Annotated in this window: 45 protein-coding genes (1 of these 45 running past the window's edge); 9 read left to right on the top strand and 36 right to left on the bottom strand. The window is 45.6% G+C overall.

What is annotated here, in order from left to right:
• Nucleotides 1–166: 166 nt before the first annotated feature.
• From MHB71_RS06465 to MHB71_RS06425, 9 genes are all read right to left on the bottom strand, one after another.
• Nucleotides 167–508 (bottom strand): cupin domain-containing protein, encoded by a 342-nt coding sequence (locus tag MHB71_RS06465; RefSeq protein WP_127549532.1) that lies wholly within the window; start codon nt 506–508, stop codon nt 167–169.
• A gap of 143 nt (nt 509–651) precedes the next feature.
• Nucleotides 652–2,610, bottom strand: coding sequence for an ABC transporter permease (locus MHB71_RS06460; protein ID WP_340029098.1), 1,959 nt, complete (start codon nt 2,608–2,610; stop codon nt 652–654).
• Entirely contained in the window at nt 2,585–3,355 is a 771-nt protein-coding gene (locus MHB71_RS06455; protein WP_036613332.1) for an ABC transporter ATP-binding protein, read from the bottom strand. Before MHB71_RS06455 ends, MHB71_RS06460 begins: the two co-directional genes overlap by 26 nt.
• A 189-nt stretch (nt 3,356–3,544) precedes the next feature.
• Nucleotides 3,545–4,543, bottom strand: a complete 999-nt coding sequence (locus tag MHB71_RS06450; protein WP_340029097.1) for a sensor histidine kinase — start codon at nt 4,541–4,543, stop codon at nt 3,545–3,547.
• On the bottom strand, nt 4,540–5,253 hold the full coding sequence (locus MHB71_RS06445; RefSeq protein WP_340029096.1) for a response regulator transcription factor: 714 nt from the start codon (nt 5,251–5,253) through the stop codon (nt 4,540–4,542). The genes MHB71_RS06450 and MHB71_RS06445 overlap by 4 nt, the downstream gene beginning before the upstream one ends.
• Before the next feature lie 83 nt (nt 5,254–5,336).
• A complete protein-coding gene (locus MHB71_RS06440; protein WP_340030131.1) occupies nt 5,337–6,311 on the bottom strand; it encodes a sugar kinase in 975 nt (324 codons plus the stop codon).
• A 71-nt stretch (nt 6,312–6,382) separates the two neighbouring features.
• Entirely contained in the window at nt 6,383–7,426 is a 1,044-nt protein-coding gene (locus MHB71_RS06435) for an SPFH domain-containing protein (RefSeq protein ID WP_340029095.1), read from the bottom strand.
• Between the two features lie 452 nt (nt 7,427–7,878).
• Nucleotides 7,879–12,258 (bottom strand): glycosyl hydrolase 53 family protein, encoded by a 4,380-nt coding sequence (locus tag MHB71_RS06430; RefSeq protein ID WP_340029094.1) that lies wholly within the window; start codon nt 12,256–12,258, stop codon nt 7,879–7,881.
• A 254-nt stretch (nt 12,259–12,512) separates the two neighbouring features.
• Nucleotides 12,513–13,229 (bottom strand): YceI family protein, encoded by a 717-nt coding sequence (locus tag MHB71_RS06425; RefSeq protein WP_076250049.1) that lies wholly within the window; start codon nt 13,227–13,229, stop codon nt 12,513–12,515.
• Between the two features lie 192 nt (nt 13,230–13,421).
• On the opposite strand from MHB71_RS06425, the gene MHB71_RS06420 reads away from it, so the two are divergent.
• Both MHB71_RS06420 and MHB71_RS06415 read left to right on the top strand, forming a co-directional pair.
• Complete coding sequence (locus tag MHB71_RS06420; RefSeq protein WP_340029093.1) at nt 13,422–14,108, top strand: response regulator transcription factor; 687 nt, start codon at nt 13,422–13,424, stop codon at nt 14,106–14,108.
• Nucleotides 14,093–15,559: a HAMP domain-containing sensor histidine kinase gene (locus MHB71_RS06415; RefSeq protein ID WP_340029092.1), complete on the top strand. Its 1,467-nt coding sequence runs from the start codon at nt 14,093–14,095 to the stop codon at nt 15,557–15,559. The genes MHB71_RS06420 and MHB71_RS06415 overlap by 16 nt, the downstream gene beginning before the upstream one ends.
• Before the next feature lie 96 nt (nt 15,560–15,655).
• Here the strand turns inward: MHB71_RS06415 and MHB71_RS06410 are convergent, their stop codons facing one another.
• Entirely contained in the window at nt 15,656–16,468 is an 813-nt protein-coding gene (locus MHB71_RS06410; protein WP_340029091.1) for an ATP-binding protein, read from the bottom strand.
• Nucleotides 16,469–17,030: 562 nt separating this feature from the next.
• Here MHB71_RS06410 and MHB71_RS06405 point away from each other — a divergent pair.
• A complete protein-coding gene (locus MHB71_RS06405) occupies nt 17,031–17,183 on the top strand; it encodes a DUF1540 domain-containing protein (protein ID WP_074095586.1) in 153 nt (50 codons plus the stop codon).
• A gap of 202 nt (nt 17,184–17,385) precedes the next feature.
• Nucleotides 17,386–18,843: a 4-hydroxyphenylacetate 3-hydroxylase N-terminal domain-containing protein gene (locus tag MHB71_RS06400; protein ID WP_340029090.1), complete on the top strand. Its 1,458-nt coding sequence runs from the start codon at nt 17,386–17,388 to the stop codon at nt 18,841–18,843.
• 21 nt (nt 18,844–18,864) lie between these two features.
• On the opposite strand, the gene MHB71_RS06395 is transcribed toward MHB71_RS06400, so the two are convergent.
• From MHB71_RS06395 to MHB71_RS06385, 3 genes are read right to left on the bottom strand one after another with little or no spacing between them, the layout of a single operon-like run.
• Complete coding sequence (locus tag MHB71_RS06395; RefSeq protein ID WP_076317523.1) at nt 18,865–19,431, bottom strand: nitroreductase family protein; 567 nt, start codon at nt 19,429–19,431, stop codon at nt 18,865–18,867.
• Nucleotides 19,432–19,483: 52 nt separating this feature from the next.
• Complete coding sequence (locus MHB71_RS06390; RefSeq protein ID WP_053061606.1) at nt 19,484–20,290, bottom strand: hypothetical protein; 807 nt, start codon at nt 20,288–20,290, stop codon at nt 19,484–19,486.
• A 5-nt stretch (nt 20,291–20,295) separates the two neighbouring features.
• The gene (locus tag MHB71_RS06385) at nt 20,296–20,748 is read right to left on the bottom strand and encodes a flavodoxin (protein WP_017687802.1); all 453 of its coding nucleotides are present in this window, start codon (nt 20,746–20,748) and stop codon (nt 20,296–20,298) included.
• Nucleotides 20,749–20,975: 227 nt separating this feature from the next.
• Here MHB71_RS06385 and MHB71_RS06380 point away from each other — a divergent pair, with 227 nt between their 5' ends.
• The 3 genes from MHB71_RS06380 (at nt 20,976) to MHB71_RS06370 (ending at nt 23,111) form a co-directional block, all read left to right on the top strand.
• A complete protein-coding gene (locus MHB71_RS06380; protein ID WP_036613317.1) occupies nt 20,976–21,839 on the top strand; it encodes a class I SAM-dependent methyltransferase in 864 nt (287 codons plus the stop codon).
• Between the two features lie 2 nt (nt 21,840–21,841).
• On the top strand, nt 21,842–22,573 hold the full coding sequence (locus MHB71_RS06375) for an RNA pseudouridine synthase (RefSeq protein ID WP_036672914.1): 732 nt from the start codon (nt 21,842–21,844) through the stop codon (nt 22,571–22,573).
• 193 nt (nt 22,574–22,766) lie between these two features.
• A complete protein-coding gene (locus MHB71_RS06370) occupies nt 22,767–23,111 on the top strand; it encodes an MGMT family protein (RefSeq protein ID WP_036613313.1) in 345 nt (114 codons plus the stop codon).
• A 105-nt stretch (nt 23,112–23,216) separates the two neighbouring features.
• Here MHB71_RS06370 and MHB71_RS06365 read toward each other — a convergent pair whose 3' ends face one another.
• From MHB71_RS06365 to MHB71_RS06255, 23 genes are all read right to left on the bottom strand, one after another.
• Nucleotides 23,217–24,728, bottom strand: coding sequence for a DHA2 family efflux MFS transporter permease subunit (locus MHB71_RS06365; RefSeq protein ID WP_036613311.1), 1,512 nt, complete (start codon nt 24,726–24,728; stop codon nt 23,217–23,219).
• Entirely contained in the window at nt 24,725–25,171 is a 447-nt protein-coding gene (locus tag MHB71_RS06360; RefSeq protein ID WP_036613308.1) for a MarR family transcriptional regulator, read from the bottom strand. The genes MHB71_RS06365 and MHB71_RS06360 overlap by 4 nt, the downstream gene beginning before the upstream one ends.
• 275 nt (nt 25,172–25,446) lie before the next feature.
• Nucleotides 25,447–25,887, bottom strand: coding sequence for a MarR family transcriptional regulator (locus MHB71_RS06355; RefSeq protein WP_036613306.1), 441 nt, complete (start codon nt 25,885–25,887; stop codon nt 25,447–25,449).
• A gap of 228 nt (nt 25,888–26,115) precedes the next feature.
• Nucleotides 26,116–28,578: a DNA gyrase subunit A gene (gyrA, locus tag MHB71_RS06350; protein WP_047843513.1), complete on the bottom strand. Its 2,463-nt coding sequence runs from the start codon at nt 28,576–28,578 to the stop codon at nt 26,116–26,118.
• Nucleotides 28,579–28,590: 12 nt separating this feature from the next.
• A complete protein-coding gene (gene parE, locus MHB71_RS06345; RefSeq protein WP_036613300.1) occupies nt 28,591–30,570 on the bottom strand; it encodes a DNA topoisomerase IV subunit B in 1,980 nt (659 codons plus the stop codon).
• Nucleotides 30,571–30,646: 76 nt separating this feature from the next.
• Nucleotides 30,647–31,636 carry an ABC transporter permease gene (locus MHB71_RS06340; protein WP_036613298.1) on the bottom strand — a complete coding sequence of 330 codons (990 nt, stop codon included), beginning with the start codon at nt 31,634–31,636 and terminating at the stop codon, nt 30,647–30,649.
• Complete coding sequence (locus tag MHB71_RS06335; protein WP_340029089.1) at nt 31,629–32,594, bottom strand: ABC transporter ATP-binding protein; 966 nt, start codon at nt 32,592–32,594, stop codon at nt 31,629–31,631. Before MHB71_RS06335 ends, MHB71_RS06340 begins: the two co-directional genes overlap by 8 nt.
• Nucleotides 32,595–33,464 (bottom strand): GDSL-type esterase/lipase family protein, encoded by an 870-nt coding sequence (locus tag MHB71_RS06330; RefSeq protein WP_036672919.1) that lies wholly within the window; start codon nt 33,462–33,464, stop codon nt 32,595–32,597.
• A 295-nt stretch (nt 33,465–33,759) separates the two neighbouring features.
• Nucleotides 33,760–34,575, bottom strand: a complete 816-nt coding sequence (locus MHB71_RS06325; protein ID WP_051449892.1) for a CAP domain-containing protein — start codon at nt 34,573–34,575, stop codon at nt 33,760–33,762.
• Between the two features lie 280 nt (nt 34,576–34,855).
• Nucleotides 34,856–35,314 (bottom strand): GNAT family N-acetyltransferase, encoded by a 459-nt coding sequence (locus MHB71_RS06320; RefSeq protein ID WP_036613284.1) that lies wholly within the window; start codon nt 35,312–35,314, stop codon nt 34,856–34,858.
• On the bottom strand, nt 35,304–36,491 hold the full coding sequence (purT, locus tag MHB71_RS06315) for a formate-dependent phosphoribosylglycinamide formyltransferase (RefSeq protein WP_036672920.1): 1,188 nt from the start codon (nt 36,489–36,491) through the stop codon (nt 35,304–35,306). Before purT ends, MHB71_RS06320 begins: the two co-directional genes overlap by 11 nt.
• 252 nt (nt 36,492–36,743) lie before the next feature.
• On the bottom strand, nt 36,744–37,766 hold the full coding sequence (locus tag MHB71_RS06310; protein WP_076250039.1) for an NAD(P)/FAD-dependent oxidoreductase: 1,023 nt from the start codon (nt 37,764–37,766) through the stop codon (nt 36,744–36,746).
• A gap of 62 nt (nt 37,767–37,828) precedes the next feature.
• A complete protein-coding gene (locus MHB71_RS06305; RefSeq protein ID WP_340029088.1) occupies nt 37,829–38,818 on the bottom strand; it encodes an ABC transporter substrate-binding protein in 990 nt (329 codons plus the stop codon).
• A gap of 131 nt (nt 38,819–38,949) precedes the next feature.
• Nucleotides 38,950–40,590 (bottom strand): AraC family transcriptional regulator, encoded by a 1,641-nt coding sequence (locus MHB71_RS06300; protein WP_340029087.1) that lies wholly within the window; start codon nt 40,588–40,590, stop codon nt 38,950–38,952.
• Between the two features lie 210 nt (nt 40,591–40,800).
• The gene (locus tag MHB71_RS06295) at nt 40,801–42,651 is read right to left on the bottom strand and encodes an ABC transporter ATP-binding protein (protein WP_340029086.1); all 1,851 of its coding nucleotides are present in this window, start codon (nt 42,649–42,651) and stop codon (nt 40,801–40,803) included.
• Nucleotides 42,648–44,420 carry an ABC transporter ATP-binding protein gene (locus MHB71_RS06290; RefSeq protein ID WP_074095596.1) on the bottom strand — a complete coding sequence of 591 codons (1,773 nt, stop codon included), beginning with the start codon at nt 44,418–44,420 and terminating at the stop codon, nt 42,648–42,650. Before MHB71_RS06290 ends, MHB71_RS06295 begins: the two co-directional genes overlap by 4 nt.
• 324 nt (nt 44,421–44,744) lie before the next feature.
• The gene (locus MHB71_RS06285) at nt 44,745–48,431 is read right to left on the bottom strand and encodes a dynamin family protein (protein WP_340029085.1); all 3,687 of its coding nucleotides are present in this window, start codon (nt 48,429–48,431) and stop codon (nt 44,745–44,747) included.
• Nucleotides 48,432–48,739: 308 nt separating this feature from the next.
• Nucleotides 48,740–49,012 (bottom strand): hypothetical protein, encoded by a 273-nt coding sequence (locus MHB71_RS06280; RefSeq protein WP_017687779.1) that lies wholly within the window; start codon nt 49,010–49,012, stop codon nt 48,740–48,742.
• 23 nt (nt 49,013–49,035) lie between these two features.
• Entirely contained in the window at nt 49,036–49,731 is a 696-nt protein-coding gene (nth, locus tag MHB71_RS06275; RefSeq protein ID WP_036607558.1) for an endonuclease III, read from the bottom strand.
• A gap of 163 nt (nt 49,732–49,894) precedes the next feature.
• The gene (locus tag MHB71_RS06270; protein ID WP_340029084.1) at nt 49,895–52,633 is read right to left on the bottom strand and encodes an S-layer homology domain-containing protein; all 2,739 of its coding nucleotides are present in this window, start codon (nt 52,631–52,633) and stop codon (nt 49,895–49,897) included.
• A gap of 72 nt (nt 52,634–52,705) precedes the next feature.
• Nucleotides 52,706–53,383 carry a GerMN domain-containing protein gene (locus MHB71_RS06265; RefSeq protein ID WP_074095599.1) on the bottom strand — a complete coding sequence of 226 codons (678 nt, stop codon included), beginning with the start codon at nt 53,381–53,383 and terminating at the stop codon, nt 52,706–52,708.
• 35 nt (nt 53,384–53,418) lie between these two features.
• The gene (locus MHB71_RS06260; protein WP_047843524.1) at nt 53,419–54,828 is read right to left on the bottom strand and encodes an N-acetylmuramoyl-L-alanine amidase family protein; all 1,410 of its coding nucleotides are present in this window, start codon (nt 54,826–54,828) and stop codon (nt 53,419–53,421) included.
• Nucleotides 54,829–55,086: 258 nt separating this feature from the next.
• Complete coding sequence (locus MHB71_RS06255) at nt 55,087–56,493, bottom strand: N-acetylmuramoyl-L-alanine amidase family protein (protein ID WP_340029083.1); 1,407 nt, start codon at nt 56,491–56,493, stop codon at nt 55,087–55,089.
• Nucleotides 56,494–56,769: 276 nt separating this feature from the next.
• On the opposite strand from MHB71_RS06255, the gene MHB71_RS06250 reads away from it, so the two are divergent.
• Both MHB71_RS06250 and MHB71_RS06245 read left to right on the top strand, forming a co-directional pair.
• Nucleotides 56,770–57,444, top strand: coding sequence for a response regulator transcription factor (locus MHB71_RS06250; RefSeq protein WP_047843526.1), 675 nt, complete (start codon nt 56,770–56,772; stop codon nt 57,442–57,444).
• Nucleotides 57,429–57,671: the 5' portion of a HAMP domain-containing sensor histidine kinase gene (locus tag MHB71_RS06245; protein ID WP_340029082.1), read on the top strand. The gene runs 855 nt beyond the window's last position; the window shows 243 of its 1,098 coding nt (coding positions 1–243); it begins with the start codon at nt 57,429–57,431; the stop codon falls past the right edge of the window. Before MHB71_RS06250 ends, MHB71_RS06245 begins: the two co-directional genes overlap by 16 nt.

The following is a 57,671-nucleotide window of genomic DNA, read 5'->3' as shown; positions in this document are numbered from 1 at the left end:
TTAAGATCTGATGTTCTCAGACCCAGGTATGCTTTTTGTTTTGCGATGGAAGCCACACTTGGTCAAGGTATTCTTGAATAAAAAATAAATAAGGAAACTCCAGAATAGAGTTTCCCATATTAGTGCCGATCAGTGAATCATTCTATCGATTCCTTGATATTAGATGTTAGATGTCCTTTGCATAGGATGCTGCTGGCACTTTGTTTAACACCACGAACAAACGAACCTCCTGATCTCCTGTATTATGGAATGCAAACTCCACTTCACCGCCGCAATGAATTACATCCTCTTGTTTCACCTCTTGTTCTTTTCCATCCAGCATAAGTGTGCCTGTGCCTTCAACCACCAGCAAAATAACGTCTGTGCCCGGATGTTTATGAACGGGAAGCTGCTGACCTGGCAGAAAATGAAGGACAAAGGTCACTCCACCACCCTGTTGGAATAAAACTCGTTTCGTGAAACGGTCCTCACTAAATGTTTTAACTTCTTGCAATGACGTGATACTCATGATAATCGTCCTCCTCGATAATATAATCTGTGAATGCATTCATCTTATCGCAAAAAAGCCCGCGTTTCCTTGATCTGAATCAAGAAAATGCGGGCAATGAACAAATCATGGTCGGTCCTAATGACCGTCTGTTTCTAAGATGGTTACACCATCATTTTGCGCAGAGAAGCGATATATCTCGAACGTATAATGATGAAATAAAACGTCTGTGCAAGTACAAAGGCACCAAATACAGTCAACACCGGCATCGTATAATTGGTAATACCGAATTCAGTCAGGAATGGCTTAACTACGACCAAAGTTTCAATGATGGCTACCCCGATCGGTAAAAAGAACAAAATGGCAATCTGAACGGTGGATGATCGTTTCATCTCCTGGAAACTGAGACCCATTTTCGAAAGAGAATGCACCATCTTTCCATCCGCTTCAAGATCGGTATGCAGTCTGAAATACAGAAAGCTTGCGGAAGAGATCGAGAAGATTAATCCGATAAATATGCCCAGGAAGGTAAAGAGTGCTGTACCCTGTCTGAATCTTTCAAAATCATCGTACCGCGTACTCAGATATCCAGACTGGTTATCCGTTGAAGCATTGCTGCTTCGGATGGAATCCGCGGAGGATAGAAGCTGATCGCTAACCATGGCTTCCGAAGAGTGGCGATCAGGTACAGCATGACCCCATGCAGGAATCTGATACAGGTATTTACCAGATATCATATTATCTTTGATCTGTTGGGCAATCTCTTCATACTTCTCATCCGGTAGGACAACTACACCTGTAGCATAGAGTAGGGTTCCAAACTGTGGATCGATATCTGTATCCGTAACCCTAACTTCCAGCGGACTAGCATTCAGAGTCAACGTCAACTTGTCTCCCTTCGCATAATCACGAAATCTGTTGCGCTTTATCTGATCCTGACCCTTCTCATTGCGGGTATCCACAAATACAGCGGACCCGGTATCCAATTGGAACATCTTTCTCCCTTGTGTCAGATTGTATTGGTTGTATTGACTAAGCGGCATAACCGAGACAGCACTCTGATCTGCATCAGACCAGAAATATTCAATATAGACTTGCTGATAATCCAAGCCTGCGGCTTCAAGTTTCGAATCAATAGCGCTCATATCCAGTTGCTCTGTTGGTCTGAATACGTTGTATTGAATTGCAAAATCGTTGTTTGTAAACTGTTCCCGGTTCTCCTGATCCAGTGACAAAATTACAACTGCACTCATTGAAGCAATCGCAATCACCACGGTCACCATAAAGAGCATGCGGGCATTATCCTTCATTTTATAACTCATCTCTGAGATCCACAACAGACGTGTACCATGCCATACCGTTTTACGATTACGCTTCAATAAACGAATGATGAGCACGGAAAGTTGTGAGTAGAAAAAATACGTCCCGGCTATCCCTGTTACTGCTGCAAGCATGATTGTTCCGCCATTTAACCCGTTACGGAGTACCACAAAACCTACTGTAAGTAATGCAAAACCCAGAAGTGAGAAGAACCATGAAGCTTTGGGCTCTTTTTTAGGTTTGTTGGTTCCCGTTAGAAGTTCTAACGTCCGTTTATTTCCGATAAAAAACAATGTGAAGAGTGAAATGCTGAAAAATAATAACAGAAAGGCTCCAATCGTAATCAGAATCGCTTTCACGGGAAAATAAAAGGGCAGATCATCCATCCCGATAAAACGAGTAGTTAACATCAGGAACAGCTTGGACAACAACATACCTCCGCCGATACCGGCAATAATGGACAGGCAGCCGATCAACATGTTTTCCAAAATGACCAATCTCCGAATCTGTGCGGGTTCTGCACCAAGTATGGTCAGAATGCCAAACTCTTTATTCCGAGATTTGAGAAAAGCACTGATGGAATACATAACAAAGAAAAATGCAAACACATATACGATAATTGAAGCGATCTGCATTCCCGTAGCGGTTGTGTCACCCATCGGTAACTCTGTCACATACGGATGATAAATGAACACCGCATAAGCGAAGAATATCATGACCATAAACACACTACTTAGAAAAAAAGCAATATACGCTCGCCCATTCCGGCGAATATTGTTAAACGCGAACTGAGGAAAGCTCATGTGAATTCCCTCCCCAGAAGGATAAAGTATCAATGATCCGCTGGAAAAACGTCTGTCGATTATCTCCACGGTGTACCTCGGCTGCCAGCTTTCCGTCCTTAATGAACACGATGCGGTTGCAATAACTTGCCGCAAGCGGGTCATGTGTGACCAACATAATAGTTGTTTTCTCCTGCTGGTTCATCTGTTCAAGTGACTCCATGACCGCTTGGGATGACGTAGAATCCAGGGCACCGGTGGGTTCATCCGCCAAAACAATCGAAGGCATATTGATCATGGATCTCGCAATGGCTGTTCGTTGTCGCTGTCCACCCGAAATTTCGTAGACTCGTTTATCCAGAATATGATCAATCCCAAGCTTCGCTGTAATGCGATGTAGTCTGCTCTCCATCTCCTTCAGTTTGACCTTGTCCAGTGTCAATGGAAGTACAATATTCTCAGCAACAGTCAACGTGTCCAACAGATTGAAATCCTGAAAGACAAATCCGAGTTCCCGACGTCGGAACATGGCAAGTTCTTTCTTTTTCATATCAAACGGGTTCATGCCATTAATCAGCACCTTGCCCGAGCTGGGTTCATCAATGGTGGAGACCATGTTTAACAATGTGGTTTTGCCACTGCCCGACGGGCCCATAATACCCACAAATTCACCTTGTTTGATTGTCAGATGAATATCACTAAGGGCTTGAGTCTGCACTTTGCCCTGATATACTTTGTTCAGTCCTGATACCTGTAACATTTCCATGCGTAATTCCCTCCTAATCCGTCATTCTTTATACGTTAATTCTATTCTTATCCTAACTGACCTCCCGTAACGGTGCTATCGAATTACCTTAAACTTCCCTTACAACGCGTTTAAGGTTCTGTTCCCCTGCCTTCTCTATCACACTTCTGTCCATTAAAAAAAGCACCTCGCCCATGGGCAAAGCACTTTTCACTTCGGATATTTCGAATGAATCCAGCTGAATCTAACCAACGTTCCCTCATTCGGCTCAGAAAACAACTCGACACGGTTATCCAGGCGGGCACTGATCTCACGGACCAGATATAATCCCATTCCCGTAGATTCATGGTATTGTCTGCCCCGTTCGCCTGTAAAATAGGGATTAAACACGCGATGAATATCCTCAGACGAGATGCCGATTCCCTCATCCTGAATGTCCAGGATTGTACGCTCTTCCTGTTTATAGCCGATAATGATCACTTTTTTGCCTGATTTGCTATCGGAATAGTTCACGGCATTGGTCAAAATCTGGGTGAACATGAACCGCAGCCACTTGGAATCACTGTAGATCTGAAGGTCGCCCTCCATACGGATATCCGGCGTAATGCCTCTGCGAATAAACAAACGTCGGTTCTCTGCAATGCTACTCCGAAGCACCTCATGCAGAGACAACAGCTCCACACGAAAATCCCCTTCGAACTGTTCAAGCCTTGATGAATGCAAGACCATTTCAAGTCCTTTGCGCATTTTATCCAGCTCATCCTGAATACTGCCCGCCGTCTCATCTTCTACATCTTCCAAGGTCAGTTGGATAATGGACAACGGGGTCTTCATCTGATGAACCCAGCGATTCATGAATAAAACCTGCTGATCCTTGCTAGTACGTAACTGACCCATCTCGTTCTGCCGATTACGCTCCAGTTCATGTAACAATTCCTGGATGGCTTCCGCCACACCCGAATTTCCAAGCGCTTGGAAAGGCTCGTTTACCAGTTTGCGTGGTTGTTGAAGTAGACGGTAATATGCTCGCAACTGGAAGTAACGAGTGACCAGATAAACCATCAATACCACGATACTGATCAGCATGCCATAAAGGACAATCTTCATCGGACGGCCCTCACCAGAGAGCCAGTAGACACACGGAACGAGCAGCATCTGTAACACATAAAATCCGACTAACATCAGGTGGTCTTTCAGGAAAAGTCTCATTTCCCTTTCCCCTGTGCGGATGAATCCAGATCCAACACACGATAACCCGCTCCGCGAACCGTCTCCAAAATCTCTTCTGCACCCAGCTCCTTCAACTTCCGGCGAACACGTGTAATATAGACATTCAACGTATTATCATCAATAAAATGCTGATCTTCCCACATCTGTTCTAACAATTTTTCTCGGCTGACAACTCGCCCTGCCTTCGCCATCAGCGCTTCCACCAGTATCGCTTCCTTCTGTGTTAGCTCGGTAGAACGCTCATCATATTTAAATACAAATCGCTCAGGATAGAGAATCATGGGACCATTCGTCACTGTTACTTCCTGTTGAACAGCAGCGTAAGAACCATAGGCTCGGCGTAGCTGACTACGGACTTTGGCAAGAACAACTTCATATTGAAAAGGTTTTGTAATATAATCATCCGCTCCATGTTCCAACGCCATAATCTGATCCATACCACTATCACGAGCCGATATGAATAAAATGGGACATATGGAATGTGTGCGTATCTGCCTGCACCAGTAGAATCCATCATATTGAGGCAAATTCACATCCATCAGCACAAGGTCCGGCTTCACTTCCACAAATTCATCCAGTACATGACGAAAATCATCTGTGACCTGTACCTGGAATCCATTTCGGGTCAGATAAGCCGCCAGTAATCCTGCTAACTTGGCATCATCTTCAACCAACAATATCGACTGCATCGTTAACCCTCTTTCCGTTTCCTGACGTCAGTGTATCACATCTAGTTACCCATTCTAGTCGGAAACGGCTTGAAAATAAAGGGTCAGACCACGAGACGCCCCCTCTTCTCTGCCAACCCAATGATAGCTTCCACCCCTGAGTTAAACTCAAGAAAGTCCTGCTCGACCCCATCGCTGAAAATAACACCATCCTCTGGCATCTGGGATACAATGTGCAGTTGTTGCTTTGAATGGATCTGTCCAAACACGAGATTGGCCGCAGTCGTCCGGCTCGGGAACGGTTCACGTACTGAAAAATATAAATAAGGCGCATCCCAGTTAAAATGATTCAGATCTTGCCTGCTCCCATGAATGGATGCCGATGCTGTAGCGACCTCTACTTCAGAATTCATGTTCTGCCATGCAGCGGACCCTACAATTCCGGTGGCTCCGGCCAGCACACTTTTGAACCAGCCTGTCGATCCCATGCCTGTGGATATAATGATGCCACTAGAAGATTGTTGTTCTGTCGATGAACCCAAACGCACTTCATAACGAGCCGATACATGTGTCTTCCGACCAATGAACAGATCGTTCACACCATATAGATACTGTCCATCATTGAGTTCAACTTTGGCGAGAGTGACTTCTTTCAAGGTTCGTTGCTTTCGAATGACATCAGGGACAATGAAGCTGAGATCCTCTACGGTAAAAGGTAATAATACCCCGTCCCACCGCATCGGATCCGGATTCACACCAATGAGCGGTTGCTCGGTCACATACTTGAGGGTATTGGCTACAAGCCCATCCTGTCCAACTACGACCACGATATCCTGATCTCCAAAGATAAAATTGGGCACATGTTCCCGATCAATCGTCTGAACCCGTCCCAATTGACCCAGTTGCTGTTGTGCCTGCTGCACAGATTGCCGATAACGACGGTCTTCCTCCATATAATCACTGAAGTCTGCGCCCAGACGTTCAATATAGAACTGAGCTTGCTGCACCGTGTTATATCGAACCACCAGTTCCTCCAGTCGGGTCCGGCGCTTCACCAAAATCAGCTTGTGTTCGGTCATTCGATCGTCCGTTGTGGCCTGCTGACGTACTGATTTCCCTGCCTGCTCTGCTTGCTCTCTTCTTCCTAATCTCATCTCGCTCGACCTCCCTGATCTCTGCCTTGCGCAGGAGACATCAATCCCTGCAACAGATCTGGAGAGATATTAAGTTGCCCAATCTTGCCAGCATTTTCAGCCAGTTCCTGGAATGCAAGTGCGATCAGCTTATCAGAATTCATGCCCATATTCGCCATTGCTTGCAATACATTCGGCTGTACATTTTGCAATGAGTTCATCACGGCAGCAATCTCATACGCTTTGGCATCTGCCTCGGCATTGTGATTGGCAATGGTTAACTCAATCAGTTGCTGCTTCCGTTCCTCCATCGCTGTATTAAACTGAAGCTGCTCCTGCTCCATCTCATTTTGTTTCTGTTTCACCGAGCGTTCTGTCTGCAATTGGGTCTCACGAATTTGCTGTTTCTTTGTCTCTACGGCAATTTCGGTGTTTAGTTCGTTCTCTTTCACTCGTCTTTCCTGTTCAATCGATGCATTCCGACGTACATAGAGCGCTTCATCTGCCTGACGCAAAATCTCTTCCCGCGCCTGTGCTTCCAATGCACGCATCGTCTCTTTATTAGGCAGAATGGCCAGAATCGATAGACTCATCAACTCAACGCCCAATTTCTCCAACTCTTCACTTTGCACAACCTCGCGTTTCATGCTGCTTGCCAGCCGTTCACTGGATTGAATAGCTTCTTTCAGCGGCATTTGTTCCAGATGTTTCTTGGTCAGTACTTTGGCTGTAGTGATCACCCGTTGATCCAGCTTGCCGGGGTCGTCAGAGATATACCGATTCTTGCGCAAATTGTACGTGTAATTCAGGCTCTGGGTTATTTTCAGGTAATCCACAATGCGATAGCTTAGCTGCCCTTGCACAGTAACCGTCTGATAATCCGCTGTAATCTCTTCGAACATGAACGGTACATCCACCGAGGACACGGGTAGAACCACTACCGATGTGGTCGGCTCATAATAATAAAAGGACAATCCTACACCTTGACGTTGTACCTCACCATTTTTTACTTTCATGACATACTCACTGGGCTGAAATTTCGCAAATCGGAATCCAAACATGGCTCATTCCCCACTTCTTAATATTGTCGTTTTGATATTATCGAAATGATAACAAATGAATTCGATATTGTCAATACGACATTAACAAAATGTTTATATGCCTATTTAAAGAAAGCGGGTCCGTTCTATATAAGTTGAAATAAAGATTATTTACACTGACACTCCGATGACAGAATAACCTTCTAATCGCTGTTATCCCCAGATTTTTTCGATTCCCTTTTCTAAAGGGAAAATCCGGTGATAAAGGCGAACGCTTCGCTTTTTCAGTTTTTTCTGTCCTCTCCGTTATCGTGTAAATCAATAGTTAAACTTATATAATCTCTTTTCACAAAAAATAAAGAGACCGAATCATATGATCCGATCTCTTTACCTCCTTTGTTATTTTCTATTCATGCATGCTGATGATGCACCAAGCACCTTTCGTAATCAAAAGCAGACTTTTTAAACTACCTCTAATACAACTGTTGCATCAGTCTGGCGACTGCAACTGCCCCCTGTGCACGGTTTGCTGCTTCTTTTGGAGCAAACGTACCATCAGGCATGCCGTTCAACAATCCAAGTTGTTGCATCGAGGCTACAGCTTCTTTCGCATATCCCGAGATCTCGGCGTTGTCTACAAACAATGTATTTCCTTGTGCAGAATTGGACGCATCCAGATCACGCTGCACAACCTGCAGAGCCCGATTCAACATAACGGCCATTTCTTCTCGTGAAATACGTTCATTCGCTCCAAAGCTTCCATCTGCTCGGCCTTGAATTATTTCCATTTCCATTCCAAGTCGTACTGAATCGGCATACCACTGCCCTTCCATCACATCCGTTGGGACTGAAATAGATGGATCCGGCTGGCGTGCATCACCAATACCTTTAATAATCATTTGCAAAAATTGTGCTCTGGTCAGTTCACCTTGCGGGGCAAAACGAGTTGCGCTCATCCCCGAAATAATCCCTTTACCGTAGAGGTTCTGTATCTCTTGGATTGCCCAATTGTGATTTTGCAAATCATATAATGGCACTTCAACTTCTGCAATGACATAACTGCCGGATTCCAGCGGTTTGAACGCCATCGTTTTGGTCTTATCATCGTACTTGGAATACGTAACAGGTTTCATTTCTCCACTTGGAGATATGGAATGTACAACCATAACTACATCATTCTTCTTAGGTTGCTCCACATTGGATAGAGCAACTTCAACTGCTCTGTTTGTCCATTGCAATGGCTTATTGTTCATTAACAGATTCACATTCACAATTGCATGATTACCGATCGTTGCTTTTTGCGATGTGGACAATGTATCTGTCGATCCTTTTGCTACTACGATGTCGAACGTTCCCTCAGTCTCCCCAATAGTTAGCGGGAGTGATTTTAGAGGAACACGAACGGTAGTCTGTCCTACAACTACATCCAGGGATTTCACTTCCTCGGAACGAATCCATTCCGCCAGTTGACTTGTAGCCAACTGGAATGTGACTGTCTTGGCTGTGTCGGGTACATCTGCAAGCAGTTTCAACGTACGATTTCCTGCATCCATGGATTGCAGTATCTGGGTTAATTGAGATACATCTGGACGAATCGAATACTTGTCATTCCCGGTTGCTGTTCCTTTTACCGTTATTAGACCCTTAACTGGCGGATTACCAGGTTCAACCGGTGGTGTTACAGCCGGATTCCCCGTTGAAGGAGCTGTTCCCGGGTTGGAAGGTTGTGATGGTTCACTTGGTTGGGATGGCTGGCCAGGGCCAGGTGTTACATCTTGACGTACAAGCTTACTCACAGCATCTTGTAACGCACGATCCGCATTGCTTACATCTTGCGTTGAAGATTCAACATCCAGAATGAATGCCTTCGCTTCAGAAAGTGCCTTACTGAATACATTCCAGCTTGATGTCGTGTATTCGGTTTGTTTTAATTTCTCAGCGGTATCTACAGTAGTTTGCAGTGCAGATTTGTCCGCTGGGAACGTACCGTATGCTTCAAATTCCATGAATCCTACCCATGTGGGACCTGTTTTAATCGTTACCCGAATATAACGTCCCTCCGTGCCTTCTGGAAGTACATGGCTAGGTGCGGTTGATACAACAACATCACTTGTGGTGTCCACTACTTTCACAAAATTTTTGTTATCGTTGGACACTTCGATCGTATATTTGATGCCGCCACTCCACATCGACATTTCGATTTTACGGAGGTTAGCAACCTGACCCAAATCCACTTGCCACCAGCTATCCTTACTCTCGTCTGTTCCCCATGAAGTGTTCGGATTGTTGTCAATTGCACCTTCAGGAGAGTTGGCTTGATTGCCTCCTGTCCCTGCACTACTTGAAGCCGTTGCCGTTTTTCCCGTTGTTAAAGCCTCCAGAGAGACCAGATTAGTAAAGGCTTGTTTCAACGTACTCAGTGCTGAATTCACCTCAGACTGGACAACAGCATTGTTATCTCGTACCTGGATCGCTGCCTGCAAAGACTGTTCCAATACAGACCAGCTCCGGCGTGTATAGGAAGATTTAGTCTGCTGCTGCAGTTGTTGAATGTACTGGTGCAGTTGTGTTTTGTCCACATTGGATAGACCTTGAATGGCATCATGCAAACGTTTAACCGCTGTATTCGCATCCGTCTGTGTTGCTCTTGGATCATTCAAGACCTGATCAGCCCCTTCCAGCGCTTTGGTCAATACCGCCCAAGTGGCCGCAGACCAGTCAGTCTGCTGATACGTACGCGCTTCCGCTATTTTAGCTCTGAGCTCGTCAAGCTGCGGGGTGATAACCTGCATCTGCTGCATCACACGTTCCAATGCTGTTGTCGCTGCATCTGTATCTAATTGAGTTACCCCACCCGGCGTGTATGCCTGTTGGTACACATCATTCGCTGTCGAAATTGCCGGAGCCAGAGTCACCCAGCTTTCCGGAGTAAAATCAGTCTGTACCAATGATTTGGCTCGTGTAAGTGCCGCATCCAGTTGCTGGCGGTCTGCGGGCAGAATACCCAGTCCGCGTTTGTAAACATCAAGGGACCATAACGCTCTGCCTTCATACGAATGCCCGCCGTTGGCCGGAAATTCATCGTAGTCAAACATCGCTTGGTTCTCCCATGCATTACCTTCGGATGCAATCCAGCCTACACCCGCCGGAATCCACGCTGGCTCCCAGTAGAAAAAACCTGCGCCATGATTCCCTGGCACGTTCGCAATCATGTCCATAATGCCGGCGATGGCATCATATTGACCTTGAACGGTTGCTGGGAAGTCTGCTCCCCCAACATGAAGCGCTTCGTCCGATCCGATGATATTTCCATGAGCGTCCCCGTTTTTGTAGGAAAACGGATAGGACGTTTCAGCGATAATGACATCTTTGCCAAACTCGACTGACACTTCATTCATCGTTTTCTGTACATCCGCAAACGTCCCATGCCAGAACGGGTAATACGACAGTCCGATAATGTCATATTCCAGTCCGCCAGCACTTAACTCTTTAAAGTACCATTTGAACGTATCCACCTTGCCACCTTCAGCCAGATGGATCATAATCTTCACCTTATCCGCGTTATCGGTGATCTCCCCTTCTACTGCACGTACAGCATCAATTCCGCTTTTCAGCAATGCAACATTTAGCTTAAAATCCACGTCGCTGCTTAAGCCGTTCAGAACACCACTGTTGATCTCATTACCGATCTGCACCATATCAGGCATAGCGCCCTTAGCTTTCATTTCTCCCACAACTTCATACGTATAGTTGTATACGGCCTGCTTCAGCTCTTCGGGGGAAAGACCTTCCCAAGCTTTGGGACGAAGCTGCTGGCCCGGGTGCGCCCACTCATCCGAGTAGTGGAAATCCAACAGGATCTTCATACCTTTTTGCTTCACTCGCTTGGCCAAACGAATGACATCTTCCTTGTCGTTGTATCCCCCTGATTTCTGTGGATCATTCCACAGACGAAGACGCACATAATTGACACCGCGATCCTTGAGAATATCGAGCAAATCACGCTCTGTACCGTTGCTGTCCACGTATTTTCCGCCTTTATCCTCAATGGCAGTCAACGTGGAAATATCGACACCTCTGACATAGTCTGCACGATACCCCTCAACGATCACCTTAGCTTTAAGCTGAGGCTCTGGAGGCGCACCATATACAACTCCTGTTACCGTAAATTCGCCTGCAGAGGCGTATTGCATAGGGTCGATATGATCCCAAGTCACAGGTACCATTCCCGATTTTTCATTCTGAAACTGTGCCTTTACCTCGTTGGGCAGAATTGGCGCACTTCTGGTCACCGTTCTCACTTCGATCTCATCATATCCTTTAATATTGGCTGGTTCAGTTCCTTCTGCTTCTCCCCACACTTTGAACTCCAATATTTCCGGCCAAACTCCCTCACCCTTGTAAAAGGAGATGTTCAGTCTGATGTATCGCACATCATTCTGCTGAAACGTCAGATCAGCGATCTGTTTGGGATCGGCATTTTCATTTTGATCAACAACTTTGGTCCATACCTGCTGGTCAGCAGACGTTTCTACCATATATTTCACAACCGTGTTTTCTCGCCACGTTATTTCCGCTCCGGACAGATTGTAGTCTTCACCCAGATCAATCATTGCCCACTGTGGTTGTTCGGATGTAACTCCCGCCTTAGCAGTCCAATGCGTGTCACTTTTACCATCAACCAAGTGCTCCTTTTTACTCTCCCACTCCAAATATTCTGTGCTTACCGTAACCGCCTTTTTAAGTGCCACGTTCACTTTTGCATCTTCTGCAGCCGCTGGACGAACCATCAACCCCAGATCACAGAACAGCATCAGCAATACCAGACACCCGCTTATGTACCTCTTGTTCACTCTTGATCTCCCCCTTTTTGTGTTTGATTGTGCATGGATCAATGAATGTTATGAATCCTCCTCATTGTAAGCGCTTAATAGTGATGGGTAACACGGTATTATCCAAAGGAAACAGCAGTTATTTTAACAATATGCTCCTGTAAAAGTTACATTTGAGCGATAAGAATCACACTATTTGTAAAAAACAAAAAAATCTGTCCGTCCACCGTAAGGCAGAACAGAACAGATTTCTATCTAGATGATCGTTGCTACACTTATTTGGAGAGTTTCAATTCAAGTTGTACCTGGATATCATTTTCAGTCGAGAGCACAACGGAGTGTGGATTTTCCATTCCGAAATCTTCGAACGTTACCATCGATGTTGCCGACAACAAGACTGCATTATTCTCATAAGCAGCTTTTGCGTCAAAAGTTACTTCTTTTTCAATACCTTTAACCGTAATCGTACCATTCATTTTGATATCAACCGTTTGACCGACAGGCCATTCCGCAGGTACCCCTTCAAATGAAGTCGCTGTAAATGTAGCTTGTGGATATGTAGCAACGTCGAAGAAATCGGCTTGCTTCACGTGACCATCACGCTGTCCATTCCCGGAATCAATTCCGTCCATCTCGATCTGTCCTTCTGCCTTCATCTGAGCAGCATCGTCTACATTAATTGTCCAATTCCCTGTTACCTGCTCGTCCACAAAGTTAACTGTCTCCTGTGATGTGGTTACGGAGAAGTATACTTTGGAACCTTCGCTGATGCTCCAGTCTCCGTTCAGTTGCTCTGCTCCAGCAGTTTCATTGGCTACAACCGTTCCTGTGCTATCTACAGCTGTGGTGGAAGTCGCTGTGCTCGCAGGAAGCACCTGCTCAATCTCCACGTTGTTCCCCAAGTAACTGTTTGTGATATAGTAACCACCGCCACCGATTACGGCAACCGCCGCTACACCTGTAATAAGCCATGCTTTTGCTTTCTTGTTCATCTCTATGTTTCCTCCAGTACATGATTGTTTAGGTTGCTTCTTGGAGTGAATCATATCAATTGAATGTGTCAGGAAGAAGTCAAGATAAGACAAGTCACATATTTTTTTGAAATTCGTAATACAGGATTGGCTTTACGCTCTGGCTCATGTAAAATCAGTACAAGTTTACAAAGCGAAAGGAGAACGCTTTTCTTGAAATCCATACTTATCGTCGAGGATGAACAAGCTATTGCACGAGTATTGGCTGCTTATCTGAGAAAAGCAGAATTTGAAGTTCATCATGCAGCAGATGGACCGACTGCACTTACCCTTTTTGATACCGTAACGCCTTCCCTTGTATTACTTGATGTGATGCTGCCAGGAATGGACGGATGGGATCTGCTGCGAATTATTCGTAAAAAAAGTGCTTGTCCCGTGATCATGCTAACTGCACTGGATGACATTTCAGACCGTCTCAACGGACTAAATGCCGGTGCTGACGATTATATGAGCAAACCTTTTGTACCGGAAGAAGTGGTTGCCAGAGTTAATGCGGTGTTGCGCCGTAATCCACATTGGACCTCAGGTGGCGAAGAGAAGCGTTCTTTTGGAAATCTCGTCATTGATCTTGCTGCCAAGCAGGTGCTGCTGAACGGTGCAGAGGTTGCACTCACACCTCGTGACCTGTCGTTACTGTTCTTCCTGTCCGATTATCCGAATCGTACATTTACCAGAGATCATCTTATTGAACAGGTATGGGGGATGGACTATGATGGCAGTGATCGTGCTGTGGATCTATCGATTAAACGACTACGTCAAGCCCTCTCCCACTGGTCGCCAGAGACGGGAGAAATTCGGACGTTGCGAGGAATGGGGTATCAATTTTGGATCGCCAACTGAAACAGAAGAAACCCAAACGAACGATATCCATTCTGTCACACTGGACACTGCGATATTTTCTCATTTTGTGCATTGGTTTCACGATTATTGCGGCAGGGGCACTCTACTGGATTCGAACAACTTCCATTGAGAAAAGCCTCAAAACCGCAGAACTGCTTGGTCTGGAGATTGCCGATCGAGTGACCAGTGAGAATAATATGCTTCGAGTTCCACCCGATCTGGACAGACTGGTAACCAAGCGAGAGAAACTATTCAACACAGATAATTATTTTTGTGTCATGATCTTGGACAATAACAATCAATTGATCTTTTCCCAGCCTAAAATGGAGCAAAAAGATGTGCATTATCGACTGTCAGACGACTATCTTGAACCGCGAAACAACAAATATGCAGGTGTAACGGTCAACATATCCGAGGGCGATCAAACCTTGGGCAAAGTGTGGGTCATGCAGTCCAAACAATCCATTACATTTGGTCCAGAGACGATATGGCTCGTGGCTCTAATCCTCGGAGGACTAATCCTCTGTGGATGGTTTACAATCTATCTCCTGTCCAAAAAGTTATCCAGACCGATTCGTCAGGTCGCCTATGCCGCTGAACAGATTCGAGGTGGCAATTATGATGTGAGTCTTGACTTGAATACACGAGAACGTGAGATCAATGAACTTGTAAATTCATTTCGCGATATGGCCACTCGTCTCCAACAACTTGAAGAATGGCGTACACTTTCGCTGGCAGGGGTAAGTCATGAACTCAAGACACCGGTAACTTCCATCAAGGGGCTCGTTATGGCAGTACGTGACGATGTCGTGAGTCCACAGGAAGGTAAAGAATTTTTGGATATCGCTTTGAAGGAATCTGAACGCATGGAGCGAATGGTCGCAGATTTGCTTGACTATAACGCCATGGTTGCAGGAAGTGTTGCCGTTCGAAAGGAACGGACGGATCTGGAACTGTTGGTCGGTGAGATCATCTATCAGTGGAAGATTGCGTACGAGGACAAAATGCCAGAGGTTCAGCTGCATGCACCTCCGATTAACTTTTTTACCATGGGGGATGCTCTTCGCATTCAGCAGATCATTGTCAATTTACTCAATAACGCACTTCATGCCACAGCTCCTGAACAGAAGGCTGTCTTCGACATTTATCTAAGTACAGAAGAACAGATGCTGTACGTTGATGTTAAAGACCACGGCACAGGCATCGCAGCCGAAGAACAACCCAAAATCTTCGAAAGGTTCTATCGTGGAGAACTCAAAAAACGTCGTAACCGTGGTCTGGGTCTAGGATTAACATATAGCCGCCTACTCGCTCAGGAACAGGGCGGTGAACTGACACTTGTCTCCAGCAGCCCGGAAGGCAGCATATTCAGATTAAGCCTGCCACGCTGGACTGCAACACAAGAAGCCATGAATACCGAAAAAGCATACGGAGCAGCCGTTAAAGTATAAAGCACCTCGCTAACATGACAACTAGCCCAGAAATCCATTCAGGAGACTGGGCTAGTTCAACGCTGTTCTTTGTTTCTTTATCCAGAATGGAAGCATTCAACACTCTAATACACGTGGTCTGTATTCATCGTAAGCATCCGAGATCAGTTGCTTATGAAGTGCACTACTGGCAATGATTGCTTTCCGCTTTGCTTTCAGAACGATCTGCTCTATATCCGCATAACTGCACCCAGTCAAGCGTTCACATATGTAATCTTCCAGCCGAGTCTCCTGTTCAAATGCCCCTACCAATTTGCTGATATACAATTTGCGACTCGAATCATCAGGCATACCGTAGGTCATCTTCGTATCAAACCGCCGCCAGATGGCGTGATCCAGCTGGGTTTCCAGATTCGTCGCAGCCACCAGAATACTGTCCCCATCGAATTCGTCCAGACATTGCAACAACGTATTGACGACACGAGCCATCTCTTTCACTTCATCATTGCTCTCACGTGTCCGGCCTATGGCATCAAATTCATCCAGAAATAACACACAGGGATTCATTCGTGCATATTCGAATAACTTACGTACGTTACTCCCCGTCTCACCAAGATGGCTATGAATGATCGCATCTAATCTCACAAGAACCAATGGCAGATCAAGGCGCTCCGCCAGATGTGATGCCGTTAATGTTTTTCCCGTACCGGGAGGCCCGAACATGACCATTTTGTTGGGGATTGATACATCATGCTCTCTGAACTTCTCTTTCATGCCCAGAATGGTGATAAATTCATTAATGATGCGTTCATTTTCAGCGGAAAATACAATATGCTGGGCTTTATGCCTACACTCTTTTGGCGTGTAAAAAGCAGCCATATCGATCCCTTTCGCGCGGGGAATCCGGTTCATATGGTTTATTTTGCTCATGTATACACTTGCTCCTTCATTTATAGTTTCAGTCCGTGATTCAAGTTATATAAGTTGAACTAATGAATATTTACAATGACCACTTCGATGACAGAACAACCTTCCGATCGCTGTTATCCCCAGATTTTTTGATTAAATTCCTAGAGGGGAAATCCAGGGATAAAGGCGAAGTATATGCTTCCGATGCAGCTTTTTTTCCAAAAGCTTTTAGCTCCGCTCCTTCAGGTTCTTTCTGTCCTCTCCGTTTTCGTGTAAATGTTTAGTTCAATTTATATAGATTCAATTAGACTTTTAATCGTAATTATTACTATTAAATAATAACATACTACTGCCTTTTTGCAAATATAACCACAACACGTCCACTATTTTGCCACAGATGGGGGCATTTGGTTGCAAGCTTCAATTAAATTTGCTATTCTAAGTATGCATCGTTGTGTATAACGCAAAAAAGCCCTCCGAATTTCACGAGAGCAAAAATTTTCCAGATTAACAAGCGGCAACTTGTTATATCCGGATTCTTTATACCAACGACTGTAATCCAATTAAAGTGAGGTTAACAATCATGGCAAAAGACGTATTGTGTGAAGTTAATTCCTGTCGTCACTGGGCTCAAGAGAACAAATGTAACGCTTCTTCGATCTACATTGTGAGTCACAGTTCCAAAGAAGCAAGTCAGTCTGCTGAAACAGACTGCAAGACTTTTGAAGTAAAATAAGTAATTTCAATTGATCCACTTAAAGGAGCCCTTACCGGTTCCTTTTTTCTTTGTCTATTGTAACAAGAATGATAATTATTATCAAGCCCTATTCTGTAAAAATCCTTCTCACCTCTTCAATGCACATTGGACAGATGACCTACGTACACTACGTAAGAAGTCAGTATGCCCATGAACGATTAGAACCAAGAGGTGAATAACAATGCCTGTTAAAAGTGGCACACAGTATCGCGAACGAATTGATGCACAGTCCGTCCCTTGCTGGTACAAAGGTAACCTTATTACTGGAAAACGCTCTGAACATGTAGCATTTGCTGGTTTAATGGAGACTCAGATGTACATGTATGATCTGCAATCTGATCCTAAATTTGCAGAAACGATGACGTATGCCTCCCCGGCAGACGGCAAACCTGTGGGCATATCCTTCCTGCCTCCAACCAGTGCCGACGACCTCCGCAAACGACGCGAAGGGATGAATATCTGGGCAAATGTGCATCATGGCTTTCTTGGTCGCTCACCCGATTACATGAATACAGCCATAATGTCCTTTTACACAGGTGCCGATCTCCTGAACGAACTATCTCCCCAATATGCAGAAAATCTCAAAAATTATTATGCGTACTGCCGTGATCATGATATCACGTTATCCCATGCCTTCATTCAGCCATATGCCAGCAAAATCTCAGGACAATTGGATGCTACTGAAGATGCCATTGCCGCAAAGGTCGTGGATCGCACCGAGGAAGGTCTCATTATTAGCGGTGCATTCATGATGGCTACACAAGCAGCCACTTCGGATGAGATATTTGTCTATCCGTCACCTTCACCCGCCCCATTTGATGACGAAAATCCATTTGCATTCTCTTTTGCTGTCCCCAATGATCTTCCAGGAATCAGTCTGGTATGCAGGGATACCTACGCAGCCGAATCCCACACTAATTATCCCCTGAGTTCCAGATATGAAGAAATGGACAATATCGTCATCTTTGACAGGGTACTCGTTCCGCATGAACGGATATTTTTTGCAGGAAGTGAGGAAATGTCCTCGCGTCTCTTCAGTGGTAGCAACTTTCATATTCACGCAGGTCATCAGGTATTGTGTCGTTATATTGCCAAGACGGAATTTGTTCTCGGTACAATCCAGCTTCTCACGGATACGCTGGATCTGAATACGGAAGCACATGTTATAGAGAAATCTGCACGTGTGTTCGCAGGTCTTGAATCGTTAAAAGCTTTGGCCTTGGCCGCGGAGGCAGGTGCCATACCAGACGGACGAGGGTTTGTATTACCTGCACCCAAACCGTTGATGGCAGCCAATCTCCTTTTTCCGAAACTTTATCCTGAGATGATTGAAATTCTGCAGCTCTTGGGTTCGAGCGGGGTGATTATGATCCCTCAGGAAGAAGAGTTTCAATCCGATATCGCTCCTTCACTGAATGTATATCTGAAAGGGAACGATATGGCTTCTCAAGAACGCAACGCTCTGTTCCGCCTGATCTGGGAGCTTGGGTCTGGTTCATTCGGGGGCAGACAGACCCAATTCGAACGATTCTTTTTTGGCAATGTCCTTACGGTATCCAATCGGTTGTTCTCCGTCTACAACAAAGATCAGACGAATCGTCAGCTCGTTCGTGATTTTCTATTCAACACCAGCAAATAAGAGAACTAATGAATTATTTTTTTAGACCAGATGGTCATAAACCGTCATCAGTTCAGAGGCTGGTCTGCTTGCATCCATATCCCGCAATGCAGGCTGGTCTCCGTAACCGATATGGAATACCCCCAGCACCTTCTCTTCACTTGTCAAACCCATCAAATTCATAAACACAGGATGTTGTTGATAATCATTAATCTTCCAGACCGCATTCAATCCCTGTTCCGCAGCCAGAATACTAAAGCGTTTGCTCCAGGCTTTGGCCGGCAGAAGATCATCCTCACGGGCATTTCTAGGCGCCACGACAACCAGATGGGTAGGGATTGCTTCCGTGTATTGATATGTAGCCCAATCGCCGTAGCGATCAGCCAGATGGGGTGGATAGCTCTGTCTGACCGCTTCCAGATAAAGCTGTCGTCCTTCGCCTGCAAACAACATAAACCTCCAAGGTTCTGAACTCATTACATATAATGAAGGATCTGCTTCATCAAGCAACTTTCGTATAACCGACTGGGGTACTGGCAACGGACTGAATTCGCAAGTTCCTGCACGTCTCTTGCCGCTGCTTATATCTTGACTTAGACCGGTAGACATGGCAACTTTCCCTCCTCTATCTGCATGATATATTGTTATCCTTCAACTGTCTTCACATCAACCATGTTTTCTTCGGTTCAATAGCTTCCGTTCTCCAGCGATCTACCTCTTCGTGTATGCGCGCTTTATCACGCGTCGTAAACTGTTCTGACTCCGCCACTTCTGCTTGCGGCATGCTGTCACGTATCAAGCGAATGTAGTCCATGGAACGGATCAGAGACTGGCGTCCAGGGATGTACCTGATTTTGCGTCCTTCCAACAAACAGTATATCTCGATCATACCCGGTAATTTTCCGAAGGCTTCCCAGCAGAATGCACTGACCATATGCTGAAACGCCTCAACTACGTTTGGATCATGGACAACCATATATTTTTGAATAAGCAGCGAATCCCAGCCTTCGGGTTGCCAGGCCGCCTGAAATATCATCGATAAATGCATGGATAATGAAGGTAACTCCGTTCTCCACTGTTCAAAAAGAATGGCTGGATGCTTCAGATCATCGTTCATTGCAATGGCGAGTGACAATTCATCCGTAATCTTGTTCTTCACATCCCAGTAATGGAGAACAGATTCGAAACCATCCGTCTTTCTGGGCCACCACTTCTCAAGTAAATACTGTACGGGTACCTCTTTGCGAACATCGGGGTCGAGACTGTAAAAGGCATTGACCGCATGGCTGACCGCATATTGTACACGGTGCCTCCATTGCAGTGGAAGACGCTGCTCAGACACTGGTTCAGGGCGGATGAATCGGTGTGGGCTGCGCAGCATTTCTTCCAATCTGTAATCTTCAAGCAGACGTTCAGGAAGGTCATTCCTTCCGACTGGCATCGCTGCCTGAACATTATGTCTTAACATGATCTTTAGGATACCTGTAATCCGGCAGCAGCGAAGCGTTTGCCAAAGTCACGGCATGTTTCTTTCTCCTGCTCAAGCGGACTATATTCAATTTTCAACATCTCTGGAGATACCTCCGCCCCACGCTCTTGCAGCTTGGCAGCCGCGAGATCAACTGCACCGCAGAACTGCTCATACGAGGTGTCACCACTACCAAACACCGCAGCCCTCTTACCACTCAGGTCAAGCTCATCCAGCTCCTCATAGAAATCAAGGAATTCATCCGGCAACTCCCCATCTCCCCAGGTGTACACACCGATCATGAATCCGTCATAGTCCAATACATCAGATGCATTACAATCCGTTACGGATTTCAGGTCTGCCTCGTGGCCTCCCTGTGTAATTCCTTCCACAATCAGTTCTGCAATTTCTTCTGTATTTCCTGTCATGCTCGCATAAGCCACTAACAATTTAGCCATCTATTTTTCCCTCACTTTAATTTGATCATGTTATATTCTCTCTATGAAGAAAGAATGAATTTTTGATTAACAAAATCATATGTGATAATGATTATCATTGTCAAATTAAATTTTTGGTTATCTTTGTTTTTCAGTATATGGTGCACTCCCGTCCCCCAACTGGCGTCCAAGCCCTTTTTTGTTGTACAATAGTATCCAAATGACTTTTGAAGGATGGATAAATCATTATGTACGTAGCTAAGAATTGGAAGGACTATGAAGTAATCGATACAGGAGGCGGCGAGAAACTGGAGCGTTGGGGAGATGTGATTTTACGCAGACCCGATCCACAGATTATCTGGCCCCTTGAGCAAGAAACCAATGAATGGCGTCAGGTGCATGGTCACTATCATCGCAGCTCTTCCGGTGGCGGTAACTGGGATATGAAAAAGCCCATTCCCGAGCGTTGGACGATCGGATACGAAAACCTGAAATTCCACATTAAACCTACCAGCTTTAAGCACACTGGTCTGTTCCCTGAACAAGCCGCCAACTGGAGCTGGATGATGGATAAAATCTCCAATGCAGGACGCCCTATTTCTGTCTTGAACCTGTTTGCCTATACAGGCGGAGCAACGGTAGCTGCTGCTTATGCAGGCGCATCTGTTGTGCATGTGGATGCAGCTAAAGGCATGGTTCAATGGGCCAAGGAAAATGTTCAATTATCCGGACTGGCTGATCGCCCTGTTCGTTTTATTACAGATGATGTATTCAAATTTGTACAACGGGAACAACGTCGCGGAAATCGTTACGACGCCATTATTATGGACCCTCCTTCATATGGCCGTGGCCCTAATGGAGAGACATGGAAACTGGAAGAGAACCTATATCCTTTCCTGAAGTCATGTATGACGATCTTGTCGGATAATCCATTATTCATGCTGGTTAACTCCTACACTACGGGCATTTCCTCTACGGTTCTGCGCAACATGTTGACCATGACGATGTCTGCTCAGTACGGTGGTGAAATTACTGCAGGTGAAATTGGTCTGCCGATCACACGTAGTGGTCTTGATCTGCCTTGTGGTATTCTGGGCCGTTGGGAGTCTTAATCATGTCAGAACATCGGCATGATCACGATGCAATTCCGATTCTGTTCGAAGACAACCATCTGTTAGGCATTACGAAGCCGGTCAATGTACCTACACAGGAAGATTCATCAGGTGATCCGGATTTGCTTACATTGCTTAAGCAGGATCTGAAAGAACGATACAACAAACCTGGCAATGTTTATCTCGGGTTAGTACACCGACTTGATCGTCCTGTTGGAGGGGCAATGATTTTTGCCAAGACTTCTAAAGCAGCTTCGAGATTGTCCGAGACTGTGCGGGGACGTCATTTCCGTAAAATATATGCAGCTGTTGTACACGGCAAGTTGCCTGCACAGCAGGGAACGTTAAAACACACGCTCCTGAAAGATGCACGTACAAATACCGTTACTGTTGTACCTAAAGGTACGGCTGGCGGTAAGGATGCCGTTCTGGATTACCGTGTTATCGGCGAGACAGACCGTTACAGCCTCGTCCATATCGAACTGCACACCGGCAGATCTCATCAGATTCGAGTGCAAATGAAAGAAATCGGCTGCCCTCTGTACGGGGATCAGAAGTACGGCGCAAGCGTGAATAAACCCGGGCAACAGATTGCTCTATGGTCTGCGATTGCTGCTTTTCCTCATCCAGTTACTAAGGAAGAAGTTATTCTGCAATCTTTGCCTGCAAGAGAATTCCCCTGGGCAGAATGGCCAGACGCTGTGTACCAAAAAGCTTTTGGACAATCTCAATAAATACGTGTTCAAAAAGACTGGTTTTCAATACCGATAAGATGGGATCAAAAGCGGTTTTATCGAACAACCTCTATAAGTGCACAGGATCAGGTTACATCTGTCCATACAACGTGTCGTTCAGATTCTGTATCTGAACGACACGTTTTCTTATATTTTCAGCTGTATAACTAAAATACAGAGAGGAGACATCATGATGACCCCGTTTACCAAACAAGTCGTTGCGATCATCGCGGCGATTCCCGAAGGTAAAGTGATGACTTACGGTCAGATTGCAGCCCATGCCGGGAGTCCAAGAGCCGCGAGACAAGTCGTACGTATTCTGCACTCGATGAGCCGCAAGGAACGTCTGCCCTGGCACCGTGTCGTCAATGCAAAAGGAGAAATCTCCATACCGGACGAACACTCGCGCATGATGCAGGAAACAGAACTGATTAGCGAAGGTGTGGAGTTTCAACTAAACGGAACCATTAATCTCAAACAGTTCGGTCATGAGCCCGATCCTGTATTTCTTATCGATCCAACGATCCAGCCCGAATAATAAAGTACTCTCCTCCTATCGCGCACACCAAAAAAAGAGAACTCAGGCAGTTAGGGTTACCCCTTCGACTGTTAGAGTTCTCTTTTTGGTTTTATCTGATATTTGTTATGCTGTAGCCGTCGCTTTTTCCTGTTCTACAGTAACAGGCTCAACAGCTGGTTTTGTTTTCCGGATAAAGAACGCCATGATCAAAGCAACCACGGTCATTCCAGTAGCCACGATGAATGCATAGTTAACACCGTAAATCGTTGCATCTGCTGTAGCTGCTAACATCGCTGTCTTATTATTAGGGTCAACTTGGCCAGCAGCCACTGCATCCGCCAGATGTGTTTTGAGCTTACTACTCATGATAGTAACCAGAATGGCTGTACCGATCGCACCGGCAACTGTACGCAATGTATTGGACATCGCTGTACCATGCGCGTTCAGACGTTGAGGCAGTTGATTCAGACCTGCTGTCTGGATTGGCATCATCAGCATCGACATACCGAACATACGAGCCGTGTAGATAAACATCATGTAGCCGTAGGTAGTATCGATTGCCAGGCGACTCAGTCCAAAAGTTGTAATTGCCGTAATGGCAAGACCTGCAACCGAAAGCCAGCGTGCGCCCACTTTATCAAATATGCGACCTGTAATTGGGGACATAATCCCCATCAATATCGCACCGGGCATCATCAGAAGTCCTGATTCAATCGGTGAGAATCCACGAATGTTTTGCAGGAAAATAGGAAGCAGAATCATACCTGCAAACATCGCCATAGTCACGAGCATATTGATAATCGTTGTTAATGTATACATGTTGTACTTGAAAATACGGAACTCAAGGAGCGGATGATCTGTTGTCAGTTGACGAATAACGAACAGAATCAGGGATATCGCACCTACGACGAGACATCCAATGACAATTGCACTGCCCCATCCATCGGTACCCGCATCACTGAATCCGTAGAGCAAACTACCAAAACCAAGTGTAGATAAAATAACGCCTGGATAATCCAGTTTAGGTCTGGATTGACGTGTTACGTTTTTGACAAAAGCAATACCAATTGCCGTTGCAATAATAGAGAATGGCAAGATGATGTAGAACAACAATCTCCAGGAATAATGCTCAACCACATAACCTGAAAGTGTAGGCCCAATCGCAGGAGCCAGAATCATCGCAATCCCCATGGTTCCCATGGCCTGACCGCGTTTCTCAATTGGGAAGATGGTCAGGAATACAACGGTCATCAGAGGCATCAGGATACCTGCACCTGCCGCTTGAATAACACGACCTACCATCAAAATGGTGAAGGTTGGACTAAGACCACAGACTAATGTACCTATGGTAAATAGAGTCATGGCTGTAATGAAAATTTGACGTGTTGAAAATTTGGCAATCAGATATGCCGTAATTGGAATCAGCACACCGTTCACAAGCATATAACCCGTAGTTAACCATTGGGCTTTGTTTGGCCCGATGCCGAGGTCATCCATGATTTTAGGAAGCGCTACGTTCATCAGGGTTTGGTTCAGGAATGCCACAAAGGCACCAATTAACAATGCCGCTACAATCGGGCCTTTCTTGATGTTGTCCATCGCTGAGGATGGAGCTGCAGCAGTAGTCGTACTCATATGTTGTTCATCTCTCTTCCTTCTAACTTTTCAATCATTTGACTATGAATTCTAAGTAGGTGCTCAAGGTCTTCCTTCGATATATCCAGAATGGGTGACACTCTTTCCATCCACAAATGGTGCGTTTCCTGTTGGGCCTGTTCCCCTTTATCCGTAATCTGAAGCTTAACGGATCGGCGGTCAGCATCCGAACGTGTCCGAACGATATACTCGCCTTTGACGAGCCGCTCCACAACAGCGCTCATGGAACTGCTGCCCATATGGCATAGCTCAGCCACTTCGTTGATGCCAATGGAAGGACGCTCCCTCAGGATGGATAACACCATAAACTGGATCGAAGTCAGCTCGATCTCCTTGTTTTCATTCCAAAATGCTCGAAAAAGCATTTGATTCACTTGGCGGAACGAATTAATAATATAGAATACTTCATACGTATCAGTCATTGTTTCACCCTTTTACTTTTGGAATATAATATTTCGTACACGAAATATCAGGGGAACAATTATTTATTATAACAAAAATATTTACATAGTCAACTCTTTACATATGAATTTACAAAAATAATATTAGGACATACTAACTGTGTTACATCCATGCCTTTACTCAACTAACCTGGACACAGTGTGTAGCATATGTAATTTGTAAATAAAATAACCATAGGGCTCCTGCATGAAACGAGCAGGCACTCCTATGGTTATTCATAAGAATCAGCATGGTATCATACCGAAGTAGATAAGGCAGGCTCTTTGGTCTTGGGTGTTGTCATTTTGCCTAACAGATATACCAGCAATTGTTGATTGTGCATCGAAATGTTACTGAGAACAGAGTTCATGAATTCATTCCGGATGGTGATTCCCCGCTCTGTCTCCATTCTTCCTTTCTCTGACAGAGATACCCACACAATGCGTCGATCCTGATTATCCCGATTCCTGCGAATCAGATCATTCTTCTCCATTCGATCGAGCAGCATGGTTACAGCAGCTGGCGTAGTTGACAGATAAGGAATCAGATCCGAAGGTTTCATCTTCTGATGGTCTTCAAGTACCTCCAAAACAGCCAGCTGAGCCTCCGTTAATGAGGGTGCCAGCTCTTGATCCATATGCAATTTATAATCTTTGGTCAACCTGGACCAGCACTTGGCAAAATCGGAATTATACATCTTCCATCGCTCCTCTCTGCAACCAGTTATCACTTCACCTGCTTAAGTTTTCGCGCTCCAAAGCCGCATTCCTGCTGCCTTTTTTCAATTTCCTAGCGATCGACCGTAATCGACGAAGGTTGTTAAACTTTGCATGAATGCCCTCTTCTAATCCGCCTTCGAACAACAAAAAAAGACTTCTCGCATGACAGGATTAGCTGTTCTGCGAAAAGTCTCGTTTGTTTGTTTTTATGAAGATGATGCTGGTTGATTCTCATTGAAGTCCCTTAGAAGTTCAACGATCTCGTCCTGTTTGTCCACATGAACGATCAGCTTGCCAATATGTTTGCGCTCTGTAATCGGAACACCTTCCGAAGAGATCGGGAACACTTGGCCTTCTTTGGTCATTACAGTGATCTTACGTTGCTCTTTGCAATAGAACGCTCCAACAATACGGCTACCATTCGGTTTCACACGTTTGCCTTCTTTGAACTCGAATGTGGCAAGCCCCTTGCCTCCACGACTTTGTATAGCGTAATCCAGAAGTAATGATCGTTTACCATATCCCAGATCGGACAACACGGCAACTTCACCTTCATCTCCTTCTACCCATAAAGCCGATACAACTTCATCTGTATCTCTTAACTGAATACCACGAACACCACCGGATACACGTCCCATTGGATTAACCTCATCCTCTCGGAAACGAATCGCCATGGCTTCTTTTGTAATCAACATAATATCTTGACCACCTGTACTTAAATGTACAGATAACACTTCATCGTCCTTGCCCACTTTACAAGCCGCAACTGCACCGGAACGTTTGGTAACGTAATCCTTCAGCTCCGTTCGTTTCACCTGTCCTCTTCGCGTAACGAAGACCAGACTGTGATTTGGCTCTTCAAAGGATTTCACAGCAAGCACACTTGCAATACGGTCATCTTTCGCAAGGGGAATGACATTCACAATGGCTGTGCCTGGATCTTTCCACTTGAATTCAGGTACCTGGTGAACAGGTAACAGGAAGTACTGACCTTTCCTCGTAAAGACAAGCAAGTTCTCAAGCGTATTTACTTCCAGAACCTGAGCGATATAATCGCCGTCTTTTACACCACTTCCGCTCCGTTCACCACCAGAACGTGTAAAGGACTGCATGCCTGTACGTTTCACATATCCTTCTTTGGATAACGTAACAAATACATCTTCCGCATTCACAAGTACTTCGAGATTAACCTTAAGTTCTTCCACTTCACCCTGGATCGCAGAACGACGGTCTATGCCGTATTTCTCACGAATCTCCATCAATTCCTTGCGGATGACTCCGATGAGCTTACGGTCACTATCCAGAATGGATTGTAATTGTGCAATCTTTTTCATCAGTTCACCGAGTTCCTTCTCCAGAGAATTGATCTCCAGATTTGTCAAACGGTACAATTGCAACGTAAGGATGGAATCCGCTTGGCGTTCCGTGAATCCAAACATCCACATCAGGTTATTTTGGGCATCTTGACGGTTCTTCGACGCTTTGATGGCCGCAATGACCTCGTCAAGGATGTTAAGTGCTTTTACCAAGCCCTCGAGCACATGCGCACGGTCTTGCGCCTTCTCCAGCTCAAACCGGGTACGGAAGGTTACAACCTCCCGCTGATGGGCAATGTAAGCCTCGAGAATCGATTTCAATCCTAATTGATGAGGTGCTTTATTCACAATCGCAACCATATTGAAATTATAGGTGACCTGCAGGTCGGTTTTCTTCAGCAAATAAGCCAAAATACCTTGTGCGTCCGCTTCTTTTTTCAACTCAACCACGATTCGCAGACCTTCACGTCCGCTCTCATCACGCACTTCGGCAATACCTTCAACCTTCTTCTCAAGTCGGATGTTCTCCATCGCTGTAACCAGACGAGATTTCACGACCTGATAAGGAATTTCGGTAATGACGATCTGCTGTTTGCCACCGCGCATGTTTTCAATCTCGGTTTTGGACCGGATATAGATCCGTCCCTTACCTGTGCGATAGGCATCCAGAATGCCGTCACCGCCCATAATCAATCCGCCTGTTGGAAAGTCAGGACCCTTCATAAACATCATGATTTCGTCCAGCTCAATCGACGGTTTCTCCATCACAGCGATCGAAGCATCAATGACTTCACGCAAATTGTGTGGAGGAATCTCCGTTGCAAATCCGGAGGAAATACCGCTGACACCATTAACCAGCAAGTTCGGATAACGGGATGGCAATACAACCGGTTCTTTGGCCGTATTATCAAAATTATCCTTAAACAGAACCGTCCGTTTCTCGATATCGCGAAGCATCTCCATCGCGATGGGCGACAAACGGGCCTCCGTATACCGCATCGCCGCTGCTGGGTCATCATCCTGTGATCCCCAGTTACCATGACCGTCCACGAGCATATGGCCCATTTTCCATGGCTGAGCCATCCGCACCATGCCCTCATAGATGGATGAGTCACCATGTGGATGATAATTACCCATTACGTCCCCAACGGTTTTGGCAGACTTGCGGTAAGTCTTGTCAGGCGTATTACCTGAATCGTACATGGCGTATAGAATACGCCGTTGTACTGGCTTCAACCCATCCCGGACATCCGGAATGGCTCGATCCTGAATAATATATTTGGAGTAGCGACCGAAACGGTCCCCAACGACCTCTTCGAGAAAGGCCGGCATAAATTGTTCTGATGGACTCATTCCAAGCACCTTCTATTCTTCGTACTCTGTAAAGTCGACGTTCTCTACAATCCAGCGTTTCCGCGGATCAACCTTATCACCCATGAGCGTAGATACACGACGTTCTGCTTTTGCTGCATCAACAATCTGTACCTTCAGCATCGCACGAGTTTCCGGATTCATTGTTGTCTCCCACAGTTGATCCGGATTCATCTCACCAAGACCTTTATAACGTTGAAGCTCAACATTATTACCGAATTCCTTCATATAATTCGCCAGTTCTTCATCCGTCCATGCATATCGAACACTCGCAAGCTTACCAGACTTACGAGTAAGTTTGTACAATGGCGGCTGAGCAATATATACTTTGCCTGCGTCAATTAAAGGCTTCATATAACGATAAAAGAAGGTCAACAGCAACACCTGAATATGTGCGCCGTCCGTATCCGCATCGGTCATAATGATAATTTTGGAATAATTGCTGTCTTCAACTGCAAATTCGGTTCCTATGCCCGCCCCGATCGCCGCTGTAATGGCGCGGTATTCTTCATTTTTGAGAATGTCGGCCAGCTTTGATTTTTCCGGATTGAGCGGTTTTCCCTTGAGCGGCAGAATAGCCTGAATCTTCGAGTCACGTCCCTGTTTGGCAGAACCACCTGCGGAATCCCCTTCGACAATAAATAACTCATTTCGGGTAAAATCCTTTGATTGCGCCGGCGTTAGTTTGCCGTTCAGGTTGGAACTTTCGCTACGTTTCTTGCCTGTGCGCATATCATCACGTGCTTTGCGTGCTGCTTCTCTGGCTCTGGAGGCTTGGACCGCTTTGCGAATTAACGTTTGCGCTACCTGCGGGTTTTCTTCCAGGAACCGTTGAATATTCTCGGACACGACCGAATCCACTGCACTTCGAGCGGAAGCGCTGCCGAGCTGATCCTTGGTCTGACCTACGAACTCAACCTCTGACATCTTGACACTGATGACGGCCATCATACCTTCACGCAAATCATTGCCTTCGAGGTTTTTATCTTTTTCCTTAATCATGCTGGTACGCCGCGCGTAGTCATTCATTACACGAGTATACGCAGCCCTGAATCCGGTCTCATGTGTACCGCCACCCCGAGTAGAGATCGAGTTCACGAACGAAGCCAGCGTTTCGGTATAACCCGCGTTATACTGGATCGCCACTTCGACTTCAATGTCATCCTTCTCCGCATAGAAGTGAATAACATCATGCAGCACATCTTTATTTTCGTTAAGAAAAGCAACAAACTGGCTTGCTCCGCCTTCATACATGTATTCATCCTGATTGCCCGAACGTTCATCCTTGAGCACAATTCTCAGACCCGAATTCAGAAAAGCAATTTCCTGAAGACGTTCTGCCAATGTATCATAATTAAATTGAATACCGCTCTGGAACACCCGAATATCCGGTTTAAATGTAACTTTTGTACCTGTCCGATTGGTATTGCCCAACACTTCGAGACCGGAGACCGGTTCACCGACATGTTCAATCCCTTTTTTGTCCTTCCAATACTCGAATCGCTGACGATGAATCTTGCCATCACGGAAAATCTCGACTTCAAGCCACTCGGACAATGCGTTAGTAACTGACGCACCTACACCGTGCAAACCGCCTGATTTTTTGTATCCTGATCCACCGAACTTTCCGCCTGCGTGCAAAATCGTAAACACGACCTGGGGAGTAGGAATCCCTGTTTTATGTATACCTGTCGGAATTCCCCTTCCGTTATCCTGAACCGTAATAGAACCGTCCTTATGCAGCGTGATATCGATTTTGGAGCAGAATTTGGCGAGATGTTCGTCGACAGCGTTGTCGACAATTTCCCATACCAAATGATGTAAACCTGAAGTGCTGGTGCTGCCGATGTACATCCCCGGCCGTTTCCGTACCGCTACCAACCCTTCAAGTACTTGAATGTCGTCCGCGTCGTAGCCTGAAGACCCCTGTCCTCCGCCTGTCGAACCTGCCGACATATCGATTTGCTCGACCATTCATGCTCCCCCTTCTTAACTTGCAACTAAAAAAATGCCTAAAATGCAAACAGATGTTTTCTTATCCTTGTCCATTTTAATTCAAGATATCCCGTTTCGTAAAGACAAGGAATGACACAATGAGTGACGCAATGCCCCAAACACTAAGCACAATAAGGGAAAAACCTAAATTCATACCCTCAATTGGAGGTAACCCGCCAGACAAATAATTCGGAAGTTCGAGGTTAACCATGAACAAATACTTCGCGGTCTGCCAGGACGCTGCCATACTGGTCAAGATTGTTCCTGCAATCAAAGCGGCCATCATGATAACGATACTTGCAGCAGTACTGCGCACAAGCACAGATACCATAAATGCAAGCATAGCCACAATTACACTCACAAACCAGATCAGTCCTGCCTGCATGAGCATATACAGCCACTGGTCTACAGCATGCACTGCCGACATATCGACATCTGTTCCCACAACTTTGAATCCTGTGAAGATTGGCATGTTGAAGCCTTTATAACCAAAGACCGCACCCGATATGACATAACATATAATGTAGGCTGATACCACTATGATCGAAACAAACATAATCAGCGTAATTAATTTACTCAAAAGCACTTTCCAGCGTCTAACCGGACGCGTTAAAAGCATTTTAATCGTACCTGTCGTACGTTCACCAGAAACAAGATCTGAAGCAATAGCCATGATTAACAGTGGAATAAACAATCCAACCGCGTTGTTCATGAACTCCCGCGTAAAGGTGACACCGCCCGGTTCTTTGGGATTGATGTCATTCTCAAGATAATACTGCATCTGCTGGATATATACGGTTCTATATTTTTTGTACTCTTCAGGTACCCGATCGCTACCGAGCGAATTTTGATTGTCTGTGATGGCCTGTTGCAGTTCAAGACGCCAATCGCCGCCAAACTTGTCGCGATTATTCTCCGCAGATTTCATCTGGGCATACGTAAACATCGGTACGAGGACCGCAAGTACAATAAATATAATATAAAGCCGTTTTTTCTTCACCATCTTAATCGTTTCATTGCGGATCAGCGGCATGATATTACTCAATGGATTCACCTTCTGTCATTTTTAAGAATAGTTGCTCAAGCGTAGGCTGAATCCGCTGTACCCCTTCAACCTGTATACCAGCTTGAACCATCTGTTGCACCATATCAGGAATTCGATCTTCGTGCATCTCGGCAACCACAGCGTTGGGACCAAGGCCCGCAACAATGGTATCATCCATCACATCCGCAGGTCGACCTACCAGAGCAATGCCTGCATCCTGCAACATTTTTTTGCCTTGCTCCAGTGGTGAAACATGCCATATAGCCAACTTCGAATGATCTTCAATCAGTTCGCTTACACCTCCAACAGCAAGCACACGCCCAGCACTGATAATGGCTACTCTGTCACAGAGAAGCTGGATCTCACTTAACAAGTGACTGCTGACAAATACAGCCATACCTTCGCTGGCAAGTTGCTTAATAAAGACACGAAGTTCCTTAATGCCTTTTGGATCAAGACCATTTGTCGGTTCATCCAGAATAAGCAGACGCGGTCGCCCAAGCAGCGCTTGTGCAATACCGAGCCGTTGACGCATACCCAATGAGTACGTTCTGACTTTATCGTGAATCCGCTGATCCAGACGCACAATATCTACAACTTCCTGAATTCGTTCATTGTCCACACCTGGTTGCATGCGAGCGAAATGCTCCAGGTTCTCCCACCCTGTCAGATATGTATATACCTCCGGATTTTCAACAATGGAGCCTACATACTTCAAAGCACGCTCAGGGTCCCGATTCACATCATAACCACAAACTTTAATTTTTCCTTTTGTTGGTTTGATCAGATCGACCAGCATCCGTATCGTAGTTGTTTTGCCGGCACCGTTGGGACCGAGAAATCCGAAGATTTCACCAGGTTTTACGTCAAATGTAACGTCCTTAATGATCCATTTGCGTCCGATCCGCTTTTTCAGATTCTGTACGGATAGGACGGAATCATACAGTTGCTCTGCCATTTAATTTCCGCTCCCTTCTGCCGGTGTATCTGCCTGGAATTCCTGTGCAATCCGAACTGCAATTTGCTCATAACCTTGTCCGTTGGGATGGAAATGATCTGACGAGAGATACTCCCCCAGATGATTTTCAAACAAATCGAATGTAGGGACCAGTGTCATCTTGTCCTCATTGTTCAAAATAGCCAGTGCAGCATCGTTCCATGCAGCTACCACTGCATTACCTGGCTTCTCCAGTTCCTTCACATCGCCAAATGGATTGTACAACCCTATGTACGCAATCTGCGCATCGGGATTAATTTCTTTTACTTTCTTCAATATCTCTTGAAGGCGCTTCGACGTTTCCGGCAAAGCCGCTGCCAGCTGCTCTGCTGTTGGCGGATCTTCCCCCTGTAGAACTTGTCCTCCCTGGAACAAATCATTTGCGCCGATCGAGAGCAAGATAAAATTGGATTGTTGTAAGACGTAACGTACGCCTTGCTCATCGAGTTTTTCCAATAAAGCATCTGTTCTCAAACCGTTTACACCCAGATTATTAAGAACCTGAACGTCATATCCTTTATCTTTAAGCAGATTCCCTGCACGTCTCACAAAACCGAGTCCTTCATCATCGCCCGTGCCTCTTGCCAGAGAATCACCGATGACGGCCATCCGAATCTTGCCATCTTCCACGACAGCCGGTTCCCCCTCGATATCCTTAGATGGAGCAGTTGCCTCCTGGCCTGTAGTTAATGCGGAATCTCCCTCGGGGAAAATCACGTCTTTTATGGCGTAACCAAATCCAAATAACAACAACAAAGTTGCCAAGATGGATACTGTACTGACAGTTCTCCAGATCCATGGTGCTGAATCCAGGCTTTTTTTCTTTTTCATCATCACATCTCCACTCATGTACACCAATCCGGGTGCTTTATAATTTATAATGACTTTACATTAAGGCGTGTCTGAAAATCCGCTTACTTCGGAGTTTTCAGACACGCCTTAATGATGCTATTCCTAAATAACATAAATGTTCTGTCGTTAATTTGCAAACTTTGGCGCTGCATTCGCAGAATTCATTTTTTATATGTCATTTTACGGAAAAAAGGTTATGCCATACACAGATTTGAACTGTGTACTGGCATAACCTTGTGGAAAAGAAAATCATACTTTCTTCATTATAAATCGATTACTTACCGATAAACTCTTGTGCCCAGTATCCGTTGTAGAAACCTACTCCGATATGCGTAAAGTTTTTGCTCAGAATATTGGCACGGTGACCTTCACTATTCATCCAAGCTGTAACAACTTCCTGTGGTGTTTTTTGTCCTTGGGCAATGTTCTCACCTGCATAGCTGTAAGTTACTCCGAATTGTTTCATCATATCAAACGGAGAACCATACGTAGGTGACTGGTGATCAAAATAGTTATTGTTACTCATATCTTTTACTTTAGCAACAGCTACTTTGTCCAGAAGTGCATCTGAAGTCAGAGCGTTCAGACCTGCTTTAGCACGCTCAGCGTTCACAAGTTTTACAACTTGAGTAGCAAAGTCGGATTGTGTGCTTTCGCTACCATTATTACTTGTATTGTTACCTGTGTTACCTGTGTTACCCGTGTTTGAAGGATCTTTAGCCGGTGTAGTTTCCGGTTTTTCTTCTTGAACTGGTTGTGTTGGTTTAGTCGGTTGCTCAGGCTTAGTTGTAGGCTCAGCAGGTTTTGTTGTTGGTTGAGTTGGTTTTGTTGTCGGCTCAGCAGGTTTCGTCGTTTGATCAGGCTGCGTAGCAGGTTTCTCTACAATTTGCCCCTCGGATACGGTGTATCCATTTTGTTTGAGCCATTTCTCAATATAAGCTTTCAAGCTGTCTGTACTTGTAATTTTGTACGTTGTGATAGTCTTATATGTTGAATCTGCAGCAGACGCGGAAGCAGGAAGCATTACCCCTACGGCCAGTACGGCTGTCAGACTACTCGTTACGACAGTTTTCATCCATTTCTTTTTCAAATTCATTCATCTCCTTAAGATTAGTTATTACAACTTTGTAATTAATACTCTAGCAGTATATCAATTCAACAGGAGATTGTGAACCTATAAAATATGGAAAAGTAACTTTTTTGTCATTTTTTAGAATGTTACAGATTTTACAAAAGCATAAAAAAAAGACATTCGGACTAAAAATGCTAGTCGAATGTCGCTTCACCATCTATTTATCATTCACCACACAAGAATGTGCAGATCAGGATATCATGAGAATTTCCATGCAATAGAAGAAACTTTATTTGTACTATAGAAGAACTTTACTGAACCGATACCCTCTCTTCTGAAAACCAATGTGCTCATAAAAAGAGTACGTTGTTGAAGTCACTTCACGGTTTGCACCCGTGACAAACAGTTGTTTACCACCTTGCTGTCTGCCCCAATCTTCGGCACGAGCCATCAGACGACGGGCAATCCCACCACCACGATGTTCTTGACCTACAATCAGGGAAGTAATTTGTGCGGCAGGTTCTGGATAGGCATGACTTTGCACACATTGCAAGCCAATCACACCAATAATTTGTTCATCCACTTCGGCAACAAGCATGCATGCGTTTGGATTGGTTTCCAAACATTCAATACGTTCTTTCATGACATTGGTTGTTGTCGGATAGCTGACCTCTCGCATCAGTCCCGTTACCGCTTCAGCATCTCGTAGTTCACACTCTCGGATCATCAGTACAGGGGCCTCAACATTATTGGACATGATTTACCTCCACTTTCAGCATATTAGCGGCTTGCACCGCTGTTTTACGAGCTTCTTCCACATCTTGACCAGCACTTAAGGCTACAGCCATTCGGCGTCCTACTTTGGTCTCAGGTTTGCCAAATACACGAATCTGAGTACGAGGAAGAGCCAGAGCTTCTTCAATCCCGCCTACAGTAAAGTCAGATGTTTCATCATTAGCCTTCAGCGTTGCTGAAGCTCCCGGTGTCAACAGATGTACACCTGTGACCGGAAAACCAAGAATTGCACGTACATGCAGCGCAAACTCGGAACTGTCTTGCGTCACCATTGTAACCATACCTGTGTCATGTGGACGAGGAGATACCTCGCTGAACACAACACCATCCGGGGTCAGGAACAACTCCACTCCAAACAGTCCATACCCGCCAAGTTCATCCGTGACGGATTTGGCAATATGACAAGCTTGCTGCCATTGCTCAGGAGTCATTGCATGAGGCTGCCAGGATTCGACATAATCCCCATCCTTCTGAATATGACCAATCGGAGGACAAAATACGGTGCCTGATACAGACCTAACAGTAAGTAATGTAATCTCACTGTCAAATTGCACAAAGCTCTCCACAATAACACGAACGGATTTGCCACGAGCCCCCGAAAGAGCAATGTTCCAGCAATCCTCTACGTCGCCCGGTGTTCGGCATACACTCTGCCCTTTGCCGGAAGAACTCATTAATGGTTTAATGACACAAGGTGTGCCAAGCTCACGTACGGCTTCCTGAAGTTGTTCCAGGTTGTCCGCAAAAAGGTAATCAGCTGTCGGAAGTTTCAATTGTTCGGCTGCAAGCCGACGGATGCCTTCGCGATCCATCGTTAGACGTGCAGCTCGGGCAGTAGGTACTACACAAAATCCCTCTTCCTCAAGCTCCAGTAAAGCTTCTGTTGCAATAGCTTCAATCTCAGGTACGATGTAATGAGGTTTTTCTTTACGGATCAATTGTTTCAAAGCTTCGGCATCCAGCATGTCGATGCAGTATGACCGGTGCGCGACCTGCATTGCAGGTGCGTTCTCATAACGATCAACAGCGATCGTCTCTACTCCCAGTCGTTGGGCCTCAATAACGACCTCTTTTCCCAATTCTCCACTGCCTAGTAGCAGCATTTTTTTGGCTTGAGCCGTAAAAGGAGCACCCCACATGTTCTTTCCAATCCTCCCAAAGAGAAATCTTCTATATCTGTCTCTCTATTTTCGGGGTTTTGGTTAAAGATTGCAAGAGTGCTCCCTATTTTTCTTGTGAATTTTACAAGATTTTTTGTGTTTTTTCGATCAAATTTTACAATTACTGCTCACAGATTCGATACTCCTTCCATTCCTCCCAAAATTAAGGAAATGTCAAAAGAGTAGATTTTAATATTCCAGTGATCATAAATTAGCAAACAAACCCCAAGTTTAGAACCTTGGGATTTGTTTGTTTTTTTCTCTGAAAATTTCATTATGGGAGGAGACGTACGCCATCATGGGAGCATCTGGAGTCAAGTATTTTTTCGCACTATTTACAGCTAAAATCGCATCGTTGAAGGCTCCGGCAATAAGTCTGACTTTGCTATCGTGAGTTGCACAATCCCCTGCAGCAAAAACACCCGGCAGACTCGTCTGTGCATGGTGACTCATTAGAACCATTCCATCGTCCATTTCTAAGCCACAACTGGCAAGATCACTTAAATTGCTTTTATATCCATGACTAACTACGACTTCATCCACATCTAACAATACATTTTCCTGACTCTCCATATGCGTAATTACAACCTGATGGATACGTTCACCATGATTATGAAGCCGTGTGATGCTATATGGTGTTCTGACATCCGTTACATTGTTCATCTCGCTAACATTGCGTTCCATTGCACGAAACTCATTTTTTCGGTGGACGACCACTACGCTCCGTGCAAGTTGAGCAAGTTCAATTGCCCAATCTACTGCACTGTTGCCTCCTCCTGAAATGAGCACACGCTTCCCGGAAAAATGTTCTGGATTTTGCACGGTGTAATGAAGATTTTCATACTCACATTGAATCGGCTCCTGAAGCTCCAATTTCTGAATTTCTGCGATACCGCGGCCTACTGCGACAATAATTGTACGCGTATAGTGTATGTCGCCTTCAGCAGTATACAGAGCCAAAATCTCGTTGTCCAGTCGAGCGAACCGATCTACTTTGCAATTCAATTCAACCGTTGGATTAAAGGTATTCGCCTGCTGAACCAGATACTCAATCAACTTTGAACACTTCATTGGTGGCAGGCCACCCACATCCCAAATAGTTTTTTCAGAATAGGTATGCAGAAAACCACCAAGTTGGTCTTTGCCGTCAATGATCTTAACTCTCATATCACGCATCCCGGCATAAAAGGCCGCATATAATCCCGCCGGTCCGCCTCCGACGATGGTTACATCATAGATATCTTCTTCATTCATTTTAAACACACCTTGTTAATTTAGTTATGAATTCGAGATACATGTAACTTTACCCGTTTGCTTTATTTGTTTTTTGCTTCAAAAGCAGCAACAATATCATCAATGACATATTCATCGGCAAGTGGAGACATTCCCAGATTGAACCATTCCTTGCCACCCACCATATAGACGTGGTCCTGCTTGACTGCTTTCAGATTTTTCCATAACGATGAAGATAACATATCTTCAAATTTCTTTTTAATTTCCGGATTAGTCTCATCATCCAGCTGAACGATCAGATGATCTGCGTCGTATTCAGGCAGTACTTCCAAGGATACGGACATGGCAGTTTGATCTTTCGGGAAATTAGGAAGTGGATTCATTCCCAATCGTTTATGGACAAAGTTTCCTCGGTCAAGGTTCTCCCCATGAAGTACGATTTCTTTTTCCATCACTCTAATGTAGAGAACAGTCTCCTCACCAATCAGCTTATCCAATTTGGCAGCAGCTACCTTCTCCTTATCCACCAAATCCTGAATCACCTTTTCTGCCTGTTCTTCTTTGTCCAGAATTTTGGCCATATCCCGCAGTTCATCGCGCCAATCATCACGCTGTGGCAAAAGTACGGTAGGTGCAATCAGAGTAAGCTGATCATAGTCCTTTTTGGACCACCAGTCAGGGGCGATAATTAAATCCGGATCTGCCTCCATGAGGGCTTCAAAGTTAGGCGTTCTTCCTATTCCCATTTTCATCGTGTTTGCAAATGGCTCTTGCAAGTAAGAAGGAAAATCCTCATGGTAGTTCTGTACAGCAATAGGTACGATGCCAAGTGAATATAAAAATTCTGGATATACAACGGACAAACCAACTATTTTTTGTGGGTTCACCGGAATCTCAACTTCTCCCATTTCCGTGTTCACTTTTTTCACCTGACTTGTTTCTGTTGTTGAAGAATTGGCGGTACCCGCTTCTTGTCCCTCGCTCGAGGATGCTTCGTTGCCTGCTGCACCGCAAGCCGAAATAATGAGCACCAACATCATGGTGCATAGTACCGTTAACCATCTGAATCTCATTCTTTATGTACCCCCTATATGGCATTTAGTTATGACAACGTCTAATTAATAATAATTATCATTATCATTTGATATAGGAGTAAGTATATTAAAATATGTTCAGGTATGATATTGACTATTCAGACTTTTTGCTATGGACGATCTTGCCATAACTTTAATATTTCATCCAACATAAGCTCATGAGTAAACGCAGTGTAGTCCAGCAGGACGCTCGACAAAAGCATATCCATTCTGCCTTTCTGTACCGCTAACAACGCAAGCCATTCTTCAGACTTACGCACAGCAGACCATGTCTGCCTGGATGTCTCATCATCACCCACAATCAGTAATATTCTTTCGATGTTGAGAACAGATAACTCCTTAATGGTCACTGTGCCCCGTTCCCAATAAGTCTCAGCTCCTTCGGGACCCTCCATTTGCATATCAACGTAAAAAACGGAAGCAATGCTCCTTGGGCCTAACATCTGCAACGCTTCACCATAAACTTTGAGTACAACTAATCTGTCTTTTCGTATGAAATCTGTAAGCTGATTCTTAATGATCTTTGCTTTCTCTTCATATCTTTGAAGCCACACCTCTGCAATACCCGACCTGTCCAAAAAGCTTGCAACATATCTCAAATGTTCTCTCCAATCGCCTTTTCTCCACGGGAGGTCACACACAGGAGCAATGGAATGAAGCTGTCTTTGCAAATCCGCAGACTCTGTCCCAATCGTAATAATATAATCAGGTTTAACTAATCGAAGCTGTTCCAGCCAGGTGGTCTCACTCTCTGCGAGTGGCATAACTTTGTCCGTTTCATATTTACGTCGGTAATAGTATGTCCACGGATGACTTGCCGGCGCGGCACAGGGAATGATCTGCAATGCGAGCAGTATACCAATGCTCACAGAATGAATTGAAGCAATTTTTTGTTTGCTATTACGTATAAACGCTGCTGGTGGAATGCCAGAGATTTGCTTGAATTTACGCCGGAAATACGTCTCATCCTGATAACCCACGTACGATGCCACATCCTTGAGTCGATAACTGTGATCATTTCTCATTAAGATCTGGGCTTGTTTAATTCGATATAGCGTTAAATAGTCAACAGGACTGTAACCATACCTTTTCTTGAATAAACGCATGAAATGTCGAGGGCTCATTCGTGCCACATTTGCTAATTCCTCAATGGTTAATCTCTTCGAATAATTCTGCTCCATGTAACCTTTGACATGTTGAATTGGTGAAGCCAGGTCCGTCTTTTCGGTAAAGGCCACGTCGTAAAACATGGTGTACAATAGTTCCTGAAAACGAATCTGACCATAGTACCTTTGCAAACCATCCTTCTTCAATGTGTGGTGGTAAATCATCTGACAGATCACGCCAACAGCAACGGGTGAAGATGAGCTGACCTCGCCATTCACTTCATTACGTAAAAGTTGCTTCATCATTTCAAGGGCTGTTGCACCCTCCTGCTCCAGTGCGTACATGACATCAAAACTCATGTGATACACGCCTCGTTCATCCAACGAATGCACATTTGCCTCAGCCAGTTGCCCCGGGAAGCCTACGTACAGTCCGCCCGCCTTTAATTCAATGAAACTGCCATCTATCTTTAACCACCCTTGCCCACTGGCTACAAATAATAACATGTATGTTTCAATGAAGTGTTTCCTCAGAAGCCACTCCGTCGCAGGATCACTTGTATAATTCACGTGAAGGAGCCTAAAATTCATATGATCCAGGTGATCCAAATGCTTTGAATTTATTTCGTTGTTGTCCATCTGCATTGATCTCCCTCCAGCCATGAACGATTGTATTGATTTCATTCTTCAAAAATATAACATACCACACTAACGAATAAAAAAAACACTCCGGCTATCCTCTAACCTGTCTTCAATGAATAAGATGCACTTATTATTGAAGGATCAAGCTAAAAAACACCAGAGTGTTATAAGTTCATATGTGTTCAGACGCTTCACAGGCGTCCGAAGGTTTCATCACAAAAATCTGTATTGAGCTTCTATTAATCCATTGTAGACGCCTTGTTTTTGGATAAGCTGCTCATGGTTACCCTCTTCTTTAATTTCACCATGATCCAGGACGATAATGTTATCTGCATTCCGTATGGTTGAGAGACGGTGAGCGACCATAAAGGACGTTCTTCCCTGCAACAGCACCTTCAACGCTTCCTGGATTTTAAGCTCTGTCTCCGTATCAATACTGGCTGTAGCTTCATCCAGAATCAGTATGCGTGGATCAGCAAGCAGCGCACGGGCAAAGGATAACAGTTGTCGCTGTCCCATGGATAATACGTTCCCGCGTTCCTCTACTTCAGTATCATATCCGCCAGGCAGCTTCATGATGAACTCATGTGCATTGACTGCTTTGGCTGCATCCTCCACCTCTTCATTCGTTGCATCCAGTCGTCCAAATCGAATATTGTCACGAATCGTACCCGAGAAGATGAAGGTATCCTGTAATACAATGCTGATCTGGCTGCGTAAACTCTCTACCGTTACATCCCGCACATCCTGTCCGTCAATGGTGAGACGTCCGCCGGATATATCATAGAAACGACTGATCAGATTGATGATCGTACTTTTACCTGAGCCCGTATGACCAACAAGTGCAATCGATTGTCCCGCAGCCGCTGAGAAGCTGATTCCTTTCAGCGCCTGTCTGCCTTTCTCGTATTCGAACACAACATTTTCGAATGCGATATCTCCTTTAATAGAAGGAAGTGGCTTGGCACCTGGTTTATCCGCAATACTTGGTTTTTCATCCATGAATTCGAAGATACGCTCCGATGATGCCATCGCAACCAGCAACTGATTGTACATCTGTCCCAGACGGTTGATTGGGTCCCAGAAGTTGCCGACATAGTTGGCAAAGGCAACAAGTAATCCCACGGTTAACTGGTCATGTTGAATCAGGTAAGCACCAAACCAGAAAAGGATTAATGTACCGAATCCACCGGTAATCTCAATCAGCGGTCCAAAGCCCTGGTTCATCGCTGATGCTCTATCCCATGACTTTTTGCTGGACAGATTCATGTTGTCAAAATACTTCATGTTCTCTTTTTCCTGTGTGTAAGCCTGAGTCACTCGAATCCCCTGAATGGATTCATTCAAGTGGGAGTTAATACGAGAGTTCTTCATGCGCACATCCTGCCAAGCCCGACGGATCAGCACCCGCAGTTTGGTCGAGATGATAAACATGATTGGCACCGTAATGATCACGGCAAGACCCAGTTTCCAGTTAATTAATAGCAAGATCACAATGATCCCGAGCAACTGTACGCAGTCGATCATGACGTTCACTGCACCATTGGTGAACAGATCCTGAAGGGAGTTAATATCATTCGTAACACGCACCAGTACGGAACCTGCCGGTCTTTTGTCAAAGAAGTTAAAGGACAGCTTCTGGATATGCTTGAACAGATCCGAGCGAAGGTCATAAATAACACGCTGTCCGATAATGTTTGTCAATTTGATCCGGTACGTATTGGCAGCCCACTGGATGAGATACAACACAAATATGGAGCCTGCGATAAGATATAGCATAGTCATGCTTGGCAACCCCGTTGCCGGTGCGATGGCCCGGTCAATTGCCAGACTGATCAGAAAAGGTACGGACAATTTTGTAATGGTACCCAAGATCATCATTAGAATAACGAGTGGTAACAATTGTTTCGCATAAGGTTTCATGTATGCAAATAAACGTCCAAATTCTTCCCAGTTAAACGGTTTTTCAATAATTTCATCATCCTGATACACAAATCGTTCATTCAGTTTCTTCTCAGAGGCCACTTTTGCCTCGCGCCTGTCTGCTATCGTTTCGGCACTCATGAATTCACCTGCTCCCCAGCCTCCCGCTTACCGCGGGCAATATAATCTGCATATTGAATTTTATAAACATCCTGGTATGGTCCAGGCACTTCAATGAGTTCGGTATGTTTGCCACGTTGTACCACGCGACCTTCATCGAGCACCAGAATCTCATCTGCATGTCGTAGTGAAGATATCCGGTGTGCAATAATAAAAGTCGTTCTGCCGCGCATAACTTCCTGGAAACCGGACTGAATCTCGTGTTCCGTCTCCATGTCCACGGCGCTTGTTGCATCATCAAGTACCAGAATTTTCGGATTTTTCAGCAAAGCCCTTGCAATCGCAATCCGCTGTTTCTGTCCACCCGATAAACCCATACCGCGCTCACCAACCACCGTGTCATATCCGTCCGGGAACTCCATAATGAAGTCATGAGCCTTGGCCAGCTTGGCTGCACGGATGATCTCATCCATGGTGACATTCTTAAGCCCGTAAGAAATATTATTGCGAATGCTGGATGAGAACAGGAATGTTTCCTGGAAAACAGAAGCGATCTGACTCCGCAAACTGCGAATACCTATATCTTTGATGTTTTTACCATCCAGCTTGATCGTTCCCGAGTTGACGTTATAGGCACGCATCAGAAGCTGAATGATGGTCGATTTACCTGACCCTGTACCCCCGAGGAAACCGATTACAGAACCGGGTGCAGCGTCAAAATTAATATCGGTTACTGCTGGCATTTTGTTACCGTAGGCAAAGGTAACGGATTCAAATGTCACATGACCGTTCACTTGGTCTGCCTCCACAATGACCGGATCTTGCGTTTCTTCCACATCCACTGGCGTATTCAGCAGTTCGAGCACCCGTTCACCTGAAGCTTTGGATTGCGTATAGTTGTTGATATGGAACCCAAGATTCCACATTGGACCGATTATGTACCAGATCAAACTGAAAAAGGCAACGAGTTCACCGAGTGTCAGCGTCTTCTGTATAACCATTCTTCCACCGATCACCAGCAACAGCACGATACTCACCGAAGCAAGAATCTCCATGATCGGAAAATAGCGACTCCACAATGTTGCGGCATGAATCTGATTTGTCTTGTAACGCTCATTACGTATGGAGAATTTCTCCACTTCATAAGGCTCACGTGCAAAGGATTTTACCGTACGTACGCCAGTGATATTCTCCTGTACCGCTGTTGTCAGTGAACTGAGTGCCAGCCGCATCTCCTGAAACGCAGGGTGAATTTTGGATTCGAATCTCAGCGCAACGAAGGCAAGTAATGGGATGCATATGAGCGTGAACAGCGTAAGCTGCCAACTCATGGTCATCATCATGATTGCGCCGAATACGACCATGAAAACCATGTTAAGAATCTGGGCGAAACCAAATCCGATAAAGTTACGGATGGCTTCCAAATCTCCCGTGAGGCGGGACATCAGATCACCTGTCTTGGCCGTATCATAATAACGGAAGGATAAAAATTGAAGCTTTTCGTAACATGCATTACGAAGTCTGTACGCCAGGAAGTTACCCAAGCGTCCTCCATAAAAGCCGTGTAAAAACTGCATTCCTGCTTTCAAAATAACTACACCTAACACAGTCAAGGCAATTATGGGAACGTCTTCAAAAGTTCGCGGAACAATGATGTCATCAATCAGTATCCTTAGCATGTACGGATACACTAACCCAAGTGCGGTCGCTAAGGCGAGGAACAAGATTGATACAAATAAATATGTTCGCTTTTCCCAAAAAAAGGTTTGCAGTTGCCTAAGAACATCCATGTTTCTCCTCCTCTTATGTCGTTCAAAAATACTATGAACATTTATGAAGTTTATCACCGTACCCCATTCGCGGCAAAGCGAATAACAGACCATATTCTGCCTGCTTTCAGCTTATTGACGCATTAACGAAGGTAAATACCCACCTTTCAATCAAATGTTTGAATATTCTCTTTATTTCAGGTTGTTCGTACCAAAAAAAGGCTCCCTATATGCCTTTTCGGCAGGGGCCTTTTTGGGTTGATTTTCGCAACATTTTCAATGTGTTGCTGTATCATTCATTTTGTTTTACAAAGACTTCCAGAGAATACGCGTTATGCCGTGATTTTAACTGCGTTCAATCTGTTCCAGTTGGTTAGACAAGCTGGTCCATTGCTCCGCCGGAATTCCGCTCTCCAGTGTATCTTGAATTCCACTCACCGCCTCGTCCAAACGTTCTTCCAACTGACGGGATTGGTGTTGCAATGATTGACAAATCTGGTTGTCATAAAACTGAATCAGTTTGTCTTGCGCAGCAGGAAGAACTTCAATGATCATCTGTTTGAGGACAGGATCAAGTGCCTCTTGTAATCGCTGACGTCCATCTCCTTCGAAGAACTGTTTCGGATTGCGGAAATAATTCAAATAGCTTTTCCATCCAGACGGTTCTTCCAGACGAACTTCTTCAAGCACAGGTGTGCTCCAGCGTTCGTTCAGTGGCAGTGACACATCCACGCCCCCTGATAACTGCCTCACCTCATCTATACATTCCGTAACTTGCTTCATCAGCCAAGTCTGACCCGCCTGTTCAAGTCTGAGGGTGGTAGCAAGCAGTTCCTGCTCCAGTTCAATGGCAATCATGCGTAACAGTTCACGTCCACAGGCTGCAAAAGCCATCTTCAGATTGCCCCGATCCTCCCGAAGTACGGATGGATGGAATGCTTCTGCCATGAATAAACCAAGGCGATAGGCAAGTCGCTGCCGCACATGGAACAGCAATTCTGCTGTTTCCTGTGACAGTTCTTCCTTCATGGATCGCTCTGCAAGTCGCTGTATGCGCTGGCGTGACTGTCCCTGGATCGTCTCCAGTTCATCCCGCCGCTGCTGCAATGCTTCCTCCCCCTGAGCTGCATCCTCGGCACGCTTCTTCAACCGCTGAATGACACGTGCCATCTCTTCGGAAGCTCCACCTACAGCAAGATCGGCTAATTCTCTGCCTGCAAATTGGTTGAACTCTTCCTCAAACCGGATAAAACCAGATTGCTTAAGCAGCTTCGAATCACCTGCCATCTTGCCTTCCATCGCCAGTATGCTGGATACCGGGAAGAGTCGTGGTGCCCGAATTCCATTACTGCGCAGTTGGGTGCTCACATGATCGAGAACCTGCTCCAGTTCTTCCTCAGAGGAAGACAAGTCACTGGCATTTACAACAAAGAACATCTGATCCATGGCAGAACTATCTTTAACACGTCCCAACTGATTCAGGAACTGGCGATCTCCTTGGGAGAAAGCATGGTTGTAATACGTTACAAAAATGAGTGCATCCGCATTCTTCATATAATTGAAGGTTACACCCGTATGACGAGCATTCACGGAGTCCGCTCCTGGTGTGTCTACCAGTACAATGCCTTGTTCAGTCACATCGCAACTGTAATAGAGATCGATACTGTCTACAAAACAGGACTTCTTCTCGTTTGCGACAAAGTTACGATAACCGTCCAGATCCACCAGCACATCCTGACCTAACTGGTCCGCTGTTTCTTCCCAGCCGGCTGCCGCTGCCTGCAAAAAGCTGTAATGCGGGCGCCCCGCCGGATGCACATCCTGTGGCGAGAGGGAACGTACTCGCTTCTGCCACTCCGCTCCAGGCTCGCCCAGTCCGAGCAGACGGAAGGAATAGGCGAGGTCTTCCTGGAAGGCGTCCCGGGTCTTCATCCGGACCCGGGCTGTTCCATGCTCCGCGCCCCCGGCAGGAGCCATGATTCGGTTAATCGCCGCTGTTGTTGGATGCGGCGAGACGGGTAGTACAGCTTCGCCCAGCAACGCGTTGGCGAAGGAGGATTTGCCGGCGCTGAATGCTCCGAACAGCGCCAAAGTGAACGTGCCGCCCGCAAGCGAAGCCGCGCGTGCACGCAGATCCCGTACCGCCGACCCCATGGCGGGGTACGGCTCCACCAGCGCAGCAGCGGCTTCAAGCCGTGCCGCTGCTGCGTCCAGGCGTCGGCGGCGTTCAGCGCCAGCCGCCGCCGATGGCCCAGGCACCGCCGCTGCGACTGCGCGCTGCGCTGGCGGTGCCTCTGGCGTCTGTGGCTGCGCAGCCACAGACGTTGACGTGCCCGCATGCGAACCGGGAGCTTCGCCCGGTTCAGGCACCGCGGGCACGTGCGGGCCCTTCACCTCCGGCAATAGCCCGGAGGGGAGGGGGCCCGCATGGGGCAGCAGGCTGCGCAGCCCTGCTGCCTCTGCGGCGGCGCTGCTCTGGAGCGCCGCGTAGCGCGCCGCCGCCGCGGATTGCGCCAGCAGCGCTGCGCGGCTGGCGTCCAGCGCCTGAAGCGTGGCTTCGCCTCGCGCGCCCAGCGCCTCCAACATGCGGTCGGCCAGCATCATGGCCGACCTGCGATAGCGGGCCTCAATCTCGCCCCGCACATCTTTACTGAACTGAATCACATACTCTGGAGATACCTCTGCACTCGCACTGCGTTTCATCTCCAGCAGTGCCTCATCTACAGCAGGCAGTTCCGTATTGAGCGACTGCTCCCACTCCGCTCCCCATAGCTGATGGGATTCACCCAGCTGTCTAAGCATTGTACGAATATGTACCTCAACTTGTCCGGAAGCCTGATCCTGCAATAACCGCACCAGTTCAGAAGCACGACGTTGTTTCTCCTGCTCGGTTTTGCCACCTGAGAACAATAAGCCTACCCTGAAACCTGGTTTGCGGCTCTCCAAATAGGCGGCAGCCGACGCACGAATATCCGCAGGAGTAAGATTTGCATTTGCCAGAAGAGGTTCCAGCTCTGCCCGGAATTTCTCACGCACTCGCGAAGGCCCGGTACGAATGTCTGCTGCTTGTTGATCAAGAAGCTCCAGCTCTCGTTCCAAGCGTTCAATTCCTTCCTTGCCACCAATCTCATCCAGCAGGGAATTCTCTTCGTCTTCACGTTTCTCGGCTTCTCTCGTCAAGTGTTGCTCCGTTACATGACTGGCCGAACTTGCCAAACTGTGCGTAATTAACGCTTCCTTCTCTTGCATCATGTGTCCAATGAGTTCCGGAAGCACATCCCACTGGTTGTAGCGATGCTGCTTGTCGCGGAGGGAAGTAAACAACAGTCCGTCATATCTAACTTCCCAGGCCGCAAATATAGCTTCGACACCTTCGGTATATTGGTCAAAAGAGAGCTCACGCTCCCGATGCTTGTCGATCTGGTTCACGATCAAAAACAACGGTTTGCCCCAATCCGACAGACTCTTGGCAAATGAAAGGTTGGTCTCGGACTGGACATGGTTATAGTCCATGACATAGAACACCACATCCGCCAGATGGAGCGCGGAATGGGTTGCGAGACTATGTCCGCGATCTGTTGAATCCACACCTGGTGTATCCAGCAGGACAGCATCATCTTTCAGCAGAGGAATATCATCCCATACCTCAATTGAGCTATAAGCTCCACCATTTTTGCAATACGCCTCCAATTCCTCTGGAGAAACTTCAAGTGTTCCTGCTCCATTGTCAGCGCTTACGTTTGGAGTAGTATAAATAAGCGCTCTTGGCTTACCATTACGTATGGATACCACATTTGCACTTGTTGGCACGGGACTTGAAGGCAGCACCCGTTTGCCGCATAAACTGTTGATGAGACTCGATTTGCCTGCAGAGAAATGACCACAGAACGCAATCGTCAGATGTTTCATTTCCGCCTTGCTGATTAAATCCGTTATAGCCTGTACAGCCGTATGGTCCCCTGTCTGCTCCATCGCTTCACGCAGCGGAAGCAGAGGTTTGGCCATTTCTTTTGGGTAATCTGTTCTGGACATGACTGGCCTTCCCCCTGGCTCCTCTAATTTGACATCCGTTTCGACGTCTATCTCTTTTACAACATTTATTTTAACATTATCAAGTTTGAATTTGAACGGTTGGAATTGAATATACATAAATGGACGTATAAGTTCTATAATCTAAAAAAAATAAAACCGAACAAGTCGGTTTTATCTGTAATACGTTTTATACTCGGTATTTAGCAAATGCTTACGCCAAGTGTCTGTTGCATGAATGCGATGTGATCACCTTAACCACAACGATCCTCATGACATTAATACAACAGAAACAATAGTGTAATCACTTCTTATGAAACTGCGTTCTCCATGGAAGGTAGCAAGATTTCAAATACTTGTCCATGTTGCAGAATTGTAATGTCTCTGCCTTTGTCTCTCATAACAACAACTTCAGGTTTAACGGACATACGCTCCAGATAATGTTCAGGCACGTCGCCAGAGTGGCTTACTGTGATACCTTCTACTTCTTTTTCTTCATTTTCAGCCATTTCCTGTTCAACGATTTGTTCAAAGATATCGGAGAAGGCCTCAAAATTGTCAGTGTACACGGAAATGCATTTCATGATTATTCATCCTTTTCTGCTCATTAATTTATTTTTCGTTTTCGGGTGGTGACACGTTCCTTATCTTTCCTGATTTGGGACGTTTTCATACGTTTTTTCCCTTCCCTGCATATGTCCAGCAATGGACAGATATGACACGCAGGGTTCTGTGCCTTGCAATGGTAGCGTCCAAAAAATATAAACCGGTGGTGAGTTAAAGTCCACTCGTCCCGGGGTACGCGCTTCATTAGTTTCTTTTCGACTTCAAGTACGGAGTCATCCCAACCTGCAAGCGCCAGCCGCTTGGATACACGTTCAACATGAGTATCTACCGCAATTGCCGGTACTCCAAACGCATTGGAAACAACTACATTCGCGGTTTTCCGCCCGACACCTGGTAGCGTCACAAGCTGATCATGTTCCTGCGGTACATCACCGCCATACTGCTCTATTAAAATTCGGCACATGTTCTGAATATGCTTGGCCTTGTTCCTGTACAAACCGATTCGCCGAATATCCTGTTCCAACTCTTCGAGAGGAACTGCCAGATAATCTGCAGGGCTTCTGTACTTCTGGAACAAATCTGCGGTTACCTTGTTCACCGTTTCATCGGTGCACTGGGCAGACAAAAGGACAGCTACCGTCAATTCAAATGCATTGCTGTGATTTAATTCGCAATGTGCATCAGGAAACATTGCTTCCATAGTTTCGAGTATATGTCTAACCGTCGCTGCATTCATGAAGAGCTACCTCCCACAAAATGACTCCACTCTGCGGAGCCTTACTTCGAAGCTTCATCCGAGTACTTTGCGGGGACCTCAAAAAGCTTGCAAAAAAAACGTCTTGATGCGGGAAAGATCCCGTATCAAGACGGTCATTCTTTTGATCCTCGAAAAGAAACGATTACTGTTTTTGAATCTCCAGAATAACATTGTTCAGGAGATACAATACAATATTATCATTATCTCTGAGAGATTGCACGCTTAAAGTATTGTCACCCTGGTGAACAAATACACTTGATCCGAGTGCAAAACGATAGTTTGTGTCTGCTGTCGTTTCCCGTTTAACCAAAATCTGGTTACCAACGCCATCATAAGACCAGAATTGTTTGCTCATGACAGTTAGTACTCTGAAGCGTGTGGAATTATCCGTATCTTTTGTCATTTCCACACGATCTCCGACCGTAAGACTAGTCAATGAAGTTAATGTGGAGCCAGATTTTACGACTTTAACAGAACCGCTAACAGGCACGGTTTCAGTCTGGCCGTTAAACTGTTTGAGCGTTACAGATGAAGCATCCACCGCTGTAACTTCAGCCAGCGTACGCTTCACGACTTGAACCGCTTTTGGCGTAGCTCCTTCAAACGTTACATTAATCAGGTTGCCTGCTGTCAGTTGTGAAGGCGTGATCGTCTGACCACTCTCTCCTGTCAGTACGGCTTGATCCACGTAGAACTGACTTGTCAACAGATCGGATTTTACTCGAATACGACTATTTGCTTCCAAGGCAACCACTTCGAATTGAGCCACAGTGTTCAGTGCAACCTTCTGCACTACATCCTGATTTGCTCCAAGCGTTACGGTCACTTTGTCACCAATCTTCAAATCTCCCAGACTTGCGCCCGATTTGTTATAGATCTCAACCGTAGGTGCGGTAGTATAAGGCACTGTAATCGTCTGATTACCAGACAACACACTAATTTTCTTGCCAGAAGTATCAATGTTGCTGATCGTACCTTCATACTTGTAAATCACTTTAATGGACAATGCACGTGTTCCCACATAGGTCAGATCCAATTTGCGGCCATCATTTAAGAATGACTCCAGACCAGCCAGTGTAGGTTTGGTCGTATTGTAATCTAGTTTGGTTTTCTCATCCAATGTAAATACAAACGGTTTTTTGTTGTTGTCCAACACGGTAAGTACCTTTGTTTTGCTGTTGTAAGATACAACCGTTACTCCGTTCATAGGTTCCATTTGACGGCCAATCACCTGAATACGCGTTACCTGATCGTCAGAGTTCAATGTCAACTCCACCTGATCCCCGTTCGTTGCATCCGTGATGAGATCATTCAGCGTTGCATCCTGAATGCCATTGATAATGACTTCTGGCTTTTCAGTCAGCAGTTTCGCCTCAAGGGAACCCCCTTCACGTTTGAACGTTAACGTGGACTGGTTGCCACCGATCTCAACCAATGTTCCGCGCACAGATTGCTCCACACCTTGAGACAATGTAATAGTTTGCAAGACACTGTCCTTTACGCTGTATTTCACGGCACTGCCGGCTTTGAGATCAGCCACTGACATGATACGGTTTTGATATGTGATAAGCAGATTGTCATTGTATGCAAACTGCTCTGTTGCACCCGCTGCATTGACAAGTTTGATCGTTTTGCCAGAAGTGGATACTTCAGCAACTACGCCATTGTCACTCTTGTTAACAATGCCGGATTTCACACGAATAGCAACTGTTTTTTTGTCAGTCGAGAACGTCTCACGCAGTACTTCGATGATGCTATCTGCCGTAATATCGGATAGTTTGATTGCATTACCATTCTGATCGATGAATGCAGTTGCCTCATCATAACTGTACGTTTCGTAATTCTCGCCCACAAAGATACCAATTTTATTACCAGACAATGAACGTGCAAATGTACCTTCAACACTTTCCACCTGCGGTGTAGCATCAACAACTTCTACATAGGAAGCCCCACCTGCCGAACCTACAACCATAACTTTTGTATACAGCTTCACATCTGTGGCGGAAGCACGAGTTTCACTGTCTTTCGTAAAGTAAGGCGTACTGCTGTTCACTGCGAAGTTAACGGCTTTGCCGTCCACAACCAGCGTGATCTGCCCATCTTTCAATCCTGTCACATAACCCGTGGATGTGTTCGGGTACGTTGTATCCGTTAACGATTCACCACGACTGAAGAAGGTAGCCAGTTGAGCACGGGTTACGGAACCAGTTGGATTGAATTTGTTGCCTTCCACACCTTTGGCCAGATCCAGGCTAACAGCCAGATTGACATAACCTTTACCACTTTCGGAAATACTTGCATTATCAGCAAATCCGGTAGATTGATTGTTTTGTGCCTTCGCTTCAGCATCCTTGTCCAATGAACGGATTAACAATTTCGTAATCCATTCCCGTGAAGCCGGTTTTTGACCCCAGGAGGTCTTGGATACATCCACCGTTGATTCTTCCGTTTTGTCAATCAGTCCCAGTTGAAGTGCCAGCGCGACATATGGCTTGAAATAATTTCCCACTTCCATGTTTGTCGGTAATGCCGCAGCCGTGTCGGTATTCAACTGGCCCTCTTGATTCATAAAACGGATTGCCATCGTTACAGCTTCTTGCTGTGTTACCGCGTCTCCTGGACGGAACAGGCCGTTGTTACCGAGAAGAATGCCTTGATATGCCAGTTTGTACACATGTTTTTCAGCCCAGTATCCGACCTTGATGTCACTGAACAAACCAGTTGGTGCAGCCGTATTTGTTATTGCAGCAGTCTGACCCTGCCCCGTTTCTGTTGATTCTGCTGCCATGGCAGCTCCGCCGGCGCTAAGGGCCATCATGCCTGCAAGCACGGCTGATACTACTTTTTTAGAGTGTGATGTATGGTTATATTTAAAAGTCACCTATGATTCCCCTCTCTCATGTAAAACGACCCATATTCCGTGGATTCACGGTACAACAGCATGCTGTACAGCCTATTCGGATCTTGTCATTGGATGTTCAAGATCCACATGGCCCATCAGACTCTCCGTCTGCTGACCATCCACCAGTAAATCAAGTGATTTTACTTCATCAAACTGGAAGAACGTTTGTTTTAGAGCATCCAGCGCATAAGATTCTCCACCTGCTCCAAGACGTGCCGTATCTGGCATATGAATATCCAGCGTAAGAGCTCCATCCTTGAACTGAACAGACTTCAATTCAATTTCTTTAGACCACAGCGGAACAAGTTTAGCGTCTTTGCTCTGTTGCAATGATTCAAAGGCAGCTTTATATTTGGCATCATCCGATGCGTATGAAATCTCTGCCGAAGCTTTGTGCAACTCCAGTTCTTCTTCATCCGTATAGAATACAGTGATCGTTTTCTTTTCATTACTTTCGGAAGTTGCCGGCTTCTCCGTAGACGTTTCGCTTGGCGGAGTAGTTGTAGTCGCTTCCTCCGAACTGCCTTCCGTCGATTCTGTAGGCGTTGTATTCTCTTCAGGCTCAGCAGTTACCGGTTCGGTAATTGTTTCCCCTTCAACCTCGGTCACATTGTTTTCAGTTCCTGCGCCTTGCGTCTGATTCGGAGCAGCTGTTGGCTTGCTTCCACATCCAGCAGCAACTGCCATAACCGTTACCAGCAAGGCTGCAATCCATATTTTCTTGTTCATTCTAACTCCGCCTCCTCAACATAAGGGCTTGTCCCTTATTTAATTCCCAGATACTCCTTGATTCCTGCAACAATCCCTTTGGCAACACTGTTCTGGAAACTCTCAGTGAACAGGGCTGCTTCGTCGCTCTTATTGCTAAGGAATCCACCTTCCAGCAGAACTGCTGGCATTGTCGTTTCACGGGTCACATGGAGACTTGCCGTTTTCACTCCACGATCTTTCAGTCCGGATGACTGTAAAAGATACTTGTGCATCACTGTAGCAAGTGCTTTGCTGTTGGAGCGTGTATAGAATGTCTCTACACCGTTCGCAGCAGCAGGGCCACTGTTAGCATGAATGGAGATGAAAATATCCGCTTTTATGTCTTGTGCAATCTTCACACGTTCTTTCAATGCCAAAAATGTATCATCGCTGCGCGTTAACACAACGTCAATTTTGGATTCTTTTTTCAACAAGGCTTCCACTTTCAGAGCCATTGCCAGATTGAAGTCTTTTTCACGTTTACCAGTTACACCGATTGCCCCAGGATCCTGATCTCCGTGACCTGCATCGATAACGACAACTTTTTTGCCATTATTACCAACTGGAGGAGCAGGTGTACCACTTTGATTGTCGAGGTTAATCATAACCAGTCCGGAATCATTTTGCACACTGTACCCTTTTGAACTGGACAGATCGATTACAAAACGAATTGTAGATGGACTGTTGCTGTATAACGAGTAACGAATCTTAGACACATCCGGATAACCGCTAACGACGAGTTGTCCATTCTGGTTGCTGTCTAAAGCCTGTCCTTCACTGAACGAATCAGCAAATGCGGTATTCGGCAAGTCTATAACGATTCGATCTGGTCCTGTCATCGTGAAGACGTTCGGCTTCGTACTTCCGCTTGTTGCAATCATGAAGCGGTTGTCGCTGAAGCTGATGCCGTTCACCAGTACAAGACCTTCTTGATCCGATCCTCCGCCTTCATTGCCAGAGTTCGGAGGTGTGGTTGTCCCGTTTCCAGAACCTGAATTCTGGGTAACTAATGTTACCGTCTTCGTGGTATTGTTCCAACCCACCTTAAGACCCATTTCCTCACCAATAAATCGGAGAGGTACGAGCGTAGTACCATTTTTCACGAGTGGCGGGGCATCCAAGTTTACGTTACTGCCGTTCACCGTTGCCGTCTTCTGTCCAACAATCATCTGCATGGCAGTGTTGTCTTTGCTAATAGTCACTGTTTGCGTTTGCTGCTTCCACTCCACGCTATATCCAAGATTTTCGGACACAACCCGGATCGGAACCATCACCTTGCTGTTGATAATTTCCGCTTTTGTATCCGATGGCTGTACGATTTCTTTACCGTCTAGGATAATTTTCGTGTCTGTTGCTGCGTGACTATAGCCCGGGAATACGAGCCCAAAGACAAATAACAGTACCAAAAAACCGAACTTCTTCATCCTTCACCCCTACCATTCTCATATTTTTTTGCCGCATGTTGTCATTTTCCAACTCCGACTGACCGCTTGGGCATTACCAGACACCTATTAGACGCCCCTCGCTCTCAAAAGTTGCGAATATATTCCAACATAACAGAAAAAAAACGTTGTCAGATCAAGCTTTTTTTACATTTTAATGTCTTCTTTTTTCCTTATTTATCAAATATACATCTCTAAACAACGTAATACCCTAACCTTCATATTTGCGCAAAATTCAATTTACAGTCCCAAAAATTCAAAAATTCCGTCCACAATCGCCTGTGCACATTTGTCTTGGTATTCTTCCGTGAGCATGACTGCTTCATCTGTAGGGTTACTTAAAAAACCAAGTTCAAGTAACACAGCAGGCATGGTTGTTTCACGCGTCACATGCAGACTAGCCGTTTTAACCCCACGGTCCTTGAGTCCTGTTACCGGCAACACATATTTGTGAAGAGTATCAGCCAATGTTTTGCTTTCTTTACGGCTGTAGAGCGTTTCAATGCCGTTTGGTACCGGTGTAGTGAATTTGTTTCCATGAATGGATACAAAAACATCTGCCTGATTCAATTCAGCAATATCCACACGCTGTTTGAGCGAAAGTTCTGTATCATCCTGGCGTGTAATGACCGTTTGAATATTTGGGTATTTTTGAAGGGTTGCCTGTACCTTCAGTCCTACAGCCAGATTGAAATCCTTCTCATAAGCTCCTGACAAACTCACTGCACCCGATTGACGACCACCATGTCCCGGATCAATGACCACAATCGTTTTGCCATCATTGGTAGGTACTGCCGGTTGGCTTGTCGGTTCTCCACTCGTGGCTGTCAGGTCAACGAGCAAGACATTGTTATCTCCAACAGACCATTTGGCTGTAGCCGTCTGATTCAGATCCAGAACGACACGCACGGTAGAAGGCGATTTACTGAACATGGCATACCGAACTTTGGAAACTATGGATGAATCCGTAACGAGAATCTGTCCACTCCCATCCGGGTTAGAGGCTTGTCCCTGAATGAATTCCTCAGAAAATGTCGCTGAAGGCAGATCAACAATAATTCGGTCTGGCCCACCAATACTGGATACTTTGGGGCTAATATTACCGTTTGTTGCTACAATCAAGCGATCTCCGCTGAAGCTGATGCCTTGAAGCTCTGTCAAACCATCCGGGGCAGGTGCCTCGACGGGGTCACTGTCACCTTCCGTTTCAACTACGGGAGGAATACTAAATAGGCTTACTGTCTTGGTTCCATTGTCCCAGCCAACACGCAGACCCATTCCTTCCCCAACAAAGCGTAACGGAACAAGCGTAGTTCCCTGTTTGATCAGTGGGGGCGAATCCAAGTTCACCACGTTTCCATTCACTGTAGCTGCATCTTTGCCAGCCGTCATTTGAATCATGCTGTTTCCTTTTTGAACCTGGACTGACTGAGTTTCCTTCTCCCACTTCACCTTATAACCCAGGTTCTCGGATACAATTCGAATTGGAACCATGACCGTTTTCCCGATATTCTCTGCAGGTGCACCCGTCTGCTGGTTAATGGTTACACCGTCGAGTACAATCGAGGGAGTGGTGTCTGCATGGGCCATGACTGGGAATAAACATAGGAACAGAAGAAAAACGACTGCTGCCGACCATTTTTTCATAACTCATCCACCATTCTTTTTGTCTTTTGAACATCCGACCTGATTCTCTGCAGCGTAACATCAATGACAATATGTAACCTTCCATAATCTACTAATCAGTTTATCAGATATTGTCTGATCATCCGGTTACAACGTTGTCATATTTAGTCGGAAACTGAGTGGGAAAAAGGTTACTTTCTCCACTCGTCCAGTACCCGAAATCATATGGAAATTACATTTCTCATCCATTTTTGCTATGCTGAGTTCAAATACTTGAATACAGGAGACTGAGCCTTGATGCCTAAAATACTGATCGTGGACGATGAAGCAGATCTTCGAAAGCTACTGACTGATTATTTTGAAATAAACGGATATTCTGTGATGACGGCCAAGGACAGCAGGGAAGCGCTGCGGAAAGTGGAAAAACAACCCGATCTCGTTTTGTTAGATATCAACATGCCTGAACAGAACGGCCTTCAATTATGTAAAAAAATTCGCGACTTTGTCTCTTGCCCGATCTTATTCTTAACGGCTCGAATCGAAGATGCTGATAAAATAGCGGGATTTCGTGCCGGAGGCGATGACTATATCCTGAAACCTTTCAGCATTCGCGAGTTGGGCGCCAGGGTCGAAGCACATATACGCAGGGAACAACGAATCCAAACTAAATCTTCGGTAAGGTTTAACAATGAATTGGTCATTGATTATACGGCCAGGGAGCTCTACTACCTGGATAAGCGAATTTCACTGCCCAAAAAAGAGTTTGATATTGTCGAATTGCTGTCCACGCATCCTGATATGGTGTTTGGAAAGGAACGCATATACGAAAAGATTTGGGGCATGGACGAGCAAGGTGACAGTAACGTGATCGCAGAGCATATCCGGCGAATTCGCTACAAATTAAAGGAATACGGCTGTGATAATCAAATCGAGACCGTTTGGGGAGTAGGGTACAAATGGCCAAGTTCATGACTAGGCTCCTGTTTTTAAAGCGATTGTCCTTGTTGCACTCTTTTATGCTGTTGTGTGTGGTCACACTCATTGCCGTGCTTGCCGTTATAACTATGGAGTTTGCTTGGGCGGAGAACCTGCGGCTGCGTTTCGGAGAAACGGATTGGGTGATGCCCTCCCTCGTCACGGCGGTTCTGCTCACCGTAGCGACTGGTATTGTCACCATGGCCGTTCTATTTTACAGATGG

The organism is Paenibacillus sp. FSL H7-0940, from assembly GCF_037979415.1.
GTDB lineage: Bacteria > Bacillota > Bacilli > Paenibacillales > Paenibacillaceae > Paenibacillus > Paenibacillus amylolyticus.
The sequence above is the reverse complement of the archived record's forward strand: the minus strand, read 5'-3'. Positions and strand labels throughout refer to the sequence as shown.

Excerpts from the sequence above, each read along its gene's own strand:
- purT (WP_036672920.1), bottom strand. The coding sequence starts at position 36,491 with ATGTGGGGTGCTCCTTTTACGGCTCAAGCCAAAAAAATGCTGCTACTA.
- MHB71_RS06305 (WP_340029088.1), bottom strand. The coding sequence starts at position 38,818 with ATGAGATTCAGATGGTTAACGGTACTATGCACCATGATGTTGGTGCTC.
- MHB71_RS06445 (WP_340029096.1), bottom strand. The coding sequence starts at position 5,253 with ATGCAGTCGATATTGTTGGTTGAAGATGATGCCAAGTTAGCAGGATTA.
- MHB71_RS06410 (WP_340029091.1), bottom strand. The coding sequence starts at position 16,468 with ATGAGCAAAATAAACCATATGAACCGGATTCCCCGCGCGAAAGGGATC.
- MHB71_RS06310 (WP_076250039.1), bottom strand. The coding sequence starts at position 37,766 with ATGAATGAAGAAGATATCTATGATGTAACCATCGTCGGAGGCGGACCG.
- MHB71_RS06425 (WP_076250049.1), bottom strand. The coding sequence starts at position 13,229 with ATGAACAAGAAAGCAAAAGCATGGCTTATTACAGGTGTAGCGGCGGTT.
- MHB71_RS06260 (WP_047843524.1), bottom strand. The coding sequence starts at position 54,828 with ATGAAGAAGTTCGGTTTTTTGGTACTGTTATTTGTCTTTGGGCTCGTA.
- MHB71_RS06295 (WP_340029086.1), bottom strand. The coding sequence starts at position 42,651 with ATGAGTGCCGAAACGATAGCAGACAGGCGCGAGGCAAAAGTGGCCTCT.
- MHB71_RS06320 (WP_036613284.1), bottom strand. The coding sequence starts at position 35,314 with ATGTCCAATAATGTTGAGGCCCCTGTACTGATGATCCGAGAGTGTGAA.
- MHB71_RS06330 (WP_036672919.1), bottom strand. The coding sequence starts at position 33,464 with ATGAAAAAGAAAAAAAGCCTGGATTCAGCACCATGGATCTGGAGAACT.
- gyrA (WP_047843513.1), bottom strand. The coding sequence starts at position 28,578 with ATGAGTCCATCAGAACAATTTATGCCGGCCTTTCTCGAAGAGGTCGTT.
- MHB71_RS06450 (WP_340029097.1), bottom strand. The coding sequence starts at position 4,543 with ATGAGACTTTTCCTGAAAGACCACCTGATGTTAGTCGGATTTTATGTG.
- MHB71_RS06455 (WP_036613332.1), bottom strand. The coding sequence starts at position 3,355 with ATGGAAATGTTACAGGTATCAGGACTGAACAAAGTATATCAGGGCAAA.
- MHB71_RS06375 (WP_036672914.1), top strand. The coding sequence starts at position 21,842 with ATGTCAGAACATCGGCATGATCACGATGCAATTCCGATTCTGTTCGAA.
- MHB71_RS06285 (WP_340029085.1), bottom strand. The coding sequence starts at position 48,431 with ATGTCCAGAACAGATTACCCAAAAGAAATGGCCAAACCTCTGCTTCCG.
- MHB71_RS06405 (WP_074095586.1), top strand. The coding sequence starts at position 17,031 with ATGGCAAAAGACGTATTGTGTGAAGTTAATTCCTGTCGTCACTGGGCT.
- MHB71_RS06435 (WP_340029095.1), bottom strand. The coding sequence starts at position 7,426 with ATGTTTGGATTCCGATTTGCGAAATTTCAGCCCAGTGAGTATGTCATG.
- nth (WP_036607558.1), bottom strand. The coding sequence starts at position 49,731 with ATGAATGCAGCGACGGTTAGACATATACTCGAAACTATGGAAGCAATG.
- MHB71_RS06265 (WP_074095599.1), bottom strand. The coding sequence starts at position 53,383 with ATGAACAAGAAAATATGGATTGCAGCCTTGCTGGTAACGGTTATGGCA.
- MHB71_RS06390 (WP_053061606.1), bottom strand. The coding sequence starts at position 20,290 with ATGTTAAGACATAATGTTCAGGCAGCGATGCCAGTCGGAAGGAATGAC.
- MHB71_RS06440 (WP_340030131.1), bottom strand. The coding sequence starts at position 6,311 with ATGACCGAACACAAGCTGATTTTGGTGAAGCGCCGGACCCGACTGGAG.
- MHB71_RS06255 (WP_340029083.1), bottom strand. The coding sequence starts at position 56,493 with ATGAAAAAATGGTCGGCAGCAGTCGTTTTTCTTCTGTTCCTATGTTTA.
- MHB71_RS06380 (WP_036613317.1), top strand. The coding sequence starts at position 20,976 with ATGTACGTAGCTAAGAATTGGAAGGACTATGAAGTAATCGATACAGGA.
- MHB71_RS06365 (WP_036613311.1), bottom strand. The coding sequence starts at position 24,728 with ATGAGTACGACTACTGCTGCAGCTCCATCCTCAGCGATGGACAACATC.
- MHB71_RS06465 (WP_127549532.1), bottom strand. The coding sequence starts at position 508 with ATGAGTATCACGTCATTGCAAGAAGTTAAAACATTTAGTGAGGACCGT.
- MHB71_RS06355 (WP_036613306.1), bottom strand. The coding sequence starts at position 25,887 with ATGTATAATTCCGATTTTGCCAAGTGCTGGTCCAGGTTGACCAAAGAT.
- MHB71_RS06335 (WP_340029089.1), bottom strand. The coding sequence starts at position 32,594 with ATGGCAGAGCAACTGTATGATTCCGTCCTATCCGTACAGAATCTGAAA.
- MHB71_RS06370 (WP_036613313.1), top strand. The coding sequence starts at position 22,767 with ATGACCCCGTTTACCAAACAAGTCGTTGCGATCATCGCGGCGATTCCC.
- MHB71_RS06360 (WP_036613308.1), bottom strand. The coding sequence starts at position 25,171 with ATGACTGATACGTATGAAGTATTCTATATTATTAATTCGTTCCGCCAA.
- MHB71_RS06300 (WP_340029087.1), bottom strand. The coding sequence starts at position 40,590 with ATGCAGATGGACAACAACGAAATAAATTCAAAGCATTTGGATCACCTG.
- MHB71_RS06460 (WP_340029098.1), bottom strand. The coding sequence starts at position 2,610 with ATGAGCTTTCCTCAGTTCGCGTTTAACAATATTCGCCGGAATGGGCGA.
- MHB71_RS06395 (WP_076317523.1), bottom strand. The coding sequence starts at position 19,431 with ATGTCTACCGGTCTAAGTCAAGATATAAGCAGCGGCAAGAGACGTGCA.
- MHB71_RS06250 (WP_047843526.1), top strand. The coding sequence starts at position 56,770 with ATGCCTAAAATACTGATCGTGGACGATGAAGCAGATCTTCGAAAGCTA.
- MHB71_RS06290 (WP_074095596.1), bottom strand. The coding sequence starts at position 44,420 with ATGGATGTTCTTAGGCAACTGCAAACCTTTTTTTGGGAAAAGCGAACA.
- MHB71_RS06400 (WP_340029090.1), top strand. The coding sequence starts at position 17,386 with ATGCCTGTTAAAAGTGGCACACAGTATCGCGAACGAATTGATGCACAG.
- parE (WP_036613300.1), bottom strand. The coding sequence starts at position 30,570 with ATGGTCGAGCAAATCGATATGTCGGCAGGTTCGACAGGCGGAGGACAG.
- MHB71_RS06280 (WP_017687779.1), bottom strand. The coding sequence starts at position 49,012 with ATGAAATGCATTTCCGTGTACACTGACAATTTTGAGGCCTTCTCCGAT.
- MHB71_RS06385 (WP_017687802.1), bottom strand. The coding sequence starts at position 20,748 with ATGGCTAAATTGTTAGTGGCTTATGCGAGCATGACAGGAAATACAGAA.